This window comes from Streptomyces sp. NPDC026672 (genome assembly GCF_040638185.1).
Lineage (GTDB): Bacteria > Actinomycetota > Actinomycetes > Streptomycetales > Streptomycetaceae > Streptomyces.
The window spans coordinates 1-48,138 of sequence record NZ_JBEZXS010000056.1 but is presented as its reverse complement, the minus strand read 5'-3'; the positions used below and the strand labels follow the sequence as shown (position 1 = coordinate 48,138).

Below are 48,138 nucleotides of genomic sequence, written 5' to 3'. Positions count from 1 at the left end.
TGACGGGGCTCCTCGATGTGCCCGTACAGCATCGTGCACGGAGTCTTCAGACCCTTCCCGTGCGCCAGCCGGTGGATCCGCGACCAGTCCTCCCAGTGCGTCCGGTGGTCCACGATGTGCTGCCGGACCTCCCAGTCGAAGATCTCCGCACCCCCACCCGTCAACGACTCCAGACCCGCATCCATCAACTCGTCCAGGATCTCGCTCGCACTCAGACCCGAGATCGTCTCGAAGTGATGGATCTCCGTCGCCGTGAACGCCTTCAGCGACACGTTCGGCAGTACGGCCTTCAGTTCGCGCAGCGACCGCGGGTAGTAGCGCCAGGGCAGGCTGGGGTGCAGGCCGTTGACGATGTGCAGTTCGGTGAGGTTGTCCGACTCCATCGCCTTGGCGAGCTTCACCGCCTCCTCGATGCGCATGGTGTACGCGTCCTTCTCACCCGGCTTGCGCTGGAACGAGCAGTACGCGCACGACGCCGTGCACACGTTCGTCATGTTGAGGTGGCGGTTCACGTTGAAGTGGACGACATCGCCGTTCTTGCGCGTGCGCACCTCGTGCGCGAGACCGCCGAGCCACGCCAGGTCGTCCGACTCGTACAACGCGATGCCGTCCTCGCGGGACAGCCGCTCACCGGAGCGGACCTTGTCCTCCAGCTCGCGCTTGAGCCCGACGTCCATGCCTCCACCTTTCCACGACAGCCCGACCACGGTATCCCTAGACCTCTTCCGGCAGTCCGCCGACCCGGTTCTCCCACTTCGTGGACAGCACGATCGTGGTACGGGTGCGGGAGACGCCCTTGGTCCCGCTCAGGCGCCGGATCGTCTTCTCCAGGCCGTCGACGTCGCTGGAGCGGACCTTGAGCATGAACGAGTCGTCGCCGGCGATGAACCAGCAGTCCTCGATCTCGGGCAGGTCCTTGAGCCGGCGGGCCACGTCCTCGTGGTCGGCGGCGTCCGAGAGGGAGATGCCGATGAGGGCGGTGACACCGAGGCCGAGCGAGGCGGCGTCCACGGTGGCGCGGTACCCGGTGATGACACCGGCCGCCTCCAGCCGGTTGATGCGGTCGGTGACGCTGGGTCCCGACAGGCCGACGAGGCGTCCCAGCTCCGCGTAGGAGGCCCGGCCGTTCTCCCGCAGGGCCTGGATGAGCTGCCTGTCCACCGCGTCCATGCGATCGAAGCCTTCCGATGAGTCGTTCTGGAGAGAGAGTTCCTGAAGTGATGAGTACTACGGGCGCCGTGTGATGCTCACCGGGGGCGCGCACCGCCGCCGAGTTCGCCCTCCCAGCGGCGGTAGAGGCCGTGTGCGACGCCCGCCGCGTCGAGGACGCGTCCGGCGACGAAGTCCACGAGGTCCTGGATGTGGGTCGCGCCCGCGTAGAAGGCCGGCGAGGCGGGGACCACGGCGGCGCCCGCGTCGTCCAGGGCGACCAGGTGCCGCAGCGTCTGCCCGCCGAGGGGGGTCTCCCGCACGGCCACCACCAGCGGGCGGCGCTCCTTGAGGGTGACGCTCGCCGCCCGCTGGAGCAGGTCCTTGGAGAGCCCGAGGGCGACGCCGGCCACACAGGCGGTGGACGCGGGCACGATGAGCATGCCCTTCGCCGGGTACGAGCCCGAGGACGGCCCGGCCGCGAGGTCGCCCGCGTTCCAGTACCGCACCGCGGCCACGTCCACCCCGAAGGTGCCGGGCTTGCCGTCGGCGCCGCGCGACAGCCAGGTGCGCAGGTCCTCCTGCCAGTGGGCGTCGCGGAAGGAGATGCCGGTCTCGTCGAGCAGGGTGAGCCGCGAGGCCCGGCTGACCACCAGGTCGACGCTCTCGCCCGCGTCCAGGAGCGCCCGCAGCACGGCGGCGGCGTACGGAGTGCCGGAGGCGCCGGACACCCCTACGATCCAAGGCGTACGCGGCGTTGCTCCTGGCTTCACTGGGTTCACGACACCGAGCCTATCCGGCATCGTGGGGTGGGAACCGGGCAAGGGGGCCCGGGCGTTCCCCGGAGGGGACGAGCGCGAGCGACGGGGGTCGACATGGCGGGCAGCGACGTCGGACGGTCCCGGGGCGACCGGGCGAAGGCCGCGGCCGGACTGATGGTGGGCTGGGTGGCCCTGCTGTGGCTGCTCGAAGTGGTCGACGCGGTGTCCGGGCACGCGCTGGACGGGCTCGGGATCATGCCGCGTACGGCGTCCGAGCTGGTCGACGTGGTACCGGCCTCGTTCATCCACTTCGGCTTCGCGCACGTCGCCGCGAACACGCTGCCGCTGCTGGTCCTGGGCTTCCTGGCCGCGCTGGGCGGGATACGCAGGTTCGCGGCCGTGTGCGCGGTGATCATCGTGGCCGACGGGCTCGGTGTGTGGCTCGTCGCGCCCGCGCACACCAACACCGCGGGCGCCTCCGGCCTGATCTTCGGCCTCTTCGGCTTCCTGCTGGTGAGCGGGTTCGTGGAGCGCCGTCCGCTGGGCGTCCTGGTCGGGGTGCTGATCGGCGCGGTGTGGGGCGGTTCGATCCTGATGGGCCTCGCCCCCACCCAGACCGGCGTCAGCTGGCAGGCCCATCTGATCGGCCTGGCGGCGGGCGTGGCTGCGGCGTTCGTCTTCCGCCGCCCGGCCCCGCGCCGCGCGCTCGCCCGCTGAACCCGCTGCGGGCAGGACCTGGACCGACCGTGGGCAGACCCTAGACCGTCAGTCCCCGCACCAGGAGGTCCAGCAGGGCGAAGACGAACAGGGAGATGCCGATGAAGCCGTTCGTCGAGAAGAACGCCCTGTTCAGCCGGGACAGATCGTGCGGGCGGACGATCGTGTGCTCGTAGAGGAACGCGCCCGCGACGACGACCAGGCCGAACCAGAAGAACGCGCCCGCGCCGGTGGCCAGCGCGTACCAGACGAACAGCGCCGTGGTCAGGGTGTGGCAGACCCGGGCCCCCCAGATCGCCGCCGGGATGCCGAAGCGCGCCGGGACGGACATGACACCGATCGCGCGGTCGGTCTCGACGTCCTGGCAGGCGTAGATCAGGTCGAAGCCGCCGATCCAGATGCCGACGGCCAGGCCGAGGAGCAACGCGTTCCAGGACCACTCGCCGCTGATCGCGAGCCAGCCGCCGATCGGCCCCATGGCCTGGGCGAGACCGAGGATGGCCTGCGGGAAGTTGGTGAACCGCTTGCCGTAGGGATAGACGACCATCGGGATCACGGCGACGGGGGCGAGCGCGAGGCAGAGCGGGTTGAGCAGGGCCGCCGCACCGAGGAAGATCACGAGGGCGACCAGCGCGCCGGTCCAGGCGTGCCGCACGGACATGGCGCCGGTGACCAGTTCGCGGTGGGCGGTGCGCGGATTGCGGGCGTCGATCTCGCGGTCGATGATCCGGTTGACCGCCATCGCGAAGGTGCGCAGGCCGACCATGCAGATCGTGACCAGCAGCAGCCGGCCCCAGTGGATGTTGCGGTCCCACTCGAACATCGCGGTCAGGGACGCGATGTAGGCGAAGGGCAGCGCGAAGACCGAGTGCTCGATCATCACGAGCCGCAGGAAGGCCTTGGTGCGTCCCGGCTGCGGGAGCGCCGCGGAGGCTGAGCTCACAGTCCGTACTCCTTCCACCGCCGGGTCACCCGTTCGGCCGTCTCCGGGTCCGGGAGGATCATGTCGGGCCAGCCGCCGTCGCGGGTGTAGCCCTCCTCCGGCCACTTCCGGGTGGCGTCGATGCCCGCCTTGCCGCCCCAGAACTGCTGGTAGGAGGAGTGGTCGAGATGGTCGACTGGCCCTTCGACGACCGTGAGGTCACGGCCGTAGTCCGTGTTGCCGAGGGCCCGCCAGGCGACCTCGTGCAGATCGTGCACGTCGCAGTCGGCGTCGACGACGACGATCAGCTTGGTCAGCGACATCATGTGGGCGCCCCAGACCGCGTGCATCACCTTCTGGGCGTGCTTGGGGTACTTCTTGTCGATCGCGACGATCGCACAGTTGTGGAAGCCGCCCGCCTCGGGCAGGTGGTAGTCCACGATGTCGGGGACGATCACCTTCAGCAGGGGCAGGAAGAAGCGTTCGGTGGCCCGGCCGAGGGGACCGTCCTCCGTCGGGGGCCGGCCCACGACGATCGACTGGAGCAGCGGCCGGCGCCGTGTCGTCACGCAGTCGATCCGCAGCGCGGGGAAGGGCTCCTGCGGGGTGTAGAAGCCGGTGTGGTCACCGAAGGGGCCCTCGGGCAGCATCTCGCCGGGCTCGAGCCAGCCCTCCAGGACGACCTCGGCGTGGGCCGGCACCTGGAGCGGCACGGTCTTGCAGTCGACCATCTCGATGCGCCGGCCTGCGACGAACCCGGCGAACAGATACTCGTCGATGTCGCCGGGCAGCGGCGCGGTGGCGGCGTAGCTGACGGCGGGCGGGCAGCCGAAGGCGATGGCGACCGGCAGGCGTTCACCGCGGCGGGCGGCGACCTGGTAGTGGTTGCGGCTGTCCTTGTGGATCTGCCAGTGCATGCCGATGGTGTTCCGGTCGTGGCGCTGGAGCCGGTAGAGCCCGAGGTTGCGGACGCCCGTCTCGGGGTCCTTGGTGTGGGTGAGCCCGAGGTTGAAGAAGGAGCCGCCGTCCTTGGGCCAGGTGAACAGGGCCGGGAGCCGGTCGAGGTCGACCTCGTCGCCCTGCACGACGACCTCCTGCACGGGCGCGCTGTCGGCCTTCACCTTCTTCGGCGGGACGTGCGCCATCGCGCCGAGCTTGCCGAACGCCTCGCGCACGCCGACGAAGCCGTGGGGCAGTTCGGGCTTGAGGAGGCCGCCGATCCTGTCGCCGATGTCGGCGTACGACTTGAGGCCGAGCGCCTTCAGCAGCCGGCGGTCGGTGCCGAAGACGTTCATCGCGAGGGGCATGGCCGAGCCCTTCACGTTCTCGAACAGCAGCGCGGGGCCACCCGACTTCTGCACCCGGTCGACGATCTCCCCGACCTCCAGATACGGGTCGACCTCGGCCTTGATGCGCTTGAGGTCGCCCTCGCGCTCCAGCGCCCTGAGCAGCGAGCGAAGATCGTCGTAAGCCATGGGGTCCAGTATCCCCGAGCGGCTACCCTGACCCCGTCACGGGGCCCGGGGTGGGGTCCCTCCACCATTGCGCAGGGGGCTGCCCGACATGATCAGGCTGTTGATGTACCTGGTGCCGCTGGCACTGACGATCTTCGCGCTCATCGACTGCCTGAACACGCCGGAGGACGAGGCACGGCATCTGCCCAAGATCGCCTGGGTGTTCATCATCCTGCTGTTCTGGATCGTCGGGCCGATCGTCTGGCTCGCCACGGGCAAGGTGCGCACGCCGCCGGCGAACGGCCGCACGCCCTCCGAGTGGCATGCCAACCACCGCATGGAGTACGTCGCCCCGGACGACAACCCGGCCTTCCTCCAGTCCCTCGCCGAGGAGAACAAGCGCGACGAGCGACTTCTGAAGGACTGGGAGGCCGATCTGCGCCGCCGCGAGGAGGAACTCCGCCGCAAGGAGGCGGGCGAGGACCCGAAGAACACCTGACCGAGCCCTCCGCCGAGGCTCCGTCCACCTGGCCGCCCGGTGGTTCAGCGCAGGCGGGACGACGACAGGATGGACAGCAGGTGGGCCGGGACCATGGTCCAGGTGATCAGCGCGAGGGCGGCGAGGGTCCAGCGGGTGGGGCCGATGTCCCCGGTGAACGTGTCGGCGAGGGCGGCCACCAGCAGGACCAGGGACGCCTCGATGCCGTTGGTCACGCGGTGGATCTTGAAGGCCGCCGCCAGCCGCCGTACGGTCGCCACGCCCTCGGAGCGCGGACGCGTCGACTCGTCGTCGGCGACGCCGAGTCCGCGCCGGGCGCGGGCCACGTCCACCAGGTCGGTGGACGCCTTCAGCAGGACGACGCCGAGGGCGGTGGCGAGCCCGAGCGAGAACCAGCCGCCGACGCCGTTGCCCGCGGCGCGGTAGCCGGCGCCCGCCAGCAGCGCCGCGTCGGCGAGATAGGCGCCGAGGCGGTCGACGTAGATGCCGGTCGCGCTGTTCTGTCCCTTCCAGCGGGCGACCTCGCCGTCCACGCAGTCGAAGAGGAGGAACAGCTGCATGAGGAGCACGGCGAGCACGGCCCCGGTGAGGCCCGGCACCGCGAGCGCGGCGCCCGCGGCCACCCCGCACACCACCATGGTCCAGGTGAGCTGGTCCGGGGTGACGGGAGTCCGCACGAGCTGCCGGGTCAGGCGCAGCGAGAGCCTGCGCATGTAGAGCCGCCCCGCCCAGTGCTCGCCGTTGCGGCTCGCCAGCTTGGCCTGCGGCTGGCACACCTCCCGCAGCTCCTCCAGAACCGGAGCAGCACCCATGACCGTTCCTCCCACCCGCCCGCGGCCCAACTGCCGCTCGTACGACGGCGATCGGGCAAGGCTACAGACCGTGTTTCCCCCCGCTTCACCGAGGCCACCTCTGGAGGACACATGCCGGACGACCCGCACGGCCCGAACGACCCGGCCCCGGCGCAGTCCCGTGCCTGGCTGGCCACCGCCCTCGCCGAGGCCCGGGCGGGGCTCGCCGAGGGCGGCATCCCGATCGGCGCCGCGCTCTACGGCCCCGACGGCACCCTCCTCGGGCGCGGCCACAACCGCCGTGTCCAGGACGGCGATCCCTCCGCGCACGCGGAGACGGCGGCCTTCCGCGCGGCGGGACGGCGGCGGACGTACCGGGGGACCACGATGGTGACGACGCTGTCGCCGTGCTGGTACTGCTCGGGGCTGGTCCGGCAGTTCGGCATCTCGCGGGTGGTGGTGGGCGAGGCGGTCACCTTCCGGGGCGGCCACGACTGGCTGGCCGCGCACGGTGTGCGGGTCCTCCTGCTCGACGACCCCGAATGCACCGCCCTGATGCGGGACTTCGTCCGGGACCACCCGGACCTGTGGAACGAGGACATCGGCGACTGATCCCGCCCGCTCCCCCGTTCGAACCGCCACCCGTTCCGCCGAAAAGCCCTCTAGGGCGAGTCCAAGGATTCGAGCAGGCGTTCGAAGCGGGGGTGCCAGTCGGTCTCCGGGCCGCCCGCGCCGCGGAACTCGTGGGTGAAGCGGAGCACGGACGCCGTGTCGCCGGCGCGTTCCAGGTGGAAGCGGAGGCGCCCGGCGGTCACCGTGTACTCGGCGACCCGGTCGACGTCCCACGCGGTGACCCGGCCCTCGCCCAGCCCGCCCAGCTCGACCGCGCCGCCGAGCCGGGGCTCCAGGACGCCCGCCGGGGCGCACCACCGCGCGAGTCCGTCCGCGGTGGCCAGCGCCGGCCAGACCCGCTCCATGGGCCACGGGATGCGCACCAGGTAGTGCAGGATGCGCGTGTCCCCCCGGGTGAGGCCGGTGTCCTGCTCGATGGAACCGCTCATGACACCAGCCTGACCCCCGCCGGGCGCTCACGCACCCCTCGGGGCTACACGCCCGCGTAGGAGTGCTTGCCGGTCACGAAGATGTTGACGCCGTAGTAGTTGAACAGCCAGCAGGCGAAGGCGAGCATCGCGAGGTAGGCGGCCTTGCGGCCCTTCCAGCCGGCCGTGGCCCGCGCGTGCAGGTAACAGGCGTAGGCGACCCAGGTGATGAAGGACCAGGTCTCCTTCGGGTCCCAGTTCCAGTAGCGGCCCCAGGCGTCGCCCGCCCAGATCGCGCCCGCGATGATCGTGAACGTCCACAGCGGGAAGACGGCCGCGTTGACCCGGTAGGCGAACTTGTCGAGCGAGGCCGAGGCGGGCAGCCGCTCCAGCACCGAGGTCGCGAACTTCCCGGGCTTGCCACCGCTCAGCAGCTTGCTCTCGTACGAGTCCTTGAACAGGTAGAGGATCGTGGCGACCGCGCCGACGTAGAAGACCGCGCCGCAGAAGATCGCCGTCGAGACGTGGATGTACAGCCAGTACGAGTGCAGGGCGGGCACCAGCTGGTCGCTGGCGGTGTAGAGGACGGTCACGGCGAGGCCGAGGTCGAGCAGGACCGTGGTGACGAGGAACAGCCCGAGCCAGCGGACGTTCTTGCGCAGCGCCAGCAGCACCAGGTAGACGGCGACGGCGACCGTGGAGAACGTGATGTTGAACTCGTACATGTTGCCCCACGGCGCCCGCTCCACCGAGGCCGCGCGGGCGATCACGCCCGCCAGCTCCACGAGGAACGCGAGCACGGTGAGGGAGACGGCGATCCGGCCGTACATGTCGCCCTGCTCGTCGCCGCCGTGCGCGCCGGGACCGTCCGGCACGTCGCGGGCGCCGGCCGCGGCGCGGACGACGACCTTGGGCCGCTCCAGCACGGTGGTCCCGCCGGCCTTGCGCACGGTCACGGCGGGCGTCCCGGCCTTCTCGGGACCGTCGGCCGTGAGCGCGGCGGCGGTGCGGCCGACCTTGCTGCGGCTGCCGAGCAGCCACTCGGCGATGTAGGCGAAGAAGGCCAGTGTGTAGACGGCCATCGAGGAATAGATCAGCGTGTTGCTGATGCTCGCCAGGTGCTCGTTGGTGGCAACGGCGAGCTGGGTCGTGGCGGCGGAAGTCACTGCTTCTCAGCCCCTTCGGCAGGTACGGCTTGGGGGTCGGGGGATTCTGCGGGGTCGTCGTCGGGGTCGGGTGCCCCCGGCGCCTGGTCGTAGAGGATTCCGGCGAGGTCGCCGAGTTCGTCGGGCACCTTCGCGGACTCGCTGCGGCCGAGTCCGGCCATCTCGACGACGGTCACGCCGTCGTCGCCGCGCACGGCCCGCACCCACACGCGGCGGCGCTGGATGAACAGGGAGGCGGCGAGGCCGAGGATGGCGACGAGCGCGCCGCCGAGCGCCCAGCCGCCGCCGGGCTCCTGGACGACCTCGAAGCCGGCCCACTCCTTGATGTCCTTCTCGAAGGTCACGGAACCGGCGCCGCCGGGGAGCGTCATGGTCTGACCGGGCTTCAGCTGCTGCTTGAACAGCCCGCCCCCGGCGTCCTTGAACTCCTTCATGTGCTTCTTGTCGAGCTGGTACACGCTCTGCGGCAGGCCCGAGTTCACACCGAGGTCGCCGTGGTAGGCGTTGAGCGCGAGCATCGGGTTCAGCAGCGCCGGGAACTGGGACAGCATGGTGCTGCCCTGACCACCGTAGGTCGGCAGGAAGAACGCCTGGAAGCCGAGCTGTTCGCTGACGCCCCGCGGGTCGCGGTAGCCGTCCATGACCTTGACCACGCCCTGCGAGGTGACGTTCCCGTCGAGCGGCAGCAGCGGTACGGCGTCGTGGTAGACGACCTTGCCCTTGCCGTCGCGGACGGTGATGACCGGGGCGTAGCCGTGGCTGACGAGGTAGACCTTGGCGGCGCCGATCCGCAGCGGCTGGTTGACCTTGACGGTGGTCGACCGCTCCTTGCCGTAGGCGCCCTCGCGGTAGGTCAGGCTCGCCTGGTAGGTGCGCGGGGTGCCCCGGTTCGGGCCGGTCAGCTCGTAGGTGCCCTTGAACGACTTGAGGTCGAAGCTGAACGGCGTCAGGTCGTCGTTGGTGAAGAGGCTGCCGGACTTGAAGTCGTCGTACTGGAGGATCGTGTTGGAGAACCCGTCGCCCTCGACGACCAGCTTGTTGCCGTCCGACTTGTAGAGCTGCCCGGAGGCGAAGGCGATCAGCAGCACGATCAGGGCGATGTGGAAGGCCAGGTTGCCCAGTTCGCGCAGGTACCCCTTCTCGGCGGCGACGGCGTCGCCCTCGACGTGGGCGCGGAAGCGGCGCTTCCTGAGCAGGGCGAGCGCGGCCTCGCGGACCTGCTCGGGCTCGGCCCCGGTGCGCCACGTGGTGTACGCGGGCAGCCGGGTCAGCCGGCGGGGGGCGCCCGGCGGACGGCCGCGCAGCTGTCCCACGAACTGCCAGGTGCGGGGCACGATGCAGCCGATGAGGGAGACGAACAGCAGGATGTAGACGGCGGAGAACCACACCGAGCTGTAGACGTGGAAGAGGCCGAGCCTGTCGTAGATCGGCGCGAGCGTCGTGTGGGCCTTGCGGAAGTCGTCGACCTTGGTGACGTCGATGCCGGTCTGCGGGATCAGCGAGCCGGGGATCGCGCCGAGCGACAGCAGCAGGAGCAGCAGCAGCGCGACCCGCATCGAGGTGAGCTGCCGCCAGAACCAGCGGACCCAGCCGACGACGCCCAGGCCGGGCAGTTGCGGCTCCTCCTGGGGCGCGGTGGACAGCTGCGACCCGGCGGCACCGAGGTCCTGGTCCTCGGTGCCGCTCGGAGTGCCGGTGGTGGTGTTGCTCATCGCGTCAGATCCCCACAGTGAAGCCGGTGGACCAGGTCTGCATCTCCTGCACCAGGCGGTCCCAGGCCCCGGACAGCAGCAGCACACCGGTCACGATCATCATCGTGCCGCCGATGCGCGTCACCCAGACATAGTGGCGCTTGACCCAGCCGAAGGCACCGAGGGCCTTGCGGAAGGCCACGGCGGCGAGCACGAAGGGCAGGCCGAGGCCGACGCAGTAGGCGACGGTCAGCACCGCGCCGCGCCCCGCGCTGGCCTGGTTCATCGCGAGTCCCTGCACGGAGGCGAGGGTCGGGCCGATGCAGGGCGTCCAGCCGATGCCGAACAGCGCGCCGAGCAGCGGGGCGCCGAGCAGTCCGGTCGTCGGACGCCTGTGGAAGCGGAACTCGCGCTGGGTGAGCCAGGGCATCAGGCCCATGAAGAAGACACCCATGGCGATCATGAGGACGCCGAGCACTTTGGACAGCACGCTCTGGTGTTCCTGGAGGGTCGCCCCGAAGAAGCCGAACAGCGCGCCGCCGGAGACGAACACGACGGTGAAGCCGAGGACGAACAGGGAGGCGCCGCCGGCCATCCGCCCGCGCCGGGCCTCGGCCAGGTCGGTGCCGACGACTCCCGTGACGTACGACAGGTAGCCGGGCACGAGGGGCAGCACGCACGGGGAGAAGAACGAGACGAGCCCGCCGAGCACGGCGATCGGCAGGGCGACCATGAGGGCGCCGTCGACGACGGTCGAGTTGTGGCCCGTCGCCGCGGCGAGCGTGAGGAGCGGGCTCACGTCACTTCTCCGCCACGACCGGCTTGATCATCTTGACCAGGTCGTCCTCGCTCAGCGCCTGGAGGGCCCGCGCCGCGATCCGGCCCTGGCGGTCGAGGACGAGGGTGGAGGGGATGAGCTGTGGGTTGAGCGTGCCCTTCTTGAAGCGGAGCATCAGCCGGCCCGTCGGGTCGTACAGGCTCGGATAGGTGATGTCCTGTTCCTTCTCGAAGTTGACCGCGGGGGTGGTGCTGGTGTCGCGGGTGTTGATGCCGACGAACTGCACCCCCTGGTCCGCGTAGTCCTTGGACACCTTGGCGAAGTTCTTGCCCTCGGCTCGGCACGGCCCGCACCACGAACCCCAGACGTTGACGACCACGACCTTGCCCTTGTAGTCGGCGACGTCCAGGGTCTTGCCGTCGATGGTGCGGCCGGACAGGTCGGGCGCCGCGGCCCGCTTGCCCTGCGGGGCGGTGTCGATGCCGTTGTTCCCGGTCACGAAGTTGGTGTCACCACCGCCGCCCGACGTGCCGCCGGAGCCGCACGCGGACAGGGTCAGTGCCGATGCGGCGACCATGGCGCTGAGCAGGACGGCGCGGCTGCGGGTACTCATGTGAAAAGTTTCGCATGCCCGTTCCGGGGATCTTGCACACCCCCCTTGCGGGTGGAAAACCGCATTTCAGGCGGCGTTTCCCGAGGTCGCGGGGGCATCGGCCAGGAACTGCTTCCAGCCGCCGGCGGGGCACTGCCCGACGTCCAGGGTGCGGAGCTTGGCCAGCACCTCGGGCCGCTGGACGTCCAGCCAGTCGGCGAACTGCCGGAAGGAGACCAGCCGTACGTCCGCGCCCTTCTCCTTCTCGCGGGCGATGTGCTTGAACGCCTCCTCGACGGCGTCCATGTAGATGCCGCCGTTCCACTGCTCGAAGTGGTTGCCGATGAAGAAGGGTGCGCGATTCGTCTCGTATGCGCGCTTGAATCCGGATATGTACGCCTGTGCCGACTGGTGCCGCCAGCCCGGGTAGTTGTGGGCGGGCGCCTTCGTCGAGTTGATCGACTGGTTGGCGAGCATGTTGTAGTCCATCGACAGGACCTCGAAGCCGTGCCCGGGGAACGGGATCTGCTGGAGCGGCAGGTCCCACACGCCCTTGCGCTTGTCCGGCCAGACCTGGCGGCCGCCGGGCGAGGAGGCGTCGTAGCGCCAGCCCAGCTCGCGGGCGGTGGGCAGCAGGTTGTCCTGGCCGAGCAGACAGGGCGTACGGCCGCCGACCAGTTCCTTGTCGTAGTCGAAGGGCAGCGACGGCAGGTCGGTCCAGCCGGTGTTGGTCCGCCACTCCTTCACGAAGGACTTGGCCTGCTCGATCTCGCTGCGCCACTGCTTCGGGGTCCAGTTGCCGACCGTGCCGCTGCCGCCGCAGAAGTGCCCGTTGAAGTGGGTGCCGATCTCGTGGCCCGCAAGCCAGGCGCGGCGGACGTTCTGGAGCGTGGCCCGGACGTGCTCGTCGGTGAGGTAGCCGATGTCGGAGGCGCCGCGCGGGTTGTTCGGCGGGTCATAGCGGCGCTTCTTCGACTCGGGCAGCAGATAGAGCCCGGAGAGGAAGAAGGTCATGCTCGCGCCGTGCTCCTCGGCGAGGTCGAGGAAGCGCGGGAAGAGCCCGTTGCCGACCTCGCCCGCGCCGTCCCAGGAGAAGATCACGAACTGCGGCGGGGTCCGGCCGGGCTCCAGTGGCTCGGGCGTTCCCGGCTGGTGGGGCTGCGGCCCGGTGAACGAGGTGGACCCGTCACCGATGAGGCGCGCGGCCGGCGCCGTACGGCCCTTCCCGGTACGTCCCTCCCGGGTGTGGCCGTTGCCGGAACCGGCGGCGGGTGCTCTGCCGTCCGACGTGTGGGTGCCGCATCCCGCGAGTCCGAGAGCGGCCGTGGCAGCGGCACCGAGTCCGAGGGCTCCCCTGCGAGTGAGTGTGCGCATCGCATCCCCGTTCGTCACTTCCTGTGGTGGTCACCCAGTCAGAGGGCGCGACGAACGGGGAGGTTGCTCTAACTTGTCAGCTTTTCGTAACAAATGATCCGATACCCGGCTCAGGCGCCGAACGCCTTGCTCCTGCCCTTCACCGGCTTGGCGCCGGCGCGCAGATGGGCCGGGACGAGGTCGCGGGCGGGCTCGGTGTAGCCGACGGAGACGATCTTGTCACCCTGGTAGGTGAACGTCGTCAGCGAGGCCAGTGTGCACTGCCGCTTGCGCGGATCGTGCCACAGGTGCCGCCGCTCGACGTACGACCGCAGGATCCAGATGGGCAGTTGGTGGCTGACCACCACCGCCTCGTGGCCGCGCGCCCGGTCCCTGGCCGCGTCCACCGCGCCCATCATCCGCACGACCTGGTCGACGTAGGGCTCGCCCCAGGACGGCTTGAGCGGGTTGACCAGGTACTTCCAGTTGGCGGGCCGGCGCAGCGCCCCGTCGCCCACCCCGAAGGTCTTGCCCTGGAAGATGTTCTCGGCCTCGATGAGCCGTTCGTCGGTGCCGAGGTCGAGCCCGTGCGCCTTGGCGATCGGGGTCGCGGTCTCCTGCGCCCGCTCCAGCGGGGAGGCGACGACGTGCGTCACGTCGCGCGGGGCGAGGTGCTCGGCGACGCGGTCGGCCATCTGCCGCCCGAGCTCCGAGAGGTGGTAGCCGGGCAGCCGCCCGTACAGCACGCCGTCCGGGTTCTCGACCTCGCCGTGCCGCATGACGTGGACGACGGTGATGTCCTTGCTGCTGGTGCTCACGCGGTGGCCTCCGCCGCGGCTCGGGCCGCCGCCGGGAGGGCGTCGGCGATCTTCTGCACGGCCCGCTCGTCGTGGGCCGTGGACACGAACCAGGACTCGAAGGACGACGGCGGCAGATAGACGCCGCTCGCCAGCATCGAGTGGAAGAAAGCGGTGAAGCGGTACGACTCCTGCCGCTTGGCGTCCTCGTAGTTCCGCACGCGCCGGTCGGTGAAGAACACGGAGAACATGTTGGAGGCCGTCTGGATCTGGTGCGCGACGCCCTCCTTGGTGAGTGCCTCGCCGACGAGCGAGCGGATCTGCGCGGAGACCGCGTCCACCGTGTCGTACGCGGCGTCGTCGAGCAGCCGGAGCTGGGCGAGGCCCGCGGCGGTCGCCACCGGGTTCCCGGACAGCGTGCCGGCCTGGTAGACCGGCCCGGCAGGGGCGAGGCGCTCCATGACGTCGGCCCGCCCGCCGAAGGCGGCGGCCGGGAAGCCACCGCCCATGACCTTGCCGAAGGTCATGAGGTCGGGCGTGACGCCGTCGATCCCGTACCACCCGCTGCGGCTGGTGCGGAAGCCGGTCATGACCTCGTCGGAGATGAACAGGGCGCCGTTCTTCGCGCAGGCGTCCTTGAGGCCCTGGTTGAAGCCGGGGTCCGGCGGCACGACGCCCATGTTGCCGGGCGACGCCTCCGTGATCACACAGGCGATCTCGCCCGGGTGCCGGTGGAACGCCTCCAGGACGGCCTCCAGGTCGTTGTACGGCAGCACGATCGTGTCGCCCGCCTGGGCGCCGGTGACGCCCGGGGTGTCGGGCAGCGCGAACGTGGCGACGCCCGAACCGGCGGAGGCGAGCAGCGAGTCCACGTGGCCGTGGTAGCACCCCGCGAACTTGATCACCTTGGACCGCTGGGTGAAGCCGCGGGCGAGCCGGATGGCCGACATCGTGGCCTCGGTCCCGCTGCTGACGAGCCGGACCCGCTCGACGGGCCCGACCCGGGCGACGATCTCCTCGGCGAGGGCGACCTCCCCCTCGCCGGGCGTCCCGAAGGAGGTGCCGCGCGCGACGGCCTCCTGGACGGCGGCGAGCACCTCGGGGTGCGCGTGCCCGAGGATCATGGGGCCCCACGAGCAGACGAGGTCGACGTACTCGCGCCCGTCGGCGTCGGTCAGATACGGGCCGGTGCCCGACACCATGAAGCGGGGGCTGCCGCCGACGGCGCCGAAGGCGCGCACCGGGGAGTTCACGCCGCCGGGCGTGACGGCGGACGCGCGGTCGAACAGGGCCTCGGACGCGGGCGCTTCGTAGGGGTAGGGCACGTGGGGCGCTCCTGTGGCGGGCGATTCACTCATGACCTGCTACTTCTCCGACCTTCTCGGACCATTTCCGGCCTTCTTCGACGTACGCGGACTCCGGTCGCGTAGTGACCTCCTCAGGGTAGGCCGATGCCGTCACCGGTCCGGCAAACACGTGGTCGAACCGCTGCCATCTGCGAGACTGGGAGGTGATACACACAGCTCATACGGCCCATGGCGTTCCGGGGCTGAGAAGCTCCTGCGGACTGGTGTTTCACCGCACGTTTCGGCGGGCGGCCGTGGGGGAGGTCACTGACACGATGATCGGGTTGCGCGGCCGGGGCCACGCGTCCTAGAAAAGCAGTCGGGTGGAGATATGCATCGCGGTGGCGGACTGGGCGAGGGGACCGACGACCTGGGTCCTCGACGTGCCCGGCAGGGAAGGCACCGACGCGAGGCGGAGGAAGCGGCGGAGACACGGCAGGAACTCGGCGGGCCGGGTGAGTCGGAGCGCGACGAGCGACGTATCGACCGACGTGAACGTCGGATCGATCGGCTGAGGGCGGAGAGCGGGAATGGTGGTCGGGTGGGGGTGACGTACAAATACTTCGGCGCGCCCGACGGCGCGACCGCGGCCCGCGTCCCGATCTCGATGCGCCCGGAGGAACTCGGCGGCGACGAGCTCGGCATGAACGGCATGTTCACGAAGATCAAGCCGGAGACGATGGCCGCGATGGTGCTGACCGGCATCGAGGGCGTGCCCCTGCACAAGGTCCCGCCCCTGGAACTGGTCGTCCTGCACCCCGACTACGCGGTCGTGAAGCTCCCCATGACGGTGGTCGACCCCCTCCGCGGCATCGGCGAGGAGGCGGTGGGCGCGGCGGCCTTCATCTGGTCCACGGTCCCCGACCGGGGCGGCCCGCGGGACGCGTTCAACGTGTACCAGCTGCTGCACGAGTGGCAGGACTTCTCGCACCGCCTGCATGAGGCGGGGCATCAACCTTATTGCCTTGTGTGGCCGTGACCTGGGGTTTCTTGCGGGTTGGGCGGGGTCTTCGGGCCTCGCCCTTTGTGGTGCCGGAGGGGGGTCGTCAGGCGGCCAGCGCACATGGGTTTCGCTGGGAGCTCTGACGTGCCCCAGGCGGCGGGCGGGTCACCGTCGTCTTCCGCCTTGATCAGGCCGGGGCGGACAGCTTGGGTGCGAGGAGTTCCAACGCTTCCTCCCAGCGGAAGCGATCCGCCCCGCCGCCGGCCTTCGGCCGGTGCGGCTCGTACGAACCGGTCAGCACACCCATCTCCCGCAGCCAGTTGAGACTGCGGCGGTAGGCGGGGTGGGCGGCCTGGGCCGAGTTCAGGTACGGCAGGACCGCGGTGGGTATGCCCATGCCATACGCCTCGCACAGGATGCCCAGGGCGAGGGTGTCGGAAATGCCGGCAGCCCACTTGTTGACCGTGTTGAAGGTGGCCGGCGCTACCGCGATGGCATCCGCAGGTGGCAAAGGGCGCGCCTCGCCGGGTGTGCGCCAGGCCGAGCGAATCGGGTAGCCGGTCTGCTCCTCAATCGCCTCGGTGTCGAGGAAGCCCAACCCCTGTGGGGTGGCGACGACGCCGACGTCCCAGTGCCGCTCCTGCGCAGCGGTGATCACCTTGCCGACGTCACCGGCGATGCCGCAGGCACACACGACGACGTACAGAAAGGGCTTCTTCTCCGGGGCGGTCGGCTCACTCACGCAGGGACTCCCAGTTGGCGGCTGAAGTGGTGCAGTTCCGGCAGGGTACGGCGACGGTCGCGGGCCGCCATGTCGGCGACCAGGTCGCGGACGGCGGGCCGGTGTACGTCCTGAGCGGCACAGGTCTCGGCGATGCGCAGGGCCTGGTAGCCGTCGGAGAGGCGTCCCTGCTGGCTGTAGGCACGAGCCGCTTCCACCCACAGGGCCGCCCGGCGCTCAGGGACGGGGATATGCCGGCGCATGAGTGGGCGGGCGGCCTGGAGTGCGAGGCCGGAGTCGCCGAAGGCCACCAGGGCGCTGAGTTCGTGCAGGGCGACGTTGGTAGGGCTGAAGTTGGCCCAGGCGTCAGGACGGTCGAGGGATACGTAACGGGCCACCTCCTTGGCCTCGGCGAGGAACTCCTCGGTGGCCGCGCGGTCGCCGCCTCCACTGGCTGCAGTCACACCACGAAGCAGCAACAACCCGACGGCCGCGAGATCCTTCGGAGAGCGGCGGTCGTATGAACCAGTGAGCTGATCAGCCGTGTGGCGGACAAGGGTGACGGCCTGGGCTGCGTGCTTCTCGCGGGCCAGAACGTGGGCCTGCACGCGGATGCTGGAGGCCAGCACCACCGGGTCGCCGGAGCGTTCGGCCTCAGCCATCGCACGGCCGACCGCGAGCCAGGCATTGCCCTGGTCATGCTGCTTCAGCAGGAGACTGGTGGAGGTCTGGTACGTCGTGGCCAGCAGCGCGGACAGCACATCACTGTCCGTGGTGCTGCTGGAGGCCAGCCTGAGGTCAGCGATCAGGCCGGGCAGGATCCGCTCCAGCTCCGCATAGTCGCAGGTATAGAACAGCTTGCGAGCAGCGCCGACCCGCTCCCGGAGAACCGTTGTGTCCAAGGGGGCATCTGTGCCCGCCAGGCTCAAGCCAGGCAGGAGTGCCTGAACGAGATCGTCGTGGGCGGCAGCGGAGGTGGCCGGGGTTGCGAGCGCGGCGATGCTCGCAGCAAGGAACGTACGGCGGTGCATGTCGTCTGTTTCGGGATCGGCGGCGGAGGCTTCGGAAGCGGCGAGGCCCAACTGCTGGGGTGGGATCTTAAGTTCCTGCGCGACGGCACGCAGGACGCGAATGTCCTCCGTGCCCCGGCCACCTTCAAGGCGACTCGCCTTGGACTGGTGGTAGCCGAGCGCGGCAGCGACGTCCTTCTGCGAGCGTCGCTGTAACACCCGTGCCTGACGGATCACTTCGCCGATCCGTCTCGCTTCGCTGTGTGCTACGGCCATCTGCCACGGCCCCTTCCGCCGTCGCTGATCCTGCCTGCTCAACCGAGCGTAGATCAGCCGTACTTCGCCGTGATGCAGCTCCTGCATAACCGATGCAGCGCCAGCACCTGGGCTAACCATCTGCCGTGACCGGCTGGTTGCGTGAAGTAGCCGCACCAACCTCGGGAGACCGCTCATGACAGCGCACCAGCTCACCCTGTCCGTACCCGCTAACCCCACCGCGGTTGCCCCCGCCCGGCACCGGTCCGTGGAGGCGATACAGGGCTGGGAGGCGGGGCTGGACAACGAGGTGGTGCGCACGGCCGAGCTGGTGATCAGCGAGCTCGTCACCAACGCCGTCCGGTACGCCAGCAGAGGTCAGGTCTCACTGGAAGTGCAGCTGCTCGAAGCCGTCCTGCGTGTCGAGGTGTGCGACTCCAGTCCTGTTCTGCCCCGGCCCGGCCTCCCGAACGAGCACAGCGAGAACAGCCGCGGCTTGTTCCTCGTCGCCGCTCTTGCCGACCAGTACGCCGCCGAACCGACGCCCACGGGCAAGCGGTGCTGGGCCGAGATCGCCCTGCCTAACGGCCCGGACCAGAAGATCTCTGTCTCCCTTCCGCTCCAGAGGAGTTGATGATGTCGACCTCCCGCACCCCGGCCGTCGCAGCCGAGGTAATCGCCGTACGCCCCGGTCCCCCGCTCACCGGCACCGTCAGGGTGGACGGCTCGAAGAACGCCGCGCTGCCGCTAATGGCCGCCGCCGCAGCCCTCGGCCGCCCGGTGCGACTCGGCAACATCCCGGCGAACACAGACGTCCAGATCATGCAGGCGCTGTTACAGCAGGCGGGCTGGCACGTCGCACACCCGGCGGGCGAGCCGACGACCGCAGTGGTCGTGCCGACGGAGGCCCGGCGTACACATCCCGAGCTTGCTCGGGCCGCACACATCCGCGCGTCGTACTACCTGGTGCCCGCTCTGCTTGCACGGCACGGCGAGGCACGGATGCCCTGGCCGGGAGGCTGCCGGATCGGCGCCCGCGGAATGGAACTGCACTTCGAGGTCTACGAGGCGTTCGGCGACCGGAGCTCACAGGACGACTCCGGCTACCGCATCGAGGCCGTCACACCGCGCACCGGCACGGTGTCGCTGGTGCTGCCGTTCCGCTCCCGTGGAGCCACGGTGGCCGCCGTCCTGCGCGCCGTGACGACCGGTCGTCCGTTACGACTGGGCGGCCCGAACCTGTCGCCAGAGGTCCTGTGCGTGCTGGGCGCGCTGGCCGCCGTGGGCTGGGAGATCAGGACCGGTGAGCACGTTCTGTCCCTCTCGCCGCCGTCCTGCGGGCAGCGCGAGGCTGCCGTGTGGGAGGTACCGGGCGACAAGATCGAGGCCGGCACCCTGGCCTGCGCCGTCGCCGCCACTCGTGGCAACGCGTGCATCAGCGGCGTACGGGGCAGGGATGTGGAGCCGCTGGTCTTGGCTCTCGGGCAGTTGGGCGTTCCTGCCGACGTCAAGGGCGATGCCCTCTCTGTCCGCGCCCAGGACGCGCAGTCGACAGGTCGTCCTCTCCGCGCCATCGCCTCCCTCAACCCGGGCGGACTGGACGCCGACTTCGAACCACCCCTCATGGCACTCGCCCTCGGCCTGCCCGGCACCCACCTGTTCGCCGACGCGATCAATCCCGGCCGCCACGGCAACCTGCTGCCCCAACTGGCCCGCCTCGGAGCCGGCATCGAGGCAATCTCCCCCACCGAATGCTGTCTGACCGGCCCCCAGCGACTGACCGGCGCGGGCGTGGAGGCAACCGACATCCGCACCGGCTCCGCCCTCATGGTCGCCGGCCTCACCGCACGAGGCGTCACCACCGTCGGCGGCCTCGACCAACTCCGCCGCGGTCACGCCGACCTGCCTGGGAAACTCCGCGCCCTGGGCGCCGACATCTGCGAGGTCACCCCATGACTGCCGCTCGCACCCTGCGCCAAATCGTGGCCACCACCGACGTTCACTCCGCCCTCGACAACGCCGACCCGTTCCTGACCCACCTCCACGTTCTGCGCCTGACCTCGCTCATCGTGGACTCCGGCGACTTCTTCGAAGGCTCCGGCTATTACCGTCTGGCCCGTGGCTCCATCGAGCGCGAGATCCTGCTGAAGCTGTACGACGTCCTGGCGCCTGGCAACCACGGGTGGCGGCACCACTTCGAATCCGACCTCCACCGCCTAACCGTCTGCGCCAACGCCGTCCACGCCGACACAGGAGACACGCTCTTCCGCCGCGTCCGGATCATCGAGATCGATGGCCGACGCGTAGGCGTCACCGCGGTGATTGGTCAGCAGGCTTTCCATTCAATTCCCGTCGGCCAGCGCGCCGAACACCGCGTCACCGATCCTGTCCAGGCGCTGCGCGAGCTGATGCTCGCCCACCACCATGAGGTGGACAGCTGGATCCTGCTCAGCCACTCCGGGTTCGACGAGGACCTCAAGCTGGCGGCCGCATGCCCGTTTCTAGACGTGATCTTCGCCGGACACTGTCACAGCGCTCAATCCGGCCCGGCCCAGGTGGGGGACACGCTCATCGTCAAAGGACGGGAACTCGCCGACGGGTACGCGGTTGCCACGCCGATCGGGCCGAGCTGGGGCGCTGGCACCACTCGCTTCCCGGACCGGAAACCAGCCGCTGTTCCAGCCGAACTGTCGGAGGCGATCAAGGAGATCGGCAGAGTCGGGAAGGAGTTGGCGCGCAGCCTCGGGCCCGTCGCCCGGGCGTATAGCCACCAGACACCCGATCGCCGCGGCCTGCTTCTCGACCTGGCCACGCGTCTGCGGAGCGGACTCGGCGTCGACGCAGTCATCCTCAACCACACCGCGCTGCGGCCTGTCCCGCTCGGCGACATCCTCACGCTGGGCAATCTGCTCGCCATCGAGCCCTTTGACAACCAGCTCGTCCACGCCCGTATCCCAGAACCCTTCCTTCAGGACGTTCACGGCCTGTTGACCTCCCTCACGGAACAGGCCGGTCCTCTCGTCACGTCGCCGGACCCGTTGCCGGACAGCATCACCACGGTGCTGACCACCGACTACCTCGCAGACAACTACCTGGCCGGCCGCTCACACGCAGCAGGTCTGCTCCTCAGCCAGGGCCTCAAACACGTCCTCACCGCGCCCGCCGACGGGGGCACGCGATGATCCTCACCGGCCCCGAAATCACCGCCGCCGCCCACGACGGCCGCCTGCGGATCACGCCCTTCGCCCCCGACCAGGTCAACCCCAACAGCTACAACGTCCGCCTCGGCCCGATCCTGCTCACCTACACCGCCGACGTCCTGGACGCCCACCAGCCGAACGCCACCACCGAGTGCACGATCGGACCGGACGGGTACGTCCTCCAACCCGGCGAGCTCTACCTAGGCCACACCCTCGAAGAGGTCGGCTCCGACATCTTCGTCCCACTGCTGTTCGGCCGGTCTTCCGTCGGACGGCTCGGCCTCTTCGTGGAGATCACCGCCCCCATCGGGGACATCGGCTTCCACGGCCAATGGACCCTGATGCTCACACCGATCCGCCCCCTCCGCGTCTATTCGGGCATGCGGATCGGACAGATCATGTTCTTCGCCTCCGCCGGCCCCATCTCGCCATACGCAGGCAAGTACCAGGCTGCGATCGGCCCGCAACCCTCCGCCTACTGGCGCGACGTGACCAAGCTCCGGGCGGTGGCCTCGTGATCCTCACCGGACTCGCGATCGCCGCCGCTCAAGCCACGGGTGAGATCGTGATCGAACCGTACGATCCGGCCCGCCTCTCCCCCAACGCCTACGACTGGCGCCTCGGCGACACCCTGCGCATCTGCGACGCCGATCTGGACGCGGCCTCCCCGACTCCGTACGCCGAGACCGCCATCCCGGACTCCGGATATGTCCTGCACCCCGGCGTGCTCTACCTCGGCATCACCCACGAGATGACCGGATCGGAGACGTACGCCCAATTCCTCAACGGCGACCGCACCATCGGCGCGCTTGGCATCTGGGTCCATGTCTCCGCCCCGCTCGGGCATCAAGGCCATGCCATCCGCTGGACACTGGAAATCCATGCCGCCAGACCTGTCCGCGTCTATCCCCGGATGACCTTCGGCAAGCTCGTCTTCCTCCACTGCCTCGGCACCCCGGCCAGCTACCAACAGCACGGCCTCAAGTACACCGCAACTGCAGGCATCGACATCTCGCGCCTCTACGAAGAACTCGCCGGAGGTGCCACGTGAGTCCTCGGGTAGCAACCGTCCTCGACCTGCCCTTCGGCAGCGCCGGCGGCAGCGTCGAGCTCTTCCTCGACCTATACACCGGCAAGAACCCGCTGCTCCTGGCCCGTGCCTTCATGCTCGCCCCGCAGACGCCGCCGTCCCACTTACCTACCGGGCTGGAGCTGATGGCCGTGCCCGGCAAATGCCTCTCAGGGCCGCCTTTCACGGCGTACGTCAACGCGTTGCGTCGAGCCCTGACGCAACGCATCGAACCGTCCAGCGTCGATGTACTCCACCTCCAACACCTCACCTTCGGCGGAACCCCAGCCCTGATCCGCGCCCTACCTGCGCACCCTCGCATCGCGCTCGTCCACGGCACCGATCTGCTGTTCGCCGAAGCCCACCGCGACCAGCTGCGTGTCCTGCAGGAAACCACGCGTCTCGCGGACGCCATCATCGTCCCGACCGGCGCCATGGCTGATCGGCTCCTTCAGCTTGCACCCACCATGGAGCGCAGGAAGATCGCAAAGATTCCCTGGGGCATCCCCGACCATCTGCTCACCACCCCACCGCTGCGCCCGGCCCGCCGACCGACCGGACACCTCCGGCTGCTCTACGCAGGACGCCTCACCGCTGAGAAGGGCATCGAGGCACTCTTACGCGCGATGCCCGTAGCCCAAGCCGTTGAACTGAGCATCGCAGCGCCTCGTCACCAGTTCCATGGTCTGACCCCACTCCTGCGCCAGCTCAAGGTCCACGTCCGCTATCTCGGCTGGCTCAGCCGTCCACAGCTGTGGAGAGCCTTCACCGGCCACGACGTCCTCGTCATGCCCTCGACCACCCTCGAAGCCATGGGCCTGGTCGCTCTTGAAGCGCAAGCCTGCGGGCTGCCGGTCGTCTATCAGCCCGTTCCAGGGCTGAGCGACACGCTCGCCGCCACCGGCCTGACCACCGACTTCACCAACCCCGCCGCCCTCGCCCAGGACCTCAATCGACTCCGCTCCACCCCCGGCCTGCTCGCGGCTCTCCAAGCTGCTGGCCGCACCAACGCCGCTCGCTATCCCCTCACGGCCACCGCCGCTGCCCTGGCCGACCTCGGCAAACAGCTCATCTGACCTGTCCGTGCCGCAGCCGGTTCCGTACCGGCCGCCTCACTACGCTGACCACTGGGACATCTCACGGCCTACGATCGATCGGGAGACCATGGCGCTCGACCTCGACACCGACCGCATCCACCAACTCCTCCACGACGGCGCACGCGACAAGATCTACCCGGGCGCCGTGTGGGCCGTCGGTGACAGCCGAGGAACCCAGGCCAGCGGCAGCACAGGCGTCCTGGATCCCGAACGGCCCGATGAGCCGATGCGGCGCGACACGGTCTTCGACGTAGCCAGCCTCACCAAGATCCTCGCGGTATGGTCGACGATCGGCAGCCTCGTCGAGGACGGGAAACTCCAACTCGACGCGCCACTTGGGGACTTGTGGCCTGAAATGAGCGGATATCCGCTGGCGCAGGTGACCGCACGCCGCCTGCTCACGCACACCGCCGGCGTCCCTCTTCGGGCCAACCTCAAGAACCTGTACGGCACCGACCCGCAGGACGTCCGCGACGGCGTCCTCCGTGAAGCCCTGCACCGCCAGCCAGGTGAGGCCGTGGAATACACCGACCGCGCCGCCCTCATCCTCGGCTACCTTGCCGAATACCTCTCCGGTCAACGGCTCGACGCGCTCGCAGCCAACCGCGTCTGGCATCCCCTGGGCATGACACAGACCTGCTTCGGCCCGTTGAGTCCCGATGTGACGGCCCGCTGCGCACCGACCGAACTCGACGACAGCACAGGAACCCATCTCAAGGGGCTCGCCCACGACTTCTCCGCCCGCCTGCTCGACGGGGTGTGCGGCATCGCGGGAGCATTCTCGGTCCTCGACGACGTCGCGGCGTTCCTGCGCTATCTCCTCGATCCGAACAAGATGAACGCATCACCCGGATTCGGCACGGACTGGATCAAGGAATCTCTCCAGATCCATACCGGGGAACTGACGCCGCCTCGGGGCCTGTTCTGGCACCCCGCACCAGGCACGACACCGGAAACCGACGACGTCTGGGTGCACTACGGCTTCACAGGCACCGGCATGTGGCTCTCCCCCAGGAAGGACCGCTGGGCAACTCTGTTCACCAACAAGCTCTACTACAGCCGGGACCGCGAACCACTCACCCGCGTCCGCAACGAGTTCCGCTCCCTCGCCTTCGCCTGAACTGCCTGGATCTCAGGATTTGATGAGGCGGCTGTCGAAGCCAGCGCCCAGGAGGCACTCGTAAGAGTCTCAGGCCACAGCTGGCGGCCGGTCCCGCACGAACGGCGTCCACGCACGGCTTGGAGATCAACAGCGCTGACTCCTGGACAAGTTTGGCGTACCGGCACAGCACTGAGCCTGCACGAGTGGGCGAAGGCCCAGTTGCCCCTCAGAAGGCAGGCACGCTGTAGATGAATTCCTTGCCGCCTCGGTCAGGGCCCACGGAACGTTCACGCCGGAGCGCTCCCGCTTCGAGGAGTCGCTTGAGCCGATTGTTCGCGTTGGACAAGGAGATGTGCAGTTCATCGGCAAGCTCAGCCGCGCGGAAGGCACTGAGTTTGCGGGCGCTCTCATAGGTGTCGGTCAGGACTTCTGCATCCCCTAGGAGGGTGTGACTCTCGGCATCCACGGCAAACTGTTTGCGCCTTTGCAGACACACGGTGACTGCGTCCCGGGTCTCCTCGTTCAATCCTGCAAGCTGCACGGCTTCCACGGCATGACCTTCAGCCGGGAGAAGCGTGTAGAACTTGCCGAGGAACTCGTCCGCGAAGCTGTTGGTCATCGCAATGACGCCGGCGAAGTCGATCGTCAGCATGGGCAGGGCGTCAGACTGCCGCAGCTGCCCTTCCAGGTCGGCTCGCGCTGCCGCCCCTGCGGCGCGCGTAAAGAGGAACTCGCCGTAGGGCAGTACGGGGAAGGTGCTCATTCCTTGCCTCGTCGTTTTCATTGAACACATTGAAGCATAGTGAGGTTACGGCGCAAATGAGACTCTCAGCCATGCCCAGGTGCCGTCCACGGGCATCCCCGTGGTGAAGCCGCGCACGGCAGGTGCCCCCGCGAGATGTCTGGCGGCCCGCACCAGCCCGTGCCCACTTCGCAGGACGAGCCGGGTTGGGCCGGTACCGCCGGCCTGACTAAGCAGGTCGGGCAGCCCATTGCCACGGCCTTCCCCAGTACCGCTGATGCCACGGCGGAGGGCCCTACGGATTGCAGTTTCACTGTCCGCCAAGTCGGCGTGGTCGGGGTTTCGGCTCAGATGGGCGAGGACCCCGATGCCGTTGTCGCAGATGGCTACTTCCAGGCGACGGGTTCCAGTGGTCTTTCCGGTGTACGTCTGGGCAGCTATATAGGCACCACCAGGGCCGCACCCATGACTGACGGCATTGTCGATCAGCTCACCGACGCTGCGGGCAACCTGAGCACCCGGGGACGCACCAAGGTTGGCAACCGCGAGAAGACCTATGCGCTCACCTACGTCGTCGGCGGTGTCCGGGGTCAAGAGAGTGGTCTCAAGGAGAGTCGCGCGATGGTCACGCCGGTCGTCGAACGGAACGGCTCCGACGACCGTGGCGCCCTCGGGAAGCTGGGCGAGGAGGTCCATCCGCTGCAAGTAGGAGGCGACACGAGGATCGGAGGGGAGACGCAGCACACTCTCGCCGGACATGACAGAAGCAGCCTGGGCGAGTGCGGATACGGCGGTGAGGTCGAGTGGGCTGATGAACTGCAGCCGTGTGGCGTCGATGGTGAGGGGCTCGCCGGGGTGGCGGTGGAGAACCAGGTCAGCGCGGAGCAGCGGGTGGCGTCCGACGAGTTCGAGTAGCACGACAGACCAGGATGCCAGGGGCACCGCCCGGGAAACGGGTGTCACCCGTTCAGGCGTGTCGCGTGCGGCTGCGGTGACCCGTGGTACGGTTTCACTGGATTCAATGAAACTGATGAGAGGAGCCGAGATGCCTGACGTCTCCGTTACCCCCGGCGCCCACCAGCGCGACTACAAGATCGTCGTGAATGCGCGCGAGAAGACCGTCCACAAGGACACCTTGGCCTTCGAGGAGGTGGTCCGGCTGGCCTTCGACCCGGTCCCGTCGGGTCCGAACGTCTTCATCACGGTCAGCTTCCGGCACGCCCACCAGAAGCCCGCCGACGGCACCCTGAGTGCTGGCGAGAGCGTCGAGATCAAGAACGGGACGGTGTTCACCGTTGTCGCCACTGACAAGTCGTAGCCCCGACCTGAAGCGCCTCCAGGACGAGGGCTTCGAGGTCGAAGTGAAGGACGGCCACCTGCTCGTCCACCATGTCCCGTACGTGGCAGCGGACCGCACGGTGCAATTTGGAGTCCTGGTGTCGGAGCTGACGTTGGCCGGCGACGTCACCACGACCCCGGCCACCCACACGGTCCACTTCAGCGGCGGCGCACCGTGCGATGGCACTGGCGAGCCGCTGAGGAAAATCATCAACTCGACTACCAACGACGTGCTGGCAGGCGTGCAGACAACGTGCATGTTCTCCAGCAAGCCGGTCGGCACGGGCGTGTACGCCGACTACTACGAGAAGATCACCGCGTACGTGGCGATCCTTTCCTCCCCGGCCCACACACTGGATCCAGACGCAACGGCGCAGACGTACAGAGTGGTGCCGTCCGAGCCGCAGGGCTCCGTCTTCCGCTACGCCGACACGGCGTCCAGCCGGGCCGGCATCGGTGCCGTCACTCAGCGTCTGGCCGCGGTCGAGAACGTGGCGATCGTCGGTCTGGGCGGAACCGGTGCGTACATCCTTGATCTGCTCGCCAAGACCCCGGTGGCACGGATCCATCTGTTTGACGGCGACCGCTTCCTTCAACACAACGCCTTCCGCGCACCTGGTGCGCCCTCCGAAGAGGAACTGCAGGGGGCGCCGCTGAAGGTCGACTACTACGCGGACCTCTACGGAAAGATGCGGACCGGCATCGTCCCTCATCCGATGTTCGTGGACGAGACGTCCATCGAGGAACTGCGCGGGATGGACTTCGTGTTCCTCGCGCTCGACAAGGGTGCGATCAAGCGTCCACTGGTCGGCCGACTCGAGGAGTACGACATCCGCTTCATCGACGTGGGCATGGGCGTCCTCGTAAGCGACACCTCCCTGACGGGACTGCTACGGGTAACCACCAGCGTTCCCGGCCAGCGCAGCCACGTCCATGAACGGCAGCGAATCCCCTTCGTCGACTCGGACGAGGACAACGCGTACGCCAGCAACATCCAGATCGCCGAGCTGAACGCGATGAACGCCTCGCTCGCCGTCGTGAGGTTCAAGAAGGTCTACGGTTTCTACGTCGACCTCGAGCGCGAACACCACAGCGTCTACCAATTGGACGGGAATGTCCTCACCAACGAGGACATGGGGTGACGGGCACTCGGATCACACATGTGTTTGTCGACTGCTTTCCTGAACAGTTGGACCAGGGCATGGTGTACATCTCCATCCGCTACGCCCTGGTCACCCACCTGTGCTGCTGCGGCTGCGGGTACGAGGTCGTCACCCCCCTCGCGCCTCGGGAATGGAAGCTGACCTTCGACGGAGTCGCGATCTCCCTGCACCCCTCGATCGGGAACTGGAGCTTCCCGTGCAAGTCCCATTACTGGATTCGTAACAACACTGTCGTGTGGGCCAGACAGTGGACCGAGAAAGAAATCTCCGCCAGCCGTGGAACAACGCGCCCAACAACTGAGGCCATGCGCCGAACGAGCCCAAGACGTACAGCCTCCCCGGTCGCTTCCAAGTGGTGGGCCGCGCTGCGGAAGCGCAAGTGAGGGCACATCCAGGGCACATGAGCCCGGGAAACGGCGTTGACCCATGAGAACTACCGGGAGGGGTTTCAACAGGTCAGCGCACATTTCCTCGCGAAACCCCAGGTCAGCCCCCTCCCACCCCCAATCGCTGCACGAGTGGCAGGACTTCAGCCACCGCCTCCACGAGGCAGGCCACCAGCCGTACTGCCTGGTGTGGCCGTGAGCTGAGGTCTCACGAGGTTCGGGCGGAGCTTTCGGGCTCCGCCCTTTGTGTGTTCACCGGGCCCCCGACGTCGTGGTATCCGGCGTCCGGCAGGGGGAGGAAGTGGTGGTGGGAGCGAGCAGTACCAGCCATGTGGTGGGGCCGGGCCGCGTGGTGTGAACGTGTTCGGTTCGTGGTTCACATCGCCGCATCCGTCCCCATCCCGCACAACTCCTCCCCACCTCGCCCCCCACACCCACACCGGTCGGTCACCCCGGTTCGGCCGGCGGACCGCCGGACCCCCATCCCCCAAACCGCCCCAAACGACGCGCCCATAGCCGCACATCGCCCGTTTCCCGCCACCATGGTGCACATCGTCCGTACGGCGTATTTGCGGCTGATTGTGATGCCCCGTTTACGCCATCCGCGAGGTACGCACCCCGCCGAACACCCCTACCGAATCGTTTCCGCAGGCCAGTACGTTCCCTTTGTCCCGGTGCGATTACGTCACAGGGGGGAGCGTGGCGTAGGGTGGCTGTCCTATTAACTGTCTGATTCCGTACCGGAGTTGACGGTTGCTTCGCGCTGCGCGCCGTGTGTCCCAGCTCCTTGATCGAGAGGACTCCGATGCCCGAAACTCCGCCCTATGCAGTGCGTTCGGAACCCGATCGGGTCCCGGCGACGGGCTCGGCGCGGAACAGACACGCCCGTCCTCCGACGCACGACGCACCGCTGGATTCGGCCATTCGTTCGCATGTGATCCGCCTCGCCGTGCTCCCCGCGGCGCTCATGGCCGCACTGGCCGCCGCCGTCGTCCTGTTCGTCCTGCTCAGCCAGGAGGGCACCGCCGACGCCGCCACCTGGGCCGTGCTCACCAGCGCCGCCGTCCTCGGCTGCGGCGTACTGGTCGGTGCCGTGATCGCCGGCCGCCGGGAGAGCCGCGGCACCGCGCGGCAGTACGCCGTGCTGCGCCAGGCCGTCGCCGCGGGCCAGGCCGACCTCCAGGACGTCCTGCGCCGCGTGGAGCAGGGCGAGCCGGTCGAGCCGGTGCCGTTCACCCAGCCCGCGCCCGCGCTCACCGACTCGCTCGGCCGCCTCGGCTACGAGATCGGCGTCGGCATGTGGCAGGCGCGCACCGTGCTGGCGCAGGCCGCGCAGGCCCCGCGCCCCTCCGCGCAGGACAGCGAGGAGAAGGTCGAGGTCTTCGTCAACCTCGCCCGGCGCCTGCAGTCCCTGGTGCACCGCGCGATCAACATGCTCGACCAGCTGGAGAACGAGGTCGAGGACCCGGAGCTGCTCAAGGGCCTGTTCCACGTCGACCACCTCGCCACCCGCATCCGCCGCCACGCGGAGAACGTCGCCGTCCTCGGCGGTTCGGTCTCCCGTCGGCAGTGGACCCGCCCGGTGACCCTGACCGAGGTGCTGCGCTCCTCGATCGCCGAGGTCGAGCACTACTCCCGGGTCAAGCTGGTCCCCCCGATCGAGGGAACCCTGCGCGGCCACGCCGTCGCCGACGTCATCCACCTGCTCGCCGAGCTGGTGGAGAACGCGACGATCTTCTCCGACCCGCACACCCAGGTGCTGCTGCGCGCCCAGCGCGTCACCGCCGGGCTCGCCGTGGAGGTCGAGGACCGCGGTCTCGGCATGCCCGCCGCGGAGCAGGACCGCATCAACACGCTGCTCGCCGAGCCGGACCACATCGACCTCAGCAAGCTGCTGGCCGACGGCCGCATCGGTCTGTACGTGGTCTCCGCGCTGGCCCGCCGGCACGGCATCGCGGTGCGCCTCCAGAGCAACATCTACGGCGGTGTCCAGGCCGTCCTGGTCATCCCGCGCGCGCTCATCGGTGACGAGCCGCCCGCCGACGCCGTCCAGCCCGCCGCGCAGGCCCCCGTCGAGGCACCCCGCCCCGCCGCTCAGATCGCCCCGGCCCCGCAGACGCACCAGGCCCAGCAGTACCAGGCCGTGCCGCCCGCGCGGACCACCGCTCCGGCCGGTGCTCCGGCCCACCCCGCGGCCGCCCCGGCGAGCCCGCCCCTGCGGCAGCCGCTGCCGCCCGTCCGGTCCGCGTCCGCCCCGGCGGCGCCGCCCGCGCCCCCGCACGCCCCGGGCGGTCACGGCACCCAAGTCGCGGCCCCCGCCGCACCTTTGGCCACGGCTCCTCCCGCGGCGGCCCCGGCTGTACCCTCCGCCGGGGGGCTCGGGTACGGCGGGAGCGCACGGGAGGACGACCGGCCCAGGCTCCCCCAGCGCCGCGCCCAGGAGAACCTGGTGCCGGAGCTGCGTGACGGCCCCGTCCCCCGCCGGGACGACGACCAGGAGGTCGAGCACGATCCGGGACTGATGGCCATGTTCCGGCGCGGAGTCAGCCTCGCCGACAACGAACCCGACGAGCCTCCCGCCGACAGCTCTCGCTGACCGCAGGCTCCGTTATTACTTGCAGCAAGGAGAAGAACCCCTCGTGAGCGACATGCATGCCGGCCAGCCGAAGAACCTGGACTGGCTCCTGGCCGGGCTCGTACAACGGGTCCCCTACACCCGCAGTGCCCTGTTGCTGTCCTCCGACGGACTGGCCAAGGCCTTCGACGGGCTGGAGACCTCCACGGAGGCGGAACACCTGGCCGCCCTGGCGTCCGGTCTCCACTCGCTCGCCCGCAGCGCGGGCATGCAGTTCGCCCAGGGCGCCGACGTACGGCAGGTGGTGGTCGAGCTGGACACCGCCCTGCTGTTCGTGTGCGCCGCGGGCTCCGGCGCGTGCCTGGCCGTGCTGGCGGACCGCGAGGCCGACGCCGCCGTGCTCGGCTACGAGATGGCGATGCTCGTCAAGAGCGTGCGCCCCTACCTCGCCACGCCGGTCCGGCAAGGAGCCGCCGGTTCGTCGATGGATCCGGGGCGCTGAGCATGTCGGACACCGAGGACGGGTCGTGGCTCGACGACGAGGCGGGGCGCTTAGTACGGCCGTACACCGTCAGTAACGGGCGCACCCGTCCGACGTCGCACTTCGACCTGCTCACCCTGGTGATGGCCACCGGCGTCCAGCCGCAGACCTACCTCGGCCCCGACTACGACCAGGTGCTCGCCCTGTGCGACGCGCCGGTCTCGGTCGCCGAGGTCGCCGCGCACCTGCGGCTGCCCGCGGTCATCACCAAAGTCCTGCTCTCCGACCTCGAGACGCATCAGGCGCTGGCCAAGCGCTCACCGCGTGCCGTCGAGGCGGCCTCCCCGACCGACCGAACCCTCCTGGAGGCGGTGCTGCATGGCCTTCGCAAACGGCTCTGATCCGTTCCCCACCGCTCTGAAGATCCTCATCGCCGGAGGCTTCGGGGTCGGCAAGACCACGTTCGTCGGCGCCGTCAGCGAGATCGAGCCGCTGAGCACCGAGGAGCTGCTGACCTCGGTCAGCGCCCGCACGGACAGCCTGGTCGGCATCGAGGACAAGTCGACCACGACCGTGGCGATGGACTTCGGCCGCATCACGCTGGACAAGGACCACGTGCTGTACCTGTTCGGCACGCCCGGGCAGGAACGGTTCTGGTTCATGTGGGACGAGCTGTCCAACGGGGCGCTCGGCGCGGTGGTCCTCGCGGACACCCGCCGGCTCGACCACTGCTTCGCCGCCGTCGACTTCTTCGAGCGGCGCGGCATCCAGTTCATCGTGGCCGTCAACGAGTTCGACGGCGCCTACCGCTACGAGGCCGACGAGGTACGCGCCGCCCTCGATCTCAAGCCCGACGTACCCGTCGTGATGTGCGACGCGCGGCAGTGCAACTCCGGTACTGGCGTGCTGATCTCACTCGTCCAGCATCTGCTTGCCTCGTCTCCCGGGACTTCGCCCGCGGAGCTTAACCCGTTGCGCTGAGCCCCGGCCCAGCGCGACCGATTGGAGCCTGCATGTCAGCCCCGGTTCCCTACAACGCTCCCGTGTCGTACGACCCGACGAGCCATCTGCTGCTCACGCCCGAGGACCGGGACGCCCCGGCCCGGGTGGCCCGGCTGCGCGAACTCGGCTTCGGCGACACCCCCGTCCCGGAGTTCGACGACTTCGCCCGGAACCTGGCGCAGGTCACCGGTGCCCCGTTCTCGATGGTCAACTTCATCGACGAGAACAGGCAGTACTTCGCCGGTCTGTACGCCGCGGGCCGGCCCGGGGTCGCGCTGGAGGCGGCGCCCCAGCAACAGCAGCAGGTCGGCCGGACGATGACGCGCGACCAGGGGTACTGCCCGCACGTCGTCGTGCGCAAGAAGGCCCTGGTCCTGGAGGACGTCTGCGACTACCCGCGGTTCGCGGGCAACCGGGTCGTCGACGAGATCGGCATCCGCTCGTACATGGGCGCCCCGCTGATCGACTGGAAGACCGGCATGGCCCTCGGCACGATCTGCGTCGTGGACACGGACACCCACCCGTGGGGCCGCGAGGGTCTGGCGACCATCAAGCAGATGGCGCAGCAACTGGTCGAGAAGATCCATGACATGGAGGAGCGGCGCGGCATCTGAGCCGAGCCGTGGCCGGCCGGGGGTCGGCTCTGTCGGGGAGCCGCGGGCACGACGCTGTGTCCGTGGCTCCCGTTGTTCCGGGCCCGTGGTGCCCGTTGTTCCGGGCCCGTGGTGCCCGCCGTGCCGGTTCAGCCCGCGTGACCGGCCGTCTCCAGCCACTCGCGGCGCTGCTGGGGCACGGTCCGCACCACGCCCGACAGCCGCTCTGACCACTGGTTCCTGTCGGTGCCGAGGGCGACCTCGCCCAGCCTGAGCAGTTGGATGTCCGAGGTGCCCGCGGGGGCGTAGATGTGATGGGCGTCGCGCAGATAGCGCTCGACCGGGCGGTCGGTGAACAGGCCGCTCGCGGCGTGGAGTTCCATCGCCTCGCGGGCGGAATCGACGGCCGACTCGTGGTTGAGGAACTTGGCGTTCATCAGTTCCGCGTCGCACGGCAGCCCCTGGTCGAGCAGGTGTACGGCGTGGTAGGCGGCCAAGCGGGCCGTCATCAGCCGTGACTTCATCCTGCCGAGCTTGAGCTTGACGCTGTTGAGGGCGCCGAGGGGGGCGCCGTAGCGCTCGCGCTCGATGCACAGGGCGGTCGCCTCCTCGAAGGCGGCCTGGTGGATGCCGAGGGAGACGGCGGTGAGGTTGGGCCTGCCGTACAGCACGCTCGACGAGTAGGCGACGGCGAGGCCGTCCCCCTCGGCGCCGAGCCGGTTGGCGGCGGGCACCCGGCAGTTGTCGAAGATCAGTTCTCCGAAGCTGAACCCGTGCAGGCCCATGGCGGGCCGGTGGGGGGCCAGGGAGAAGCCGGGTCGGTCGGATTCGACGAGGAAGGCCGACAGCCCCTTGGAGCCCTCTCCGGTGCGGACGACGACACCGTGGACGTCGCCGACGTGGCTGTTGCCGACGAAGACCTTGCGGCCGTTGAGGATGTAGTCGTCGCCGTCACGGACGGCGGTGCTGCCCATGCCGAGGACATGGCCGCCCGACTCGGGCTCGGTGACCGCGATCGTCGGCAGGCAGGCGCCCGCGGCGATGCGGGGCAGCCACTGCCGCTTCTGCATCTCGCTGCCGAAGTGGACGATTTTCGCCACTCCGAGCTGGGACGCCTGCACCATGGCTCCCATCGCCCCGCAGACCCGGGCGAGTTCCTCGATGATGATGGTTTTGGCCAGGTGCCCGGCACCCATGCCGCCGTACTGCCGGCCGATGGTCACGCCGATCCAGCCCTGCCGGGCGATGAGCACCGACAGTTCGTGGGCCACGGCCCGTGACGCTTCCATCTCCGCTATTCGCGGACGTACCTCCCGCTCGGCGAACTCCCGTACGCGGAGCCGCAGGTTCTCGTGCCATCCGCTGGTGAAATAGCGTTCCACAACCCCTCCAGCACGCTGCCTCCGGTTCCGGCCGGAACCCGAGGTCGTTCATCGGGCAGTGGTTCATCGCCCCAGGCTGACGCCCGAATAATTGTCTACTTATCGATCCATCTCAGCCAAGATCACCTTCGTAGGTTGACTGAAACACGGCATCTTGCACCAAGGTGCAACAGTGCGATAAAGACAGCCACTTGCCCGCACCCGGACATGCTACGGAGAGAAACCGCTCAGGGTTGAACAGGGTTCAACGCCGCACGGACACCGGCCTGCCCACCAGGCAATTGCACGGAGGGACAGACCAGTCGGTCCGGCGACAATCAGTCACTTTCCGCCTGGCCGATAAGCGGACGAGGTCCAGTGGCTCCTCGGCCGTCCACCGGCGAAGATCAGCCATCGTCCCAGGGAGCAGACCCGCCACAGCCGCACCAGGATGGCACGGGCGCCACTCCTGACGTCACCCCCCGGAAGGAGTCCGTCCGTTCAGGCGTGATCGGCGCAGCAGGGCGTGGGGTCGGGAACCTCGAAGGGGGCGAGGGCGCCGCCGACGGCCGGGACGAGGGCGAGGGTCAGCCGGCCGTCGCGCCACTCGGGGCGTACGTGCTCACGGGTGAGGACGGGGGTGGCGGGGTCGGGGCCGCCGTCCTCCTCGGGCGTGCCGAGGACGACGACCCGTTCGACGGCGCTGAGCGCGAGCACGTCGGCGACGGTCACCGTGCCGGTGAGGCGGCCGACCCCCGGAAACACCACGGCCCGCCCGGCCACCCGCCCGACGGCCTCCCCCACACCGACGGCAGCGCCCTCGACCGCCGCGGGGTCCCCGAGGGAGACCTCCCGGAACACGGCCCCGAACTCCGGCGACAACACGGGAGCGGGGGCGGGAGCGGGGGCGGACCCCGCGCCCTGCGGTAGGGGTGTCCGGGCGGTCAGTTCTACGACGCGGTGCCACGTGGTCTCGGCCGAACGCTCGTCGGGGAGGGTCAGCGTCAGGGTCGTGCCGCGGCGGTCGGGGGTGCGCAGGAGGTGGGTGCAGACGAGCGCGGTGGCGGGGAGGGCGAGGTGGTCCGCGAGGGCGTGGGCGAGGTGGTCGGCCTCCCGCAGGCTCACCGTGCCGGCGTCCACACCGATGACGGTGCGGACGCCGGACACGTCGGGGAACAGGCTCATGCGGGCAGGACCCACATGGGGTTGGAGTAGAACCACAGGTCCTTCCACGGATCGGCGTCGCCGACCACGTCGATCGCCGGACCCGCCGGGTCGACGGCCCTGCCGCGCAGCCCCACCGCGGACCGGTTGCCGTCGGTGCCGCGCAGCCGCAGGTAGACCGGGCGGTCCACCCGGCCCAGGCCGTACGTCAGCCGGACGCTGCCGGTGGCCCTGTCGACCTCGAAGGACTTCACGACCCTGGTGCTGGGCGTGGTGAAGACGTCCTTGTCGGCGACCCGGCCCGTGACGTCGCCCTGGATGACGTCCACGCGCGCCAGCTTCGGCACGAACTGCGACCAGTTGGGCCCGTTGGCCAGGCCGATCTCGACGACGAGGTCGACGTTGCTGCCGCGCCGCACGTGCAGCGAGCCGCCGAGCGTCACCTCGCGCCCGTTCGACCGCAGCCGCGCGTCCAGCCCGCTGATGAGCCCGCCGTGGTCCACCCAGACCCGGCCGGCCCGGATGCCGTCCATGACCGCCTTGTACGAGAAGGAGGCGGCGCCCACGTGCGTGCGGCTGTACTGGCCCGGCCAGAAGTCCGTGTCCGTGAGGCTCGGACCGCCGCCGTACACCGGGTCGTCGTAACGGCCGTTGGTGTTGAAGTCGCTGTTCGGGCCGCGCACCGAACTGTCGGCGTACACGTTGTGGGAGTCGGAGTTGGCGGTGATCCACCACGGCTTGCCCTCGGCGAGCAGGCTGTCCCACAGACCGCCGACCGTGGCGGTCATCCAGTCGAAGCCGCCCCAGGTGCGGTAGCTCTCCAGCGGGTAGCCGACGAACGAGTCGGCGCTCGGGCCGTTGTCGTAGATGCCGCGCGCGCCGCCCGGGCCCTTCGGGGCGGGCAGACCGCCGGCCTGGTGACCGGGGGCGCCCTCCATGCCGACGGCGATGTCCGGCTGGGCGTCGCGCCAGCCGCGGATCTCGTGCGGCGAGTCGATGCCCTTGCGGGCGGGGTGGTTGGCCAGGAACAGCACGTCCTGGATGGTGCGGCGGCGCTTCTGCTCGGCGAGGAAGCCGAAGCCGGCGATGGCGAGCGCCTCGTTGGCCGCGGTGCCCGCGCCGGCGTTCTTCACGGAGCCGTCGAAGGAGTTCTCGAACTCCTTGAGGACGGCGACCTCGTTCCGGCCGGGGTGGACGAACACCGTGCCGTGCTCGGCGGCCGGGATGTTCCACTCCAGGCCCTGGAAGACCAGGGTGTCCTCGACCCGGTCGCGGGCGGCGACGATGTCGGGGTTGACCTTCTCCACACCGATCCTGGCGTGCTGTTCGCTGCCGTGGTCGGTGATGACCATCCAGTCCAGGCCGTGCGCGTTCGCCTGGCGTACGTGGTCGATGACGCGGTACTTGGCGTCGTTGCTGTACTGGGTGTGGATGTGGTGGTCGCCCGCCAGCCACAGGTAGCCGCCGGAGCGGCCGCCGTGCGCGGAGGCCGGGTGCGGGGACGCCGCGGCCTGGCCGGAGCCGGCGAGCACCCCGCCCGCGGCGAGTCCTGCGCCGAGCAGACCGGTGCGGCGCAGCATGGACCGGCGGGAGAGCTGGCCGGGGGTCAGCTCCTCGTCCGGGACGGACAGGTCGAGCGCGGGCGGCAGCGAGGTGTGCCCGCCGTCGCCGTGGTCGTGCTGGTGATGGTGCCCGTGGTCGTGTCTGTGACCGTGACTCATGTTCAACTCCCGCGTACCGCAGGGATGTTCGGGACGCCAGGAGTCTGCAAAGGACCGGTGAACAGTGGGGGTCGGGGTGATGGTGGGGCAGGGAAACCCGGATGTGCACCGGTCTTCCGTGCCCCTTACACCTCACGCCTCGCCCTTCCCTTCTCACGCCTCCCCGCGGCGGCGGACGAGTCCGGCCAGCGGGCCCACGGCCAGCAGGACGGCGAGCGTCGTGTACCCGTACGGCAGTGAGGCGAGCGTGGCGACCCCCGCGACCAGCAACGGGCCGCCGGCGTCGCCGAGTTCACGGCCGAGTTCGGCGCTGCCCATGGTCCGGCCGAGGCGTTCGGCGGGGGTGGACGCGGCGAGGGCGGCGAAGCCGAGCGGGGTGATCAGGCCGGTGCCCGCACCGGTGAGGACGGCCGCGGTGAGGACACCCGCGAGGCCGGGCAGCGTGGCGCAGCCGAGACCGGCGGCCGTGAGCAGCAGTCCGGCCGTGAGGCCGCCGCGCAGGGTGAGGCGGCCCTCGTCGAGGGCGCGGCCCGCCCTCGGCTGGACGAGCGCGGCGCAGGCGGCGAGCACGGACACGGCGGCGCCGGTGGCGACCGGGCCGAGGCCGGCGGCCCGGCCGGTGACGGGCAGGAAGCCGACGCCGACGGAGAGCGCGGCGGTCGCACCGGCCAGGGCGGCGGTGGGCACGAGGAAGGCCGGGTCGGCGAGCGCGCGGGCGAGGTCGAGGACGGTCTGCCGGGTCCTGGGCAGCGGGGGCACGGCGGGCACCGCGAGGGCGGCCCAGCAGGCGACGGCCGCGCCGAGGACGGCGAGGACCGCGAACAGCAGGCGCAGTCCGCCGGCCCACACGAGGACTCCGCCGAGGAGGGGGCCGAGGGTGTAGCCGACGGACTTGTGGAAGCCGTAGCCGCCGAAGGCCCGGCCGCGCTCGGCGGCGGGGTTGAGGCGGGCGACGAGCGCGGAGGCGGCCGGTGAGAACGCGGAGGCGGCGGCGCCCTGGCCGAGCCGGGCGGCCCACAGCAGGCCGGGGCTGCCGTCGAGGGCGTACAGCGCGGAGGCGAGGGCGAAGCCGACGAGTCCGCCGAGCAGCACGGGACGGGCGCCGACCCGGTCGGCGAGGGCCCCGAACACGGGCTTGAGCACGACCTCGGCGCCGTCGTACAGCGCGAGCAACCCGCCCAGGACCAGCAGGGACGTCACGCCGTCGGAGGAGAAACCGCCGAGGTTCGCGGCGATCCCGTGCGCCCCGAAGGCGGTGGTGAACCCGGCGGCGTACAGCGGCCACATGACACGAGCAGGAGCGGCCTCGGTCATGGCCCGCCCGCCGGTGTCCAGCGGGACACCGCCCAAAGCCCCTTGCCTACGACCGAAGTCACGGCCAGGGTCGAGGCCGGGGCAAGAGCCGGGGCCGGGACCGGGACAAGGGCCAGGGTCGGGGTCGGGGCCAGGGCCGGGGCCAGGGCCGAGGTCGGGGTCGGGGCCGAGGTCGGGGCCAGGGCCGAGGTCGAGGTCGAGGCAAGAGCCGAAGTCGGGGCTGTCGCGGTCGGGGCCGGCGTCGCGGTCGCGGCCGAAACCACGGTCACGGCCCGAACCGCGGTCACGGCCCGAGCCACCGGCACGGCCCGAGCCACCGGCACCGCCGGAGTCGCGGTCACAGCCCGAACCACCGTCACGGCCCAAGTTGGGGTCACGGCCCGAGCCACCGGCACGGTCCGAGTCGTCGCCGGAGTCGCGGTCGCGGCCCGCGCCACCGCCGGTGTCACGACCCCTCCCCCGGTGCCCCGTGCAGGGCGGCGAAGACGCGGTTGGCGTAGTCCTCGCAGGCCGCCGCGCACTCCCTGAGGCGGCGGGCGGCCTCGGGGGCCCGCGGGGCGCCGAAGACGTCGCGGACGGTGAGGTCCCGGTGCCAGCGGCGCAGGCGTTCCAGGGACTGTTCCTCCTCCTCCAGTTCGGCGAGGGTGAACTTGGCGATGCGGATCTCCTTCGCCAGTTCCTCCTCGAACTTGCCGCAGTCGGCGAGGAATTCGCCCCACTCGGCGGACCGCTCCGCCGTGAACAGGGCCTGGAAGCGCGCGGCGTCCTCGGGCCCGCGCCCCGCGGCGGTGAGCGTGACGGCCTGGCCGTCGGCCTGCTCGGCGAGCGCGACGGCCCGCGCCACCCCGTCGGCGAAGACCGGCACGTCCGGTACGGCCCACACGCCCTGCCCGAGCGAGAGCGCGCCGATCTTGCGCAGCTCGCGCCAGACGGCCACCCGGTGCCGGGTGGGCTCCGCGGGCACCTTGATCACGAGGACGAGCCAGCGCCCCGGCGTTCCAGACTTCGACACACTCGAAAATGTAGCAGGCGTTACATCGGCACCATCGACGGCTGTTGGCGCTCGGGGGCACCCAGGTGGCACACTCGGGGACGGCAAACCATCTACACGCGCGTAAAAGATCGTGCAGGGCAGGCGATCGGCACGGGCGCCGACGGACGACCGGGAGAACAGCGACCGCATGACAGCCGACGCACCGGGCCGCGGCCCCAAGCGGGCGAACGGCGTCCGCGAGAGCCAGCTCCTCGACCTGCTCCAAGGGGCCGGCACCGCGCTGACCCCCGGCGAGGTCGCCGCACGCCTCGACGGCGAGCTGACGTACAGCAGCGTGGTGACGATCCTGACCCGTATGCACACCAAGGGCCTGCTCAGCCGGGTCGCACGCGGCCGGGCCTACGCCTACTCGCCCGTGACGGACGACGCCGGCTTCGCCGCGCGCCGCATGCGGACGGTCCTGGAGGGCCGCCCCGACCGCGAGGCGGTGCTCGCCCGGTTCGCCGACGAGCTCTCCGGCGCCGACGCCGACCTGCTGCGCCAGTTGCTCGGTCCCGACCTGGACCCCGGCGGACCGGCGTCCGGCCGACCGTCCGGACGATAGGGGGTACGGCCCATGCGCATCGCCGTCTACGTACCACTGCTGCTGTCGCTGCTCGCCCCGCTCGGCGCCCGCCCGCTGACCGAGCGCTGCGAACCGCGGCTGGCCACCTGGCTGCTCACCGTGTCCTCACTGGTGCTGGGCACGGCGACCACGATCTCCCTGGGGCTGCTGGCCGCCGCCGGGCTGGTCCGCCTGCCGCTGCTGGCGGGGCTCGGGCACTGGTCGGCGAGCGGCGCCCGGGACGCCGACCCGGCGCGCGGGGCCGTCGCCCTGGCCGCCGGGCCACTGCTGGTCGCGGCGCTGGTGACGGTCGCCCGGATGCTGTGGCGGCGGGCCCGCACCCTGACCGCGGCCACGCTCGACGCGGCGTGCATGCCCGCGCACGACGGGCTGGTGGTCGTGGAGGACGCGGCCCCCGACGCGTACGCGCTGCCCGGACTGCCCGGCCGGGTCGTGGTCTCCCGGGGCATGCTCGACGCGCTGCCCGAGGGCGAGCACGAGATCCTGCTGGCGCACGAGCGGGCCCATCTGGCCGCGCACCACTACGCCTTCGTCACGCTGGCCCAACTGGGCGCCGCCGCCAACCCGTTGCTGCGGCCGTACGCCAGTGCGGTCGGCTACACGATCGAGCGCTGGGCGGACGAGAACGCGGCGGCGGGCACGGGCGACCGCCGGCGGGTGGCGCACGCGGTGGGCCGGGCGGCCCTGGCGAGCCACCGCCGACCGCCGCTGACCCGCCTCACGGACGCGGCCCTGGGCATCCTCGGCCGGGGCCCCCTGACCAAGGCGGGCCCGGTCCCGCGCCGGGTGGCCGCGCTGCTCGCCCCGCCGCTCCGCCGGCATCCGGGGCTGACGGCGGCGACCGCCGCGGTGCTCGCGGCGGCGACGCTGACCACGACCGAGGCCGCCCACGACCTGCACGTCCTGCTCATGGGCATCGGGGCATGGTGACGACACCCCCGACGCCTGCGGGCGTACCGCCCCCGGAGCCTCCGTATCGTGGGTTTCCGACCGTCCACCGCCACACGTCCGCTCACGGGGGGATCATGCACGGCACCGAAGCGCAGAAGGCGCCCCAGCCCCGTACGGACGTGCCGGTGACCGGGGCGGGACTCGCGCCCACGGTCGCGGTCCTGGTGGTGAGCCTCGTCATCGCGGGCGTCGGGGTCTACGAGCTGTGCGGCTTCGGCCTCCACAGCCTGGACCGCCGCCCGCATCTGTTCAGCGACGGCCTCGCCACGGGCGGGGTGATCGTGGCGGTGGTGGCGGCGGGCGCGTCCCTCGGCAACCTCATCTGGCACCTGGTGACGGCCCACCGCGAGACACCCGAGCGGGACTGACCTCGGGCCGCGTCGTCGGACGGCACGTCACCGCCGGCGCCAGGGATCCGAGAGTACGCCGCCCACGGTGAAGCCGATCACCGAGCCGCCGCCCTCCCGGCAGAAGGCGAAGGGGGCGCCGCCGTGGGACGTGGCCACCTCCCGGACGATGGACAGGCCGAGGCCGGAGCCGGGCTGCGCGCGGGCGTCGGCGGCGCGGTAGAAGCGGTCGAAGATCCGCACGAGGTCGCCGTCGGCGATGCCGGGTCCGCGGTCGCGGACCTCGACGCGCACGGTCCCCGGCCGGGTCGGCCCGGTGACGTCGACCTCGATGGGCGCGGTGCCGCCCCGGTCGAACTTGGCCGCGTTCTCGACCAGGTTGGACATCGCCCGCTGGAGCATGCCGGGCCGCCCGTCCGTGGTGGTGTCGCCGCTCGCCCGCAGCACGATCTCCCGCCCGGTGCGCCGCCGGGCGAGGCCCACCACCTCCTCGGCGAGGTCGGCGAGGTCCACCCGCTGCGGCGGCTCGGCGTCCGACTGCCCGGCCGCGAGATCGACCAGCTCGTTGACCAGGTCGGTCAGTTCACGCGCCTCCTGGGTGAGGTCGGCGACCAGTTCGTCCCGGGTGTCCGGCGGCAGCTCGTCGATGCGGCGCAGCAGGGAGATGTTCGTGCGCAGGGACGTCAGTGGCGTGCGCAGTTCGTGCCCGGCGTCCTGCACCAGACGCCGCTGGTCCTCCTCCGACTGGGCGAGCCGGCCCAGCATCCGGTCGAAGGCGCGGCCGAGGCGCCCCACCTCGTCGAGCCCCGCGACGGGCACCTCGATGCCCAGCCGCCGGGTGCGGGCGACGTCCTCGGCCGCCGAGGTGAGCACCACCAGCCGCCGGGTGATGCGGCGGGCCAGCCACCAGCCGAACAGCCCCGCGCCCACCACGACCGCCGCCATCAGCGTCAGCGTGCGCTGCTGGAGCGCCCGCAGCAGGTCCTCGGTGTCGCTGTACTCCTGCGCGACCTGCACCCCGCCCCGCCCGTTCCCGAGCGCGACGGTCGCGATCCGGAACAGGTCCTCGCCGACCCGGACGTGCTCGTACTGCACGGTCCGCCCGGCCTCCGACGCCCCCGCGACCGCCCGGTCCCCGGCGGTGACGGGCAGCACCGGACTGCCGTTGTCGACGATCTGTCCGCCGGGGCCCAGCACCTGGACGTCGGTGCGGCTGGGCCGTACGAGGTCGTGCCCCGGCCGGGAGGAGCTGAAGTCGTCCGGCACCATCTCGTGCTGCCGGACCTCGTCCCGCACGTCCTGCACGACCTGCGTGAACACGGACTGCTGGTCGACGCGGACGAGCCGGGCCGCGGCGCCGTACGACAGGATGCCGACCAGGATCGTGACGGCGGCGGTGACGGCCGCGAAGGACACCGCGAACGTGGTCCGCAGGGAGACCAGCTTGGGCCGGCGCCGGGCGAGCACCCGCCGCAGGCGGCCCACTCAGTCCTCCCGCAGCACGTAACCCACGCCCCGGACGGTGTGGATCAGCTGCGGCGCGCCGGGTTCGTCGAGCTTGCGGCGCAAATAACCGACGTACACGGCGAGGTTCTTGGAGCCGGGGCCGAAGTCGTAGCCCCAGATGCGGTCGTAGATCGTGGAGTGGTCGAGGACGATGCCCGCGTTGCGCACCAGCAGTTCCAGCAGCTCGAACTCGGTGCGGGTCAGCTCCAGCTCGCGCCCGCCGCGCCAGGCCCGGCGGGCCTGGAGGTCCATGAGCAGCCCGGCCGCGCCGACCTGCCGGTCGGAGGTCTGCCGGTCGGGAGCCTGGCGGTCGGAGGTCTGGCGGTCAGGGGTCTGCGGCGTCCCCTTGGCAGGCTCGGCCGCGGCGCCCGTGTTCCCGGCGGTCACCGGGCTGGTGCGGCGCAGCAGGGCGCGCAGCCGTGCGAAGACCTCCTCGACGTCGAAGGGCTTCACGACGTAGTCGTCGGCGCCCGCGTCGAGTCCGGCGATCCGGTCGGCGGTCTCCACCAGCGCGGTGAGCATCAGGATCGGCGTGCGGTCCCCCTCGGCGCGCAGCACCCGGCACACCTGGAGGCCGTCGATGCCGGGCATCATCACGTCCAGGACGAGGACGTCGGGGGCCGTGCGGTGGGCGTGCGCCAGCGCCTCGACGCCGTCGGCGACCGCGGTCACCGCGTAGCCCTCCAGGGTCAGCGCCCGCTCCAGGGCGTGACGGATGGCGCGGTCGTCTTCGGCGAGCAGCACAGTCTGGGGCACGCACCCAGTCTGCCAAGGCCCCCGGCGGTTCGGCCGTGACGAATGGGCCTACGATCACCCTTTTTACCGGGCTCTCACCGTCACGGACGCAACCGCCGGGCGTCCCGCGTGCGCCGGAGGTCAGACCTCGGCGACGCCCAGCCGGGCCAGCTGCTCGGCGAAGGGGACGACCTTCAGGGCGCCGTCGGCGGGCGCGGGCACCGTCGCGCCCCCTCGCCCGTCCACCGCGGCCGTCCCGCCCACCGCGGTCCCGTTCACGGCGCCCGCCGCGCCCGCCGTCCCCGTGAGCGCGGTCATCAGCGCGGCCAGCTCCCCCGCCGCCCGGTCGATCCGCTCGGGCAGTCCCTCCGCGCCCCAGTCCTCCGAGGCCGCGTACACGGCGGTCGGGACGACCACCGCCCGCAGGTAGGCGAAGAGCGGGCGCAGGGCGTGCTCCAGGACGAGGGAGTGGCGGGCGGTGCCACCGGTCGCGGCGACCAGGACCGGCTTGCCGGCCAGGGCGTCCTTGTCGAGCACGTCGAAGAAGGACTTGAACAGTCCGCTGTACGACGCGGTGAACACCGGGGTGACCACGATCAGCCCGTCCGCCCGGCCCACCGCGTCCAGCGCGGCGGAGAGCTCCCGGCCGGGGAAGCCGTTGGTGAAGTGGTGCGCGATCTCCACGGCCAGCTCGCGCAGCTCGACGACCCGGACCTCCACGGGGGCGTGCCGGCCGACGGCGGCGGTGAGCCGGTCGGCCAGCAGCCGGGTGGACGACGGCACGCTCAGCCCCGCCGAGACGACGACGAGCCTCATACGGCACCCACCTCTTCCGAAGCCTCGTTCCGCTCGGCGGCGAGCAGGGAACCGTGGGTCGGTGCGTCCGGCACGTCCGCCGGGCGGCCCTTGGCGAACTCCTCGCGCAGCACCGGCACGACCTCCTCGCCGAGCAGGTCGAGCTGTTCCAGGACCGTCTTCAGCGGCAGGCCCGCGTGGTCCATCAGGAACAGCTGGCGCTGGTAGTCGCCCGCGTACTCACGGAAGCCCAGCGTCCGCTCGATGACCTGCTGCGGCGAACCGACGGTCAGCGGGGTCTGCTCGGTGAAGTCCTCCAGGGAGGGACCGTGCCCGTAGACCGGCGCGTTGTCGAAGTACGGCCGGAACTCGCGCACCGCGTCCTGCGAGTTCTTCCGCATGAACACCTGTCCGCCCAGGCCGACGATCGCCTGCTCCGGGGTGCCGTGCCCGTAGTGGGCGTAGCGCGTCCGGTACAGCTCGACCATGCGCTTGGTGTGGTCGGCGGGCCAGAAGATGTTGTTGTGGAAGAAGCCGTCGCCGTAGTACGCGGCCTGTTCCGCGATCTCGGGCGAGCGGATGGAGCCGTGCCAGACGAAGGGCGGTACGCCGTCCAGCGGGCGGGGCGTGGCGGTGAAGCCCTGCAACGGGGAGCGAAACCTGCCCTCCCAGTTCACCACGTCCTCGCGCCACAGGCGGTGCAGCAGCGCGTAGTTCTCGATGGCCAGGTTGATGCCCTGGCGGATGTCCTGCCCGAACCACGGGTACACCGGACCGGTGTTGCCGCGGCCCATCATCAGGTCGACCCGGCCGTCGGCCAGGTGCTGGAGCATCGCGAAGTCCTCCGCGATCTTCACCGGGTCGTTGGTGGTGATCAGCGTGGTGGAGGTGGACAGCACGAGCCGTTCGGTCCGCGCGGCGATGTACCCGAGCAGGGTGGTCGGGGACGAGGGCACGAACGGCGGATTGTGGTGCTCGCCGGTCGCGAAGACGTCCAGGCCGACCTCCTCGGCCTTCAGCGCGACCGCGACCATGGCCTTGATCCGCTCGTGCTCCGTCGGAGCCCGGCCGGTGGTCGGGTCCGGCGTCACGTCCCCGACGCTGAAGATCCCGAACTGCATGCTCACTCACCCCTCCAGGCTTGTTGACCATTCAACTATACCTGCCCAACACACCCCCGCTCCCCCGTATTCCGGGCACAGCGAACGCCCCCCAAGGGTGCGGGGAACTGCGCGACCAGCCACTACGGGGCCGCGGACGACCGACAACCCGTCGCGCCGCTCACGGCGAAGCCCTCAGTGGCCGTGCCGGACCGCGTAGATCATGACGAACGCCACGATGTGGATGCCGAAGAGGAAGTACGCGAGGAAGTACCAGACCTGCCTCTCGTTCTTCGTCTCCTGGGCCAGCCGGCGCTTCTCCGCCGCGACCTCCGGGGACGGCTCGGCAGCACCGCCGGCGGCCCCCGCCTCGGATTCCGTCATCACACCTCCCGGTGGACCTTCGTGTTCGACGCCTGGGCGCGCGGACGCAGCACCAGCAGGTCGACGTTGACATGGCTGGGCCGGGTCACCGCCCAGGTGATGGTCTGCGCCACGTCGTCGGCGGTGAGCGGCTCGGCGACCCCCTCGTACACCTTCGCCGCCCTCGCCTCGTCCCCGCCGAAGCGGGTCAGCGCGAACTCGTCGGTCCTGACCATGCCGGGCGCGATCTCGATCACCCGCACCGGCCGGCCCACGATCTCCAGGCGCAGCGTCTCCGCGAGCACATGGGCGCCGTGCTTCGCGGCGACGTACCCCGCACCGCCCTCGTACGTGCCGTGCCCCGCCGTCGAGGAGACGACGACCACCGTGCCGTCGCCGCTCGCGTCCAGCTTCGGCAGCAGCGCCTGGGTGAGGTTGAGGGTGCCGATGACGTTCGTCTCGTACATCGTGCGCCAGTCCGCCGGGTCGCCGGTCGCCACCGGGTCCGCGCCGAGCGCGCCGCCCGCGTTGTTGACCAGCACGCCGACCGTCCTGAACGCGGTCGCGAACTCGTCGACCGCGGCCCGGTCGGTGACGTCCAGCTGGTAGGCGGTCGCCGAGTGCCCCGCCGCGGTGATCTCCTCGGCCAGCGCCTCGACACGGTCCTTGCGGCGGGCGGTGACGACCACCCGGTACCCCGCCTCCGCGAGCCTGCGGGCCGTGGCGGCGCCGATGCCGCTGCTCGCACCGGTGACGACGGCGATGCGGGAGGCGGCGGGTGGTGCGGCGGTGGCCATGGATGCTCCTCGGGCGGCGTACGGACGACGGTCTGCGCCCAGGGTAGGTGACAGGGGCACACGTCGTCCGGGCGGTCAGCCGCCGCTGCGGGGCGCCCACATGATCACGGCCATCCCGGCGAGACAGACCAGCGCGCCCGTGACGTCCCAGCGGTCGGGCCGGTAGCCGTCGGCGACCACGCCCCACAGGATCGACCCCGCGACGAAGATCCCGCCGTACGCGGCCAGGATGCGGCCGAAGTGGGCGTCGGGCTGGAAGGTGGCGACGAAGCCGTAGGCCCCCAGGGCGAGGACGCCGCCGGTGATCCACAGCCAGCCCCGGTGCTCGCGCACGCCCTGCCAGACCAGCCAGGCGCCCCCGATCTCGAAGAGCGCGGCGACGACAAAGAGGGCTGCGGAGCGCAGGATCGACATGCGCGCAGCCTGTCATGCCCGCTGTCACCTGATGGACGGCGCCTGCCGCGGGCCGCGCGGGGGATACATCCGTACGTCCATCGGTTCACAGGAGCGGAAGTACGGAGTGGGCGGCATGCGCAGAACGAGGACGCTGGCCCTGTCGGGCGCCGCGCTGGCCGCGGTGGCCACGGCCCAGCCCGTGCGGGCGGACACGGCACCCGAGGCCGATCTGGCCTACCACGGTTCGGCGGTGATGGCCGGGGCCCGGATCGAGGTCCGGCTCACCGCGCACAACCAGGGGCCGGCCGCGGTTCCGGGCGCGAGCGTGCGGCTGCGCTGGTCGGTGCCGCCGGCGGAGCGGCAGACGCTGCCTGACGGCTGTGTCCGCACCGCCGAGCGGGACGTGGTGTGCGCGACGGGGCCGCTGCCCGCCGACGGGTTCGGGGAGCGGATCGCCCTGGACGTGGGGCTGCGGGAGCGCGGTACCGAGGTGACGATGGAGATCGACACGGTGTGGAGCGGCGGCACCGTCGACCGCGACCGCACCAATGACCGCACACGGGTGCTGATCCTCGACACCGGGGACGCGTACCCCTTCTGACCGCCGCGACCGCGCGCGGCACGGACGAGAGGGAGCGGACCATGGACGGGGACGGGGACGGCGCCGAGACCGGGGACGGGGGCACGCGGTCACGGCTGCTGGCGGAACTGTCCACCGTCTCCCGCCGCTGCATGGCGTCGTACACGCTGTTCAACCAGGCCGTCGCCGACCATCTCGGGCTGCACCCCACCGACCTCCAGTGCCTCAACCTGCTGACCCTGGAGACGGACCCGGTGACGACGGGGCGGGTCGCCGAGTTGACGGGGCTGACGACCGGCTCGGCGACCCGCCTGGTGGACCGCCTGGAACGGGCGGGCTACGTCGTGCGCCACCGCGACACCACCGACCGCCGCCGCGTCCTGGTCACCCCGGTCCCGGACCGCATCGCCGAGTTCACCCGCCTCTGGGAACGCGCCGGCGGCACCTGGACCCCCCTCTACACCGACCTGACCACCACCGAACTGACCACCCTGCTCCACCACATGACCCGCACGATCACCTACACGACCGACCGCATCACCCACCTGCGCGAGGGGCGGATCTAGGGCGTGTTTCGAAAGTCCCGCCTGGCCCGCGACGCCTGGCACGCACACTCGCCGCGTTGTCGGAACGCCCAAGTACATCCAGTACGAGGG

At 70.5% G+C, this 48,138-nt stretch carries 54 protein-coding genes; 25 read left to right on the top strand and 29 right to left on the bottom strand.

The genetic code is table 11. The features are described from left to right. The 3 genes from AB0F77_RS38430 to AB0F77_RS38420 form a co-directional block, all read right to left on the bottom strand. Positions 1-677 (bottom strand): radical SAM protein (locus AB0F77_RS38430; RefSeq protein WP_361957982.1); only part of this gene is annotated, 677 nt, incomplete at its 3' end. A 37-nt stretch (positions 678-714) separates the two neighbouring features. Continuing rightward, the gene (locus AB0F77_RS38425) at positions 715-1,170 is read right to left on the bottom strand and encodes an Lrp/AsnC family transcriptional regulator (protein ID WP_361957979.1); all 456 of its coding nucleotides are present in this window, start codon (positions 1,168-1,170) and stop codon (positions 715-717) included. A 77-nt stretch (positions 1,171-1,247) separates the two neighbouring features. After that, complete coding sequence (locus AB0F77_RS38420; protein ID WP_361957976.1) at positions 1,248-1,952, bottom strand: UbiX family flavin prenyltransferase; 705 nt, start codon at positions 1,950-1,952, stop codon at positions 1,248-1,250. Between the two features lie 72 nt (positions 1,953-2,024). On the opposite strand from AB0F77_RS38420, the gene AB0F77_RS38415 reads away from it, so the two are divergent. Next, positions 2,025-2,627, top strand: a complete 603-nt coding sequence (locus tag AB0F77_RS38415) for a rhomboid family intramembrane serine protease (protein WP_361957973.1) — start codon at positions 2,025-2,027, stop codon at positions 2,625-2,627. Between the two features lie 40 nt (positions 2,628-2,667). Here AB0F77_RS38415 and mqnP read toward each other — a convergent pair whose 3' ends face one another. Beyond that, positions 2,668-3,570, bottom strand: a complete 903-nt coding sequence (mqnP, locus tag AB0F77_RS38410; RefSeq protein ID WP_361957970.1) for a menaquinone biosynthesis prenyltransferase MqnP — start codon at positions 3,568-3,570, stop codon at positions 2,668-2,670. Next, the gene (locus tag AB0F77_RS38405; RefSeq protein WP_361957967.1) at positions 3,567-5,024 is read right to left on the bottom strand and encodes a menaquinone biosynthesis decarboxylase; all 1,458 of its coding nucleotides are present in this window, start codon (positions 5,022-5,024) and stop codon (positions 3,567-3,569) included. Before AB0F77_RS38405 ends, mqnP begins: the two co-directional genes overlap by 4 nt. An 88-nt stretch (positions 5,025-5,112) precedes the next feature. Between AB0F77_RS38405 and AB0F77_RS38400 the strand changes: the two genes are divergently transcribed. Further along, positions 5,113-5,502 carry a PLD nuclease N-terminal domain-containing protein gene (locus tag AB0F77_RS38400; RefSeq protein ID WP_361957964.1) on the top strand — a complete coding sequence of 130 codons (390 nt, stop codon included), beginning with the start codon at positions 5,113-5,115 and terminating at the stop codon, positions 5,500-5,502. A 44-nt stretch (positions 5,503-5,546) separates the two neighbouring features. On the opposite strand, the gene AB0F77_RS38395 is transcribed toward AB0F77_RS38400, so the two are convergent. Next, complete coding sequence (locus AB0F77_RS38395; RefSeq protein WP_361957961.1) at positions 5,547-6,314, bottom strand: CDP-alcohol phosphatidyltransferase family protein; 768 nt, start codon at positions 6,312-6,314, stop codon at positions 5,547-5,549. Between the two features lie 111 nt (positions 6,315-6,425). Between AB0F77_RS38395 and AB0F77_RS38390 the strand changes: the two genes are divergently transcribed. Further along, on the top strand, positions 6,426-6,905 hold the full coding sequence (locus AB0F77_RS38390; protein WP_361957958.1) for a nucleoside deaminase: 480 nt from the start codon (positions 6,426-6,428) through the stop codon (positions 6,903-6,905). A 50-nt stretch (positions 6,906-6,955) separates the two neighbouring features. On the opposite strand, the gene AB0F77_RS38385 is transcribed toward AB0F77_RS38390, so the two are convergent. The 8 genes from AB0F77_RS38385 to hemL all read right to left on the bottom strand — a co-directional run bounded on the left by AB0F77_RS38385 (position 6,956) and on the right by hemL (position 15,068). After that, positions 6,956-7,354, bottom strand: coding sequence for a hypothetical protein (locus tag AB0F77_RS38385; RefSeq protein ID WP_361957955.1), 399 nt, complete (start codon positions 7,352-7,354; stop codon positions 6,956-6,958). Between the two features lie 44 nt (positions 7,355-7,398). Further along, a complete protein-coding gene (gene ccsB, locus AB0F77_RS38380; protein ID WP_361957952.1) occupies positions 7,399-8,499 on the bottom strand; it encodes a c-type cytochrome biogenesis protein CcsB in 1,101 nt (366 codons plus the stop codon). Then, the gene (locus tag AB0F77_RS38375) at positions 8,496-10,211 is read right to left on the bottom strand and encodes a cytochrome c biogenesis protein ResB (protein ID WP_361957949.1); all 1,716 of its coding nucleotides are present in this window, start codon (positions 10,209-10,211) and stop codon (positions 8,496-8,498) included. Before AB0F77_RS38375 ends, ccsB begins: the two co-directional genes overlap by 4 nt. A 4-nt stretch (positions 10,212-10,215) precedes the next feature. Then, positions 10,216-10,989 carry a cytochrome c biogenesis protein CcdA gene (locus AB0F77_RS38370; protein ID WP_361957946.1) on the bottom strand — a complete coding sequence of 258 codons (774 nt, stop codon included), beginning with the start codon at positions 10,987-10,989 and terminating at the stop codon, positions 10,216-10,218. Position 10,990: 1 nt separating this feature from the next. Next, positions 10,991-11,581: a TlpA disulfide reductase family protein gene (locus AB0F77_RS38365; RefSeq protein ID WP_361957943.1), complete on the bottom strand. Its 591-nt coding sequence runs from the start codon at positions 11,579-11,581 to the stop codon at positions 10,991-10,993. A 66-nt stretch (positions 11,582-11,647) separates the two neighbouring features. Beyond that, positions 11,648-12,934 (bottom strand): hypothetical protein, encoded by a 1,287-nt coding sequence (locus AB0F77_RS38360; RefSeq protein ID WP_361957940.1) that lies wholly within the window; start codon positions 12,932-12,934, stop codon positions 11,648-11,650. A 110-nt stretch (positions 12,935-13,044) separates the two neighbouring features. Next, positions 13,045-13,692 (bottom strand): histidine phosphatase family protein, encoded by a 648-nt coding sequence (locus tag AB0F77_RS38355; protein WP_361957997.1) that lies wholly within the window; start codon positions 13,690-13,692, stop codon positions 13,045-13,047. Positions 13,693-13,727: 35 nt separating this feature from the next. Continuing rightward, positions 13,728-15,068 (bottom strand): glutamate-1-semialdehyde 2,1-aminomutase, encoded by a 1,341-nt coding sequence (gene hemL / locus AB0F77_RS38350; RefSeq protein ID WP_361957937.1) that lies wholly within the window; start codon positions 15,066-15,068, stop codon positions 13,728-13,730. A 529-nt stretch (positions 15,069-15,597) separates the two neighbouring features. On the opposite strand from hemL, the gene AB0F77_RS38345 reads away from it, so the two are divergent. Then, on the top strand, positions 15,598-16,035 hold the full coding sequence (locus AB0F77_RS38345) for a hypothetical protein (protein WP_003974483.1): 438 nt from the start codon (positions 15,598-15,600) through the stop codon (positions 16,033-16,035). A gap of 151 nt (positions 16,036-16,186) precedes the next feature. On the opposite strand, the gene AB0F77_RS38340 is transcribed toward AB0F77_RS38345, so the two are convergent. After that, the gene (locus tag AB0F77_RS38340) at positions 16,187-16,741 is read right to left on the bottom strand and encodes a flavoprotein (protein WP_361957934.1); all 555 of its coding nucleotides are present in this window, start codon (positions 16,739-16,741) and stop codon (positions 16,187-16,189) included. Then, positions 16,738-18,006, bottom strand: a complete 1,269-nt coding sequence (locus tag AB0F77_RS38335; protein ID WP_361957931.1) for a helix-turn-helix transcriptional regulator — start codon at positions 18,004-18,006, stop codon at positions 16,738-16,740. Before AB0F77_RS38335 ends, AB0F77_RS38340 begins: the two co-directional genes overlap by 4 nt. Positions 18,007-18,181: 175 nt before the next feature. Here AB0F77_RS38335 and AB0F77_RS38330 point away from each other — a divergent pair, with 175 nt between their 5' ends. The 7 genes from AB0F77_RS38330 to AB0F77_RS38300 all read left to right on the top strand — a co-directional run bounded on the left by AB0F77_RS38330 (position 18,182) and on the right by AB0F77_RS38300 (position 24,471). Continuing rightward, positions 18,182-18,619 (top strand): ATP-binding protein, encoded by a 438-nt coding sequence (locus tag AB0F77_RS38330; protein WP_361957928.1) that lies wholly within the window; start codon positions 18,182-18,184, stop codon positions 18,617-18,619. A gap of 2 nt (positions 18,620-18,621) precedes the next feature. Beyond that, positions 18,622-19,941 (top strand): UDP-N-acetylglucosamine 1-carboxyvinyltransferase, encoded by a 1,320-nt coding sequence (locus tag AB0F77_RS38325; protein ID WP_361957925.1) that lies wholly within the window; start codon positions 18,622-18,624, stop codon positions 19,939-19,941. Beyond that, positions 19,938-21,167 (top strand): bifunctional metallophosphatase/5'-nucleotidase, encoded by a 1,230-nt coding sequence (locus tag AB0F77_RS38320; RefSeq protein ID WP_361957922.1) that lies wholly within the window; start codon positions 19,938-19,940, stop codon positions 21,165-21,167. Before AB0F77_RS38325 ends, AB0F77_RS38320 begins: the two co-directional genes overlap by 4 nt. Then, a complete protein-coding gene (gene dcd / locus AB0F77_RS38315) occupies positions 21,164-21,703 on the top strand; it encodes a dCTP deaminase (protein ID WP_361957919.1) in 540 nt (179 codons plus the stop codon). The genes AB0F77_RS38320 and dcd overlap by 4 nt, the downstream gene beginning before the upstream one ends. Further along, the gene (locus tag AB0F77_RS38310) at positions 21,700-22,236 is read left to right on the top strand and encodes a deoxycytidine triphosphate deaminase (RefSeq protein ID WP_361957916.1); all 537 of its coding nucleotides are present in this window, start codon (positions 21,700-21,702) and stop codon (positions 22,234-22,236) included. The genes dcd and AB0F77_RS38310 overlap by 4 nt, the downstream gene beginning before the upstream one ends. Further along, positions 22,233-23,330, top strand: a complete 1,098-nt coding sequence (locus AB0F77_RS38305; protein WP_361957913.1) for a glycosyltransferase family 4 protein — start codon at positions 22,233-22,235, stop codon at positions 23,328-23,330. The genes AB0F77_RS38310 and AB0F77_RS38305 overlap by 4 nt, the downstream gene beginning before the upstream one ends. Positions 23,331-23,418: 88 nt before the next feature. After that, positions 23,419-24,471: a serine hydrolase domain-containing protein gene (locus AB0F77_RS38300; protein ID WP_361957910.1), complete on the top strand. Its 1,053-nt coding sequence runs from the start codon at positions 23,419-23,421 to the stop codon at positions 24,469-24,471. Between the two features lie 208 nt (positions 24,472-24,679). On the opposite strand, the gene AB0F77_RS38295 is transcribed toward AB0F77_RS38300, so the two are convergent. Further along, positions 24,680-25,216, bottom strand: a complete 537-nt coding sequence (locus AB0F77_RS38295; protein WP_361957907.1) for a winged helix-turn-helix transcriptional regulator — start codon at positions 25,214-25,216, stop codon at positions 24,680-24,682. 330 nt (positions 25,217-25,546) lie between these two features. Here AB0F77_RS38295 and AB0F77_RS38290 point away from each other — a divergent pair, with 330 nt between their 5' ends. The 9 genes from AB0F77_RS38290 (at position 25,547) to AB0F77_RS38250 (ending at position 32,754) form a co-directional block, all read left to right on the top strand. Further along, positions 25,547-26,110, top strand: a complete 564-nt coding sequence (locus tag AB0F77_RS38290) for a hypothetical protein (RefSeq protein ID WP_361957904.1) — start codon at positions 25,547-25,549, stop codon at positions 26,108-26,110. A gap of 130 nt (positions 26,111-26,240) precedes the next feature. Next, a complete protein-coding gene (locus AB0F77_RS38285) occupies positions 26,241-26,513 on the top strand; it encodes a multiubiquitin domain-containing protein (protein WP_361957901.1) in 273 nt (90 codons plus the stop codon). Then, the gene (locus AB0F77_RS38280; RefSeq protein ID WP_361957898.1) at positions 26,491-27,675 is read left to right on the top strand and encodes a ThiF family adenylyltransferase; all 1,185 of its coding nucleotides are present in this window, start codon (positions 26,491-26,493) and stop codon (positions 27,673-27,675) included. Before AB0F77_RS38285 ends, AB0F77_RS38280 begins: the two co-directional genes overlap by 23 nt. A 59-nt stretch (positions 27,676-27,734) precedes the next feature. Continuing rightward, the gene (locus AB0F77_RS38275) at positions 27,735-28,079 is read left to right on the top strand and encodes a DUF6527 family protein (RefSeq protein WP_361957994.1); all 345 of its coding nucleotides are present in this window, start codon (positions 27,735-27,737) and stop codon (positions 28,077-28,079) included. A 937-nt stretch (positions 28,080-29,016) separates the two neighbouring features. After that, positions 29,017-30,678, top strand: coding sequence for an ATP-binding protein (locus AB0F77_RS38270; protein ID WP_361957895.1), 1,662 nt, complete (start codon positions 29,017-29,019; stop codon positions 30,676-30,678). A gap of 52 nt (positions 30,679-30,730) precedes the next feature. Continuing rightward, positions 30,731-31,159, top strand: coding sequence for a roadblock/LC7 domain-containing protein (locus AB0F77_RS38265; protein WP_361957991.1), 429 nt, complete (start codon positions 30,731-30,733; stop codon positions 31,157-31,159). 2 nt (positions 31,160-31,161) lie between these two features. Then, complete coding sequence (locus AB0F77_RS38260) at positions 31,162-31,539, top strand: DUF742 domain-containing protein (RefSeq protein WP_361957892.1); 378 nt, start codon at positions 31,162-31,164, stop codon at positions 31,537-31,539. Then, a complete protein-coding gene (locus tag AB0F77_RS38255; RefSeq protein WP_361957890.1) occupies positions 31,517-32,119 on the top strand; it encodes an ATP/GTP-binding protein in 603 nt (200 codons plus the stop codon). The genes AB0F77_RS38260 and AB0F77_RS38255 overlap by 23 nt, the downstream gene beginning before the upstream one ends. A gap of 32 nt (positions 32,120-32,151) precedes the next feature. Then, a complete protein-coding gene (locus AB0F77_RS38250; RefSeq protein WP_361957887.1) occupies positions 32,152-32,754 on the top strand; it encodes a GAF domain-containing protein in 603 nt (200 codons plus the stop codon). 128 nt (positions 32,755-32,882) lie between these two features. Here AB0F77_RS38250 and AB0F77_RS38245 read toward each other — a convergent pair whose 3' ends face one another. The 5 genes from AB0F77_RS38245 to AB0F77_RS38225 all read right to left on the bottom strand — a co-directional run bounded on the left by AB0F77_RS38245 (position 32,883) and on the right by AB0F77_RS38225 (position 39,305). Continuing rightward, complete coding sequence (locus tag AB0F77_RS38245) at positions 32,883-34,115, bottom strand: acyl-CoA dehydrogenase family protein (protein ID WP_361957885.1); 1,233 nt, start codon at positions 34,113-34,115, stop codon at positions 32,883-32,885. A gap of 480 nt (positions 34,116-34,595) precedes the next feature. Then, positions 34,596-35,279: a hypothetical protein gene (locus AB0F77_RS38240; RefSeq protein ID WP_361957882.1), complete on the bottom strand. Its 684-nt coding sequence runs from the start codon at positions 35,277-35,279 to the stop codon at positions 34,596-34,598. Further along, positions 35,276-36,979 carry a PHP domain-containing protein gene (locus AB0F77_RS38235; protein ID WP_361957879.1) on the bottom strand — a complete coding sequence of 568 codons (1,704 nt, stop codon included), beginning with the start codon at positions 36,977-36,979 and terminating at the stop codon, positions 35,276-35,278. The genes AB0F77_RS38240 and AB0F77_RS38235 overlap by 4 nt, the downstream gene beginning before the upstream one ends. A 153-nt stretch (positions 36,980-37,132) precedes the next feature. Next, positions 37,133-38,266, bottom strand: coding sequence for an MFS transporter (locus AB0F77_RS38230; protein WP_361957988.1), 1,134 nt, complete (start codon positions 38,264-38,266; stop codon positions 37,133-37,135). Positions 38,267-38,738: 472 nt separating this feature from the next. Beyond that, on the bottom strand, positions 38,739-39,305 hold the full coding sequence (locus tag AB0F77_RS38225) for a Chromate resistance protein ChrB (RefSeq protein ID WP_361957876.1): 567 nt from the start codon (positions 39,303-39,305) through the stop codon (positions 38,739-38,741). 169 nt (positions 39,306-39,474) lie between these two features. Between AB0F77_RS38225 and AB0F77_RS38220 the strand changes: the two genes are divergently transcribed. The 3 genes from AB0F77_RS38220 (at position 39,475) to AB0F77_RS38210 (ending at position 41,231) form a co-directional block, all read left to right on the top strand. After that, positions 39,475-39,891: a BlaI/MecI/CopY family transcriptional regulator gene (locus tag AB0F77_RS38220; protein WP_361957873.1), complete on the top strand. Its 417-nt coding sequence runs from the start codon at positions 39,475-39,477 to the stop codon at positions 39,889-39,891. A 12-nt stretch (positions 39,892-39,903) separates the two neighbouring features. Next, complete coding sequence (locus tag AB0F77_RS38215) at positions 39,904-40,842, top strand: M48 family metalloprotease (RefSeq protein WP_361957870.1); 939 nt, start codon at positions 39,904-39,906, stop codon at positions 40,840-40,842. Positions 40,843-40,937: 95 nt separating this feature from the next. Next, a complete protein-coding gene (locus AB0F77_RS38210) occupies positions 40,938-41,231 on the top strand; it encodes a hypothetical protein (protein ID WP_361957867.1) in 294 nt (97 codons plus the stop codon). Positions 41,232-41,258: 27 nt separating this feature from the next. On the opposite strand, the gene AB0F77_RS38205 is transcribed toward AB0F77_RS38210, so the two are convergent. From AB0F77_RS38205 to AB0F77_RS38175, 7 genes are all read right to left on the bottom strand, one after another. After that, on the bottom strand, positions 41,259-42,695 hold the full coding sequence (locus AB0F77_RS38205) for a HAMP domain-containing sensor histidine kinase (RefSeq protein ID WP_361957864.1): 1,437 nt from the start codon (positions 42,693-42,695) through the stop codon (positions 41,259-41,261). Continuing rightward, positions 42,696-43,472, bottom strand: coding sequence for a response regulator transcription factor (locus AB0F77_RS38200; protein WP_361957861.1), 777 nt, complete (start codon positions 43,470-43,472; stop codon positions 42,696-42,698). Positions 43,473-43,592: 120 nt separating this feature from the next. Then, positions 43,593-44,267: an FMN reductase gene (locus tag AB0F77_RS38195; protein ID WP_361957858.1), complete on the bottom strand. Its 675-nt coding sequence runs from the start codon at positions 44,265-44,267 to the stop codon at positions 43,593-43,595. After that, positions 44,264-45,367 carry an LLM class flavin-dependent oxidoreductase gene (locus AB0F77_RS38190; protein ID WP_361957985.1) on the bottom strand — a complete coding sequence of 368 codons (1,104 nt, stop codon included), beginning with the start codon at positions 45,365-45,367 and terminating at the stop codon, positions 44,264-44,266. The genes AB0F77_RS38195 and AB0F77_RS38190 overlap by 4 nt, the downstream gene beginning before the upstream one ends. Before the next feature lie 174 nt (positions 45,368-45,541). Further along, the gene (locus tag AB0F77_RS38185; RefSeq protein ID WP_361957855.1) at positions 45,542-45,730 is read right to left on the bottom strand and encodes a hypothetical protein; all 189 of its coding nucleotides are present in this window, start codon (positions 45,728-45,730) and stop codon (positions 45,542-45,544) included. Further along, positions 45,730-46,506, bottom strand: coding sequence for an SDR family NAD(P)-dependent oxidoreductase (locus AB0F77_RS38180; protein ID WP_361957852.1), 777 nt, complete (start codon positions 46,504-46,506; stop codon positions 45,730-45,732). The genes AB0F77_RS38185 and AB0F77_RS38180 overlap by 1 nt, the downstream gene beginning before the upstream one ends. A 75-nt stretch (positions 46,507-46,581) precedes the next feature. Further along, on the bottom strand, positions 46,582-46,920 hold the full coding sequence (locus AB0F77_RS38175) for a YnfA family protein (RefSeq protein WP_361957849.1): 339 nt from the start codon (positions 46,918-46,920) through the stop codon (positions 46,582-46,584). 115 nt (positions 46,921-47,035) lie between these two features. Here AB0F77_RS38175 and AB0F77_RS38170 point away from each other — a divergent pair, with 115 nt between their 5' ends. Both AB0F77_RS38170 and AB0F77_RS38165 read left to right on the top strand, forming a co-directional pair. Then, positions 47,036-47,503 carry a hypothetical protein gene (locus AB0F77_RS38170; protein ID WP_361957846.1) on the top strand — a complete coding sequence of 156 codons (468 nt, stop codon included), beginning with the start codon at positions 47,036-47,038 and terminating at the stop codon, positions 47,501-47,503. 41 nt (positions 47,504-47,544) lie between these two features. Beyond that, positions 47,545-48,048 carry a helix-turn-helix domain-containing protein gene (locus AB0F77_RS38165; RefSeq protein WP_361957843.1) on the top strand — a complete coding sequence of 168 codons (504 nt, stop codon included), beginning with the start codon at positions 47,545-47,547 and terminating at the stop codon, positions 48,046-48,048. Positions 48,049-48,138 lie beyond the last annotated feature (90 nt).

Excerpts from the sequence above, each read along its gene's own strand:
- AB0F77_RS38425 (WP_361957979.1), bottom strand. The coding sequence starts at position 1,170 with ATGGACGCGGTGGACAGGCAGCTCATCCAGGCCCTGCGGGAGAACGGC.
- AB0F77_RS38420 (WP_361957976.1), bottom strand. The coding sequence starts at position 1,952 with ATGCCGGATAGGCTCGGTGTCGTGAACCCAGTGAAGCCAGGAGCAACG.
- AB0F77_RS38415 (WP_361957973.1), top strand. The coding sequence starts at position 2,025 with ATGGCGGGCAGCGACGTCGGACGGTCCCGGGGCGACCGGGCGAAGGCC.
- AB0F77_RS38405 (WP_361957967.1), bottom strand. The coding sequence starts at position 5,024 with ATGGCTTACGACGATCTTCGCTCGCTGCTCAGGGCGCTGGAGCGCGAG.
- AB0F77_RS38400 (WP_361957964.1), top strand. The coding sequence starts at position 5,113 with ATGATCAGGCTGTTGATGTACCTGGTGCCGCTGGCACTGACGATCTTC.
- AB0F77_RS38395 (WP_361957961.1), bottom strand. The coding sequence starts at position 6,314 with ATGGGTGCTGCTCCGGTTCTGGAGGAGCTGCGGGAGGTGTGCCAGCCG.
- AB0F77_RS38390 (WP_361957958.1), top strand. The coding sequence starts at position 6,426 with ATGCCGGACGACCCGCACGGCCCGAACGACCCGGCCCCGGCGCAGTCC.
- AB0F77_RS38385 (WP_361957955.1), bottom strand. The coding sequence starts at position 7,354 with ATGAGCGGTTCCATCGAGCAGGACACCGGCCTCACCCGGGGGGACACG.
- AB0F77_RS38375 (WP_361957949.1), bottom strand. The coding sequence starts at position 10,211 with ATGAGCAACACCACCACCGGCACTCCGAGCGGCACCGAGGACCAGGAC.
- AB0F77_RS38365 (WP_361957943.1), bottom strand. The coding sequence starts at position 11,581 with ATGAGTACCCGCAGCCGCGCCGTCCTGCTCAGCGCCATGGTCGCCGCA.
- AB0F77_RS38360 (WP_361957940.1), bottom strand. The coding sequence starts at position 12,934 with ATGCGCACACTCACTCGCAGGGGAGCCCTCGGACTCGGTGCCGCTGCC.
- AB0F77_RS38355 (WP_361957997.1), bottom strand. The coding sequence starts at position 13,692 with ATGCGGCACGGCGAGGTCGAGAACCCGGACGGCGTGCTGTACGGGCGG.
- hemL (WP_361957937.1), bottom strand. The coding sequence starts at position 15,068 with ATGAGTGAATCGCCCGCCACAGGAGCGCCCCACGTGCCCTACCCCTAC.
- AB0F77_RS38335 (WP_361957931.1), bottom strand. The coding sequence starts at position 18,006 with ATGGCCGTAGCACACAGCGAAGCGAGACGGATCGGCGAAGTGATCCGT.
- AB0F77_RS38330 (WP_361957928.1), top strand. The coding sequence starts at position 18,182 with ATGACAGCGCACCAGCTCACCCTGTCCGTACCCGCTAACCCCACCGCG.
- AB0F77_RS38325 (WP_361957925.1), top strand. The coding sequence starts at position 18,622 with ATGTCGACCTCCCGCACCCCGGCCGTCGCAGCCGAGGTAATCGCCGTA.
- AB0F77_RS38320 (WP_361957922.1), top strand. The coding sequence starts at position 19,938 with ATGACTGCCGCTCGCACCCTGCGCCAAATCGTGGCCACCACCGACGTT.
- dcd (WP_361957919.1), top strand. The coding sequence starts at position 21,164 with ATGATCCTCACCGGCCCCGAAATCACCGCCGCCGCCCACGACGGCCGC.
- AB0F77_RS38300 (WP_361957910.1), top strand. The coding sequence starts at position 23,419 with ATGGCGCTCGACCTCGACACCGACCGCATCCACCAACTCCTCCACGAC.
- AB0F77_RS38295 (WP_361957907.1), bottom strand. The coding sequence starts at position 25,216 with ATGAGCACCTTCCCCGTACTGCCCTACGGCGAGTTCCTCTTTACGCGC.
- AB0F77_RS38290 (WP_361957904.1), top strand. The coding sequence starts at position 25,547 with ATGGGCGAGGACCCCGATGCCGTTGTCGCAGATGGCTACTTCCAGGCG.
- AB0F77_RS38285 (WP_361957901.1), top strand. The coding sequence starts at position 26,241 with ATGCCTGACGTCTCCGTTACCCCCGGCGCCCACCAGCGCGACTACAAG.
- AB0F77_RS38275 (WP_361957994.1), top strand. The coding sequence starts at position 27,735 with ATGGTGTACATCTCCATCCGCTACGCCCTGGTCACCCACCTGTGCTGC.
- AB0F77_RS38265 (WP_361957991.1), top strand. The coding sequence starts at position 30,731 with ATGCATGCCGGCCAGCCGAAGAACCTGGACTGGCTCCTGGCCGGGCTC.
- AB0F77_RS38260 (WP_361957892.1), top strand. The coding sequence starts at position 31,162 with ATGTCGGACACCGAGGACGGGTCGTGGCTCGACGACGAGGCGGGGCGC.
- AB0F77_RS38255 (WP_361957890.1), top strand. The coding sequence starts at position 31,517 with ATGGCCTTCGCAAACGGCTCTGATCCGTTCCCCACCGCTCTGAAGATC.
- AB0F77_RS38250 (WP_361957887.1), top strand. The coding sequence starts at position 32,152 with ATGTCAGCCCCGGTTCCCTACAACGCTCCCGTGTCGTACGACCCGACG.
- AB0F77_RS38240 (WP_361957882.1), bottom strand. The coding sequence starts at position 35,279 with ATGAGCCTGTTCCCCGACGTGTCCGGCGTCCGCACCGTCATCGGTGTG.
- AB0F77_RS38235 (WP_361957879.1), bottom strand. The coding sequence starts at position 36,979 with ATGAGTCACGGTCACAGACACGACCACGGGCACCATCACCAGCACGAC.
- AB0F77_RS38230 (WP_361957988.1), bottom strand. The coding sequence starts at position 38,266 with ATGTGGCCGCTGTACGCCGCCGGGTTCACCACCGCCTTCGGGGCGCAC.
- AB0F77_RS38220 (WP_361957873.1), top strand. The coding sequence starts at position 39,475 with ATGACAGCCGACGCACCGGGCCGCGGCCCCAAGCGGGCGAACGGCGTC.
- AB0F77_RS38215 (WP_361957870.1), top strand. The coding sequence starts at position 39,904 with ATGCGCATCGCCGTCTACGTACCACTGCTGCTGTCGCTGCTCGCCCCG.
- AB0F77_RS38210 (WP_361957867.1), top strand. The coding sequence starts at position 40,938 with ATGCACGGCACCGAAGCGCAGAAGGCGCCCCAGCCCCGTACGGACGTG.
- AB0F77_RS38195 (WP_361957858.1), bottom strand. The coding sequence starts at position 44,267 with ATGAGGCTCGTCGTCGTCTCGGCGGGGCTGAGCGTGCCGTCGTCCACC.
- AB0F77_RS38190 (WP_361957985.1), bottom strand. The coding sequence starts at position 45,367 with ATGCAGTTCGGGATCTTCAGCGTCGGGGACGTGACGCCGGACCCGACC.
- AB0F77_RS38185 (WP_361957855.1), bottom strand. The coding sequence starts at position 45,730 with ATGACGGAATCCGAGGCGGGGGCCGCCGGCGGTGCTGCCGAGCCGTCC.
- AB0F77_RS38180 (WP_361957852.1), bottom strand. The coding sequence starts at position 46,506 with ATGGCCACCGCCGCACCACCCGCCGCCTCCCGCATCGCCGTCGTCACC.
- AB0F77_RS38175 (WP_361957849.1), bottom strand. The coding sequence starts at position 46,920 with ATGTCGATCCTGCGCTCCGCAGCCCTCTTTGTCGTCGCCGCGCTCTTC.
- AB0F77_RS38170 (WP_361957846.1), top strand. The coding sequence starts at position 47,036 with ATGCGCAGAACGAGGACGCTGGCCCTGTCGGGCGCCGCGCTGGCCGCG.
- AB0F77_RS38165 (WP_361957843.1), top strand. The coding sequence starts at position 47,545 with ATGGACGGGGACGGGGACGGCGCCGAGACCGGGGACGGGGGCACGCGG.